General features: G+C 39.0%; 41 protein-coding genes. 17 read left to right on the top strand and 24 right to left on the bottom strand.

Annotated features, from left to right (window positions below):
- Positions 1-260: 260 nt before the first annotated feature.
- The gene (locus tag Q360_RS0115425; RefSeq protein ID WP_027077884.1) at positions 261-1,328 is read right to left on the bottom strand and encodes a DUF3810 domain-containing protein; all 1,068 of its coding nucleotides are present in this window, start codon (positions 1,326-1,328) and stop codon (positions 261-263) included.
- 61 nt (positions 1,329-1,389) lie between these two features.
- Between Q360_RS0115425 and Q360_RS0115420 the strand changes: the two genes are divergently transcribed.
- Entirely contained in the window at positions 1,390-2,841 is a 1,452-nt protein-coding gene (locus Q360_RS0115420; RefSeq protein WP_027077883.1) for an aminoacyl-histidine dipeptidase, read from the top strand.
- Positions 2,842-3,026: 185 nt separating this feature from the next.
- Here Q360_RS0115420 and Q360_RS0115415 read toward each other — a convergent pair whose 3' ends face one another.
- From Q360_RS0115415 to Q360_RS0115405, 3 genes are read right to left on the bottom strand one after another with little or no spacing between them, the layout of a single operon-like run.
- Positions 3,027-4,163 carry a peptidylprolyl isomerase gene (locus Q360_RS0115415; RefSeq protein WP_027077882.1) on the bottom strand — a complete coding sequence of 379 codons (1,137 nt, stop codon included), beginning with the start codon at positions 4,161-4,163 and terminating at the stop codon, positions 3,027-3,029.
- A 10-nt stretch (positions 4,164-4,173) separates the two neighbouring features.
- Positions 4,174-4,728 (bottom strand): gliding motility-associated peptidyl-prolyl isomerase GldI, encoded by a 555-nt coding sequence (gldI, locus tag Q360_RS0115410; protein ID WP_027077881.1) that lies wholly within the window; start codon positions 4,726-4,728, stop codon positions 4,174-4,176.
- Complete coding sequence (locus Q360_RS0115405; protein WP_027077880.1) at positions 4,725-5,741, bottom strand: DHH family phosphoesterase; 1,017 nt, start codon at positions 5,739-5,741, stop codon at positions 4,725-4,727. The genes gldI and Q360_RS0115405 overlap by 4 nt, the downstream gene beginning before the upstream one ends.
- Positions 5,742-5,816: 75 nt before the next feature.
- Here Q360_RS0115405 and Q360_RS0115400 point away from each other — a divergent pair, with 75 nt between their 5' ends.
- Positions 5,817-6,836, top strand: coding sequence for an alkaline phosphatase D family protein (locus Q360_RS0115400; RefSeq protein WP_027077879.1), 1,020 nt, complete (start codon positions 5,817-5,819; stop codon positions 6,834-6,836).
- Between the two features lie 45 nt (positions 6,837-6,881).
- Positions 6,882-7,301 carry a nucleoside-diphosphate kinase gene (locus Q360_RS0115395; protein WP_027077878.1) on the top strand — a complete coding sequence of 140 codons (420 nt, stop codon included), beginning with the start codon at positions 6,882-6,884 and terminating at the stop codon, positions 7,299-7,301.
- A gap of 196 nt (positions 7,302-7,497) precedes the next feature.
- On the opposite strand, the gene Q360_RS0115390 is transcribed toward Q360_RS0115395, so the two are convergent.
- Genes Q360_RS0115390 through recF form a run of 3 tightly spaced genes read right to left on the bottom strand, consistent with a single transcriptional unit; the run spans position 7,498 to position 9,294 of the window.
- A complete protein-coding gene (locus tag Q360_RS0115390) occupies positions 7,498-7,794 on the bottom strand; it encodes a DUF721 domain-containing protein (RefSeq protein ID WP_027077877.1) in 297 nt (98 codons plus the stop codon).
- 1 nt (position 7,795) lies between these two features.
- Entirely contained in the window at positions 7,796-8,212 is a 417-nt protein-coding gene (locus tag Q360_RS0115385; RefSeq protein WP_027077876.1) for a hypothetical protein, read from the bottom strand.
- A gap of 2 nt (positions 8,213-8,214) precedes the next feature.
- Positions 8,215-9,294, bottom strand: coding sequence for a DNA replication/repair protein RecF (gene recF, locus Q360_RS0115380; protein ID WP_027077875.1), 1,080 nt, complete (start codon positions 9,292-9,294; stop codon positions 8,215-8,217).
- A gap of 123 nt (positions 9,295-9,417) precedes the next feature.
- Between recF and Q360_RS0115375 the strand changes: the two genes are divergently transcribed.
- The 7 genes from Q360_RS0115375 to Q360_RS0115345 all read left to right on the top strand — a co-directional run bounded on the left by Q360_RS0115375 (position 9,418) and on the right by Q360_RS0115345 (position 15,626).
- The gene (locus tag Q360_RS0115375; protein ID WP_027077874.1) at positions 9,418-10,185 is read left to right on the top strand and encodes a tetratricopeptide repeat protein; all 768 of its coding nucleotides are present in this window, start codon (positions 9,418-9,420) and stop codon (positions 10,183-10,185) included.
- Positions 10,185-10,667 (top strand): 6,7-dimethyl-8-ribityllumazine synthase, encoded by a 483-nt coding sequence (gene ribH / locus Q360_RS0115370; protein ID WP_027077873.1) that lies wholly within the window; start codon positions 10,185-10,187, stop codon positions 10,665-10,667. Before Q360_RS0115375 ends, ribH begins: the two co-directional genes overlap by 1 nt.
- 173 nt (positions 10,668-10,840) lie before the next feature.
- Positions 10,841-11,110, top strand: coding sequence for a riboflavin synthase subunit beta (locus Q360_RS0115365; RefSeq protein WP_316931540.1), 270 nt, complete (start codon positions 10,841-10,843; stop codon positions 11,108-11,110).
- Positions 11,111-11,112: 2 nt separating this feature from the next.
- Complete coding sequence (mutL, locus tag Q360_RS0115360) at positions 11,113-12,960, top strand: DNA mismatch repair endonuclease MutL (RefSeq protein WP_027077871.1); 1,848 nt, start codon at positions 11,113-11,115, stop codon at positions 12,958-12,960.
- Positions 12,961-13,704, top strand: coding sequence for a rhomboid family intramembrane serine protease (locus Q360_RS0115355; protein ID WP_027077870.1), 744 nt, complete (start codon positions 12,961-12,963; stop codon positions 13,702-13,704).
- Positions 13,705-13,707: 3 nt separating this feature from the next.
- Positions 13,708-14,589 carry a rhomboid family intramembrane serine protease gene (locus Q360_RS0115350; protein ID WP_027077869.1) on the top strand — a complete coding sequence of 294 codons (882 nt, stop codon included), beginning with the start codon at positions 13,708-13,710 and terminating at the stop codon, positions 14,587-14,589.
- Between the two features lie 197 nt (positions 14,590-14,786).
- Positions 14,787-15,626, top strand: a complete 840-nt coding sequence (locus Q360_RS0115345) for an endonuclease/exonuclease/phosphatase family protein (protein ID WP_169734662.1) — start codon at positions 14,787-14,789, stop codon at positions 15,624-15,626.
- On the opposite strand, the gene Q360_RS0115340 is transcribed toward Q360_RS0115345, so the two are convergent.
- From Q360_RS0115340 to udk, 9 genes are all read right to left on the bottom strand, one after another.
- Positions 15,600-15,923, bottom strand: a complete 324-nt coding sequence (locus Q360_RS0115340; protein ID WP_027077867.1) for a DUF6122 family protein — start codon at positions 15,921-15,923, stop codon at positions 15,600-15,602. The two genes, Q360_RS0115345 and Q360_RS0115340, sit on opposite strands and share 27 nt — an antisense overlap.
- Positions 15,916-16,542: a WbqC family protein gene (locus tag Q360_RS23540; RefSeq protein ID WP_036196150.1), complete on the bottom strand. Its 627-nt coding sequence runs from the start codon at positions 16,540-16,542 to the stop codon at positions 15,916-15,918. Before Q360_RS23540 ends, Q360_RS0115340 begins: the two co-directional genes overlap by 8 nt.
- Positions 16,543-16,544: 2 nt before the next feature.
- Positions 16,545-18,248, bottom strand: coding sequence for a signal peptidase I (gene lepB, locus Q360_RS0115330; protein ID WP_027077866.1), 1,704 nt, complete (start codon positions 18,246-18,248; stop codon positions 16,545-16,547).
- Between the two features lie 96 nt (positions 18,249-18,344).
- Positions 18,345-19,046 carry a 4-hydroxy-tetrahydrodipicolinate reductase gene (gene dapB, locus Q360_RS0115325; protein WP_027077865.1) on the bottom strand — a complete coding sequence of 234 codons (702 nt, stop codon included), beginning with the start codon at positions 19,044-19,046 and terminating at the stop codon, positions 18,345-18,347.
- A 2-nt stretch (positions 19,047-19,048) separates the two neighbouring features.
- Complete coding sequence (locus Q360_RS0115320; RefSeq protein ID WP_156950134.1) at positions 19,049-19,702, bottom strand: DUF5683 domain-containing protein; 654 nt, start codon at positions 19,700-19,702, stop codon at positions 19,049-19,051.
- Positions 19,695-20,597 (bottom strand): ParB/RepB/Spo0J family partition protein, encoded by a 903-nt coding sequence (locus Q360_RS0115315; RefSeq protein ID WP_027077863.1) that lies wholly within the window; start codon positions 20,595-20,597, stop codon positions 19,695-19,697. The genes Q360_RS0115320 and Q360_RS0115315 overlap by 8 nt, the downstream gene beginning before the upstream one ends.
- A gap of 1 nt (position 20,598) precedes the next feature.
- Positions 20,599-21,372, bottom strand: coding sequence for a ParA family protein (locus tag Q360_RS0115310; RefSeq protein ID WP_027077862.1), 774 nt, complete (start codon positions 21,370-21,372; stop codon positions 20,599-20,601).
- A 191-nt stretch (positions 21,373-21,563) separates the two neighbouring features.
- Positions 21,564-21,893 carry an FtsB family cell division protein gene (locus tag Q360_RS0115300; protein ID WP_027077861.1) on the bottom strand — a complete coding sequence of 110 codons (330 nt, stop codon included), beginning with the start codon at positions 21,891-21,893 and terminating at the stop codon, positions 21,564-21,566.
- The gene (udk, locus tag Q360_RS0115295; protein ID WP_027077860.1) at positions 21,893-22,507 is read right to left on the bottom strand and encodes a uridine kinase; all 615 of its coding nucleotides are present in this window, start codon (positions 22,505-22,507) and stop codon (positions 21,893-21,895) included. The genes Q360_RS0115300 and udk overlap by 1 nt, the downstream gene beginning before the upstream one ends.
- A 111-nt stretch (positions 22,508-22,618) precedes the next feature.
- Between udk and Q360_RS0115290 the strand changes: the two genes are divergently transcribed.
- Positions 22,619-23,836, top strand: coding sequence for a multidrug effflux MFS transporter (locus tag Q360_RS0115290; protein ID WP_027077859.1), 1,218 nt, complete (start codon positions 22,619-22,621; stop codon positions 23,834-23,836).
- A gap of 4 nt (positions 23,837-23,840) precedes the next feature.
- Here Q360_RS0115290 and Q360_RS0115285 read toward each other — a convergent pair whose 3' ends face one another.
- From Q360_RS0115285 to nagB, 5 genes are all read right to left on the bottom strand, one after another.
- Entirely contained in the window at positions 23,841-24,917 is a 1,077-nt protein-coding gene (locus Q360_RS0115285; protein ID WP_027077858.1) for an anhydro-N-acetylmuramic acid kinase, read from the bottom strand.
- 18 nt (positions 24,918-24,935) lie between these two features.
- The gene (locus Q360_RS0115280) at positions 24,936-26,495 is read right to left on the bottom strand and encodes a glycoside hydrolase family 3 protein (protein ID WP_027077857.1); all 1,560 of its coding nucleotides are present in this window, start codon (positions 26,493-26,495) and stop codon (positions 24,936-24,938) included.
- The gene (locus tag Q360_RS0115275; RefSeq protein ID WP_027077856.1) at positions 26,479-27,759 is read right to left on the bottom strand and encodes an MFS transporter; all 1,281 of its coding nucleotides are present in this window, start codon (positions 27,757-27,759) and stop codon (positions 26,479-26,481) included. Before Q360_RS0115275 ends, Q360_RS0115280 begins: the two co-directional genes overlap by 17 nt.
- Entirely contained in the window at positions 27,743-29,218 is a 1,476-nt protein-coding gene (locus Q360_RS0115270; RefSeq protein ID WP_245603277.1) for a glycoside hydrolase family 10 protein, read from the bottom strand. Before Q360_RS0115270 ends, Q360_RS0115275 begins: the two co-directional genes overlap by 17 nt.
- A gap of 117 nt (positions 29,219-29,335) precedes the next feature.
- Positions 29,336-31,264, bottom strand: coding sequence for a glucosamine-6-phosphate deaminase (nagB, locus tag Q360_RS0115265; protein WP_027077854.1), 1,929 nt, complete (start codon positions 31,262-31,264; stop codon positions 29,336-29,338).
- A gap of 191 nt (positions 31,265-31,455) precedes the next feature.
- On the opposite strand from nagB, the gene Q360_RS0115260 reads away from it, so the two are divergent.
- Together Q360_RS0115260 and murQ are read left to right on the top strand one after the other, a co-directional pair.
- Positions 31,456-32,205: a DeoR/GlpR family DNA-binding transcription regulator gene (locus Q360_RS0115260; protein WP_027077853.1), complete on the top strand. Its 750-nt coding sequence runs from the start codon at positions 31,456-31,458 to the stop codon at positions 32,203-32,205.
- A gap of 7 nt (positions 32,206-32,212) precedes the next feature.
- On the top strand, positions 32,213-33,025 hold the full coding sequence (murQ, locus tag Q360_RS0115255) for an N-acetylmuramic acid 6-phosphate etherase (RefSeq protein ID WP_027077852.1): 813 nt from the start codon (positions 32,213-32,215) through the stop codon (positions 33,023-33,025).
- 97 nt (positions 33,026-33,122) lie between these two features.
- Here murQ and Q360_RS0115250 read toward each other — a convergent pair whose 3' ends face one another.
- The gene (locus Q360_RS0115250; RefSeq protein ID WP_027077851.1) at positions 33,123-33,524 is read right to left on the bottom strand and encodes a c-type cytochrome; all 402 of its coding nucleotides are present in this window, start codon (positions 33,522-33,524) and stop codon (positions 33,123-33,125) included.
- A gap of 3 nt (positions 33,525-33,527) precedes the next feature.
- Complete coding sequence (locus Q360_RS0115245; RefSeq protein ID WP_027077850.1) at positions 33,528-34,652, bottom strand: PQQ-dependent sugar dehydrogenase; 1,125 nt, start codon at positions 34,650-34,652, stop codon at positions 33,528-33,530.
- 139 nt (positions 34,653-34,791) lie between these two features.
- Here Q360_RS0115245 and Q360_RS0115240 point away from each other — a divergent pair, with 139 nt between their 5' ends.
- The 4 genes from Q360_RS0115240 to Q360_RS0115225 all read left to right on the top strand — a co-directional run bounded on the left by Q360_RS0115240 (position 34,792) and on the right by Q360_RS0115225 (position 47,474).
- On the top strand, positions 34,792-43,410 hold the full coding sequence (locus tag Q360_RS0115240) for a T9SS type B sorting domain-containing protein (protein WP_027077849.1): 8,619 nt from the start codon (positions 34,792-34,794) through the stop codon (positions 43,408-43,410).
- Positions 43,411-43,606: 196 nt separating this feature from the next.
- A complete protein-coding gene (locus Q360_RS0115235; RefSeq protein ID WP_245603276.1) occupies positions 43,607-44,242 on the top strand; it encodes a carboxylesterase family protein in 636 nt (211 codons plus the stop codon).
- Positions 44,243-44,376: 134 nt separating this feature from the next.
- Positions 44,377-45,444: a Gfo/Idh/MocA family protein gene (locus Q360_RS0115230; protein ID WP_245603275.1), complete on the top strand. Its 1,068-nt coding sequence runs from the start codon at positions 44,377-44,379 to the stop codon at positions 45,442-45,444.
- Positions 45,445-46,070: 626 nt separating this feature from the next.
- On the top strand, positions 46,071-47,474 hold the full coding sequence (locus tag Q360_RS0115225) for a T9SS type B sorting domain-containing protein (RefSeq protein WP_211251597.1): 1,404 nt from the start codon (positions 46,071-46,073) through the stop codon (positions 47,472-47,474).
- Between the two features lie 94 nt (positions 47,475-47,568).
- Here Q360_RS0115225 and Q360_RS0115220 read toward each other — a convergent pair whose 3' ends face one another.
- Positions 47,569-50,889, bottom strand: coding sequence for a VCBS repeat-containing protein (locus tag Q360_RS0115220; protein WP_027077845.1), 3,321 nt, complete (start codon positions 50,887-50,889; stop codon positions 47,569-47,571).
- Positions 50,890-50,998: the final 109 nt, after the last annotated feature.

Genomic DNA, 50,998 nt, shown 5'->3' with positions numbered 1-50,998 from the left:
AATGAGTGAAAAGTAATGAGTGAAAAGCAATGAGTGAAAAGTACGTAGTAAAAACTACCTAGTATTGAAGGAGAAGTAATCAGTAAAAAGTTGGTAGGTGTACTACCTAAAATGCCTTTGCGAGGAGCGAGGAGAAAGATGAAGTGATGCCTTAATGGGTTCGTGACCTAGCCATTTGTTGCTTTGATGCTCGATGAAGGATGACTTGCTCGTGTTTGAATTTGATATTTGAGTTTGAACTTGAACTTGACACATGCACTTTAAAGAGGATTCTCCTTATGATACGCAATCAATAATGAGACCACTGCATTGTAGCTCTGTATGCCTTGCGATTGATTGTTTGCTTTTAAAAAGGAATTGAATATCGACTTAAAAACGGGTTCTAACGGATTTTCATATTGATTCCAAAACACCGACATCTCTTGAAAATTTAATTTTACCCCACCATTAAGTTTGGTGAGCAGTTCATCAAAAACGACGGTATCGCCCCTGCGAACATCATTAAGGCAGTAGCCCAGCGCATACGAATAAGCTGCATATTTAAAATAGGTGTCTTCATTGTTGGCTGTGACCAAGTAGCCGATAAAATTGGTTTCGTTTTCTGCTGAATAGCCCAATTGATGTCCTATTTCATGCCCTGCGACTACCGGAAATCGAAAGTTTGGGAGTAGTCCGTTTACCTGTGCTTCATTGGTAAAGGGATTAAGATATCCAGCGTAGCCCATATACGTCAACGCCTTACTAAATACTGATGTTTTTATACTAGGGTGCTCATATGCCAAGAAGGGGTGCTTCTTTGTAAGCTTTTCGTAGCTCATCAAAGTCATGTCAAATTGTTCTTTATGCGTATAGGGAATAGCTACTTTTAGGGCGGAATCTTTGGTGATTTTAAGTTGCGTTTCGTTGGTCTTCGTAATCAATTGCCTTGTGAAATCTACCAGTTCTTGATAGTCTTTGGTTTCTTTCAACTGAAACTTAGCTGCAATGGGCTCTCGGTAATAGTTAAAGCCCCACATCAAATGAAAGGTAAAATAGGCAATGGAAAGTACCATCGTCACATCCCTTAAAAACCGGAACTTGTTTTTTAGTATGCTGCGCCCGTTTTTATATAGGTAACCAAGGGCCAGCAGTATCAAGGAAGTGTATAGTACATCTCCAATAGAAAAGGGAATCCACCCGAACAGCCACCTGAAAAATTGAGAAACAACGGGGTATACCCCATGGCTATAATAGGTTTCAATCCAATTGGTATGGGAACCAAGCCATTTAACTAGTATAATTTGAGGAAGCAGGGAAAGGGCAATTCCTGTTTTTAAGTTCATCTTCATTGCCTCAAAAATAGCGAAATCCTTTTTCTGTTAGTATTTTTGAAGTTGATATTATAATGCTATGAACAAAGAATTATCTCAATTACAGCCTATTTCTGTATGGACCAATTTTGCGAAGCTCAATGCGGTGCCTAGACCTTCTAAAGATGAGGAACGAGTGATTGCCTTTGTCATGAATTTTGGAAAAGCCTTGGGTCTAGAAACGGTTGAGGACGAAGTAGGGAATGTGATTATCAGAAAACCCGCCAGTAAAGGGATGGAGCACAAAAAAATGGTGACTTTACAATCGCATTTGGATATGGTACACCAAAAAAATGCGGATACTATTTTTGATTTTAACACACAGGGCATTCAAATGTACGTGGATGGCGATTGGGTAAAAGCAAAAGGAACGACTTTGGGTGCCGATAATGGTATGGGCGTAGCGGCAATTCTAAGCTTGTTGGAAAGCACGACCATTGCGCACCCCCCCTTAGAAGCTTTGTTTACGATTGATGAAGAAACTGGGATGACCGGTGCTTTTGGGTTAAAGGGAGGAATTCTTAAAGGGGAGTTATTACTGAATTTGGATACTGAGGAGGATGATGAGATTGATATCGGATGTGCAGGCGGTATAGATGTGACAGCTACCCGAAGTTATACTGAAAAAATATCGGTTCATGGGGATGTTGGTTATCAAATTAAAGTAAATGGACTTAAAGGCGGCCATAGTGGTATCGATATTGACAAAGGTCTAGGGAATGCCAATAAGATTATGAACCGACTACTGTATGCTGGTATAGCTTTTCATATGCGTATTGGAAGTTTGGAGGGAGGCAGTTTACGAAACGCCATACCAAGGGAAAGTGTTTGTTTACTGAATATTGATAAAAGGCAGGTAAATTCCTTCTTGGAAGCTGTAACTGCTGTCGTAGAGGAAATTAAACAAGAATTGACGCTTGTAGAACCCGATTTGAATATTCAGATTACGGGCGTAGAAGCATCAAAAAAAGTAATGGGCCTAGGTGCACAAGGAAAACTCATTAAGGGTGTTTATGCTGCTGTTAACGGGGTATATGTGATGAGTGTCGCTATACCTAATTTGGTAGAAACCTCTAATAATATCGCTAAGATAGAAGTAAAGAATGGAGAAATTACCATTGGTTGTTTGACACGTTCTTCTGTGGAAACCGGAAAAATGGACTTGGCTCATTCGTTAAAATCGGTCTTTGATTTGGCCGGATTTGAAGTGGTCTTTAGCGGATCTTATCCGGGATGGCATCCAAATCCAAATTCTAAAATTTTAAAAGTTGCCAAGGGCTTATACCAAGATTTGTTTAAAGAGCAGGCTAGGGTAGTGGCATGCCATGCGGGCTTGGAATGTGGTATTCTTGGACAAAACTACCCGGAGATGGATATGATAAGTTTTGGACCTACTATTATAGGCCCACATTCACCAGATGAACGGGTCTCTATTTCATCTGTGCAGAAATTTTGGAAATTTTTGACGGCGCTTTTGAAGCAAACGCCATAGGGTGTTTGTCATCATGCGTTGTATCGGTTATCGTATTTGCTTTGCTATTACGTTCTTTTTCCTTTGTTGAACTACAGGAAAGGGCAAGTAAAAAAAATCAGCCTATATGCCAAGAAAACCACTGTTTTCAGGAGCATATAGGCTGATTTTTTAATTTTATATTCCTCTATATGTAAACTTTTGGACTATCTAGTTCCAGTGAGTTCTACATCAAAAATGACATCGGAATTTGGTGGGATTGGACCCGCGCCTTGCGCTCCCCAACCCATATGAGAAGGTATGAACAAACGCATCTTATCACCCACTTTCATACGTAACATGCCTTCTTCGAATCCTGCAACTAGTCCAGAATTAGTCGAATAAGTCATTGCTGCTGGCATATACCCACCACCTTGCGCTCTTTTTTCATCGTAGGTGTTATATTTCTTGGCTATTTCTTCGTAGTTGCTTTCAAACAGTGTACCATTGGGCAAATAACCGGAGTACATCACATCTACTTTTTGGCCAATTTTCGGTTTCTCACCATCGCCTTCTTTCAACACTAACAGCTTTAGCCCGGATGGAAGTTGTGTAGCTTTCTCAGATTGTGTTTCCAGTTCTTTTGCAAATTCAGCCATCATACCAGCCATAGCAGCTTGTTTTTCTGCTTTTTCCTTTTCTATGGCTGCCAAACGTTCTTCTTCGTTGTTGAAGTAATCCGTCATTGTTTGAACGGCGTCAAATTTTTTGGCTTCTTTTCCATTCCTGATAATTTCTACCGTATTCATACTTACGCTGTCTACTGGCTTATTGCCTGCTGCCACAGGAACATTGGCAATAGAGTCTACTACAGCCATACCTTCTACCACTTCTCCAAAAATAGTATGTATACCATCTAACCAAGGGGTAGGTTTGTGGGTGATAAAAAACTGACTTCCATTAGAGCTTGGGCCACTGTTCGCAGAGGAAAGAATTCCTTTTCTATCGTGTACCAAGGAGTCGTTAATTTCATCCATAAAGCGATAGCCCGGGTTTCCTGTTCCCGTGCCGGTAGGACACCCACCTTGTATCATGAAATCTTTCATAATACGGTGGAAAATGAGTCCGTCATAGTATTTTTTACCTTTAAAATTTTCGCTAACGAAGGGACTATTACCTTCTGCTAAGGATACAAAATTAGCAACGGTAACTGGGGTTTTGTCATGCTCCAAACGCACGACGATATCCCCTTTGCTGGTTTTGATTTCTGCAAACAGGCCCTCTCCCAAATCTGCACGACTACTTGTTTTGCAACTAGCCAAGGCAAGTGCGAATACGGCTAAAACATATAATTTCTTGAACATAATGGTAAATTTAAATATCTGATTTAAGTTGTTGTTTTTCAATCTTTAAAATTCGAATCGTTGCTTTTAAAGGAATGTTGATTCCGATTTTTTTACTATCTCCGTGTATTCCAAAAGCCAAAGAGGAAGGGAATAAAAAGGTAGCTTTTTCGCCTTCCTTTAGTAATTTTACTGCGTTCCTGAGTCCGATAAAAAGCTCTTGTTTGTCTACCTTATAGGATACAACTCCAATTTCTTCCTTCGAGTACAAGGTATCGTTCTCCAAAGTAAGCAGATTGTAGGTCATAACAACAAGGTCATCTGTTTTTGGCGTGTAGTTTACACTATCGTTTACGACGAGGTAATGATACCATGAACCAGATGCCGTATGGCTGTAGTATTTTAGCGAATCGGTTTTGATGATTTCTTGTATTTTTTGCTCCTCTGCTTTTAATAAGTTTTGGCTACGTTCTATAGAGGCCTTGAAAAAACTCCCGCTTCTGGTCTGTACTGGTTTCCTGGGTTCTGGACCATTGCAGCTTATTAGTATGAGTAGTACTATAAAACCTGAAAAACTTGTTTTCATTTGGTAAGGGCTTTTTTAAATTGTGGTAATAAAGATTCAAAATAGCTTATCGTTTCAGCAATGGAAAAATCACTTTTTCCTCCTGCCGCATTGGTATGTCCGCCTCCGTTAAAAAATTGTCTAGCAAAATTATTAACGTCAAAATCACCTGCAGACCTAAAGGATATTTTAAGGATGCCTTCTTCTTTGTTTTCAATAAATATAACCGCAAAGCGAATATTGTCTAAGGTGAGGCCGTAGTTTACAAAACCTTCGGTATCCCCTTTGGTAAACTTATATTGATCTAACTCTTTTTGGCTAAGCGTAATATAGGTTGTATTATATGCTTCTAAAATCACCATGTTTTTTAAAGCACATCCTAAGAGATGCAGCCTACTTGGCGAATTGGTATCGTAGATACGGCTATGTATGGCTGTATTGTCTGCGCCTTTGTCTATGAGGTCCGCAATTATTCTATGTGTGGTGCTTGTGGTCGCTTTAAACTTAAAGGAACCTGTATCTGTCATGATTCCGGTATAGATGCAGTTCGCCATTTCTGAGGTGATGTCATCGGTTGCATCTAAATAATCCAAAAGGTGGTACACCATTTCACAGGTAGAACTCATATGTACATCGGAATACATAATTTCTGCATAGTCCGATGGTTCTTGATGATGGTCTACCATAACAAAAGCAGCAGCTGCTTTTTCCAAGTACTCCGTCATTTGGCCAACACGCCCAAGATGATTAAAATCTAACGTAAATATGATTTCCGCATTGTGAAGAATGTTCTTTGCTTGTGTGTTTTCTTTTTCGAAGTTTAAAACGCTTTCTGCCCCTGGCATCCATTTTAAAAATTTAGGAAAATCATTGGGTGCTACGACCACCGTTTCATGCCCCTTGCTCTTGAGGTAATGCCAGAGCGCTAGGGTAGAACCGATGGCATCGCCATCGGGATTTTTATGTGGGATAACCGCTATTTTCTTTGGTGCGGAAAGTAGTTTTTTGAGGGCATTTATGTGCTCTAAATTCATGGCGGCAAAGATACAATTTAATACCATAAAGGTAAAAATGAAAGTGTATTTTTGTATTTCTAACCCTAATTTGTAATGAGAAAAACACTTTTACTTCTTTGCTTTATGGTAACCATCTCTTGTGGCTCAATTAAAAAGACGACAAAAGCTAATGATGCCTTTACCATTGCCTTCGGCTCCTGTAATAAAACCTCCTTACCTAATGTATTATGGGACGATATACAGCAAACGAAACCTGATGTGTGGATTTGGGGTGGCGATAATATTTATGCAGATACGGATGACATGCAAAAGCTAAGGAGTATGTACGCCGCACAAAAAGAAATACCAGGCTATAAGAAGTTAATGACTACTGTAGCTGTCATTGGAACTTGGGACGATCATGACTACGGTCTAAACGATGGCGGAACAGAATTCTTAGCTAAAAAAGAAAGTCAGCAAGCCTTTTTGGACTTTATGGACGTTGGAGCCGATAGTCCAAGAAGAAAGCGAGAAGGTGTTTATGCTTCGCATGCGTATCAAACAGCCGAGGGAAGCGTAAAAGTACTCGTTTTGGATACGCGGTATTTTAGAACGGCGCTAACGCCAGATACGGAAACCAAGAAACGAACCAAGCCAAATGAATATGGAGAAGGTACAATGCTTGGAGCGGCGCAATGGTCTTGGTTGGAGCAAGAGCTGACAAGTTCAAAGGCCGACTTTAACATTATTGTAAGTAGTATTCAATTCCTTTCCAATGCACATGGATTTGAATGTTGGGGTAATTTCCCGCACGAAGTGGACCGCTTTAAGCGCACCATTGCCAATTCGAATGCAAACGGCGTTCTTGTGCTGTCCGGTGATCGTCACATATCAGAGATTTCTAAAATTGAACTTTCAGATGTGTCTTATCCTTTAATCGATTTTACCAGCAGTGGTCTAACGCATGCGTACAGAAGTTTTACTGGAGAAACAAACCCCTTTAGGGTAGGATCGGTGGTAAGTACCGAAAGTTTTGGCACCGTACGATTGAATTTTAAAACAAAAACTGCAGTATTGCAGATGTTAGGTGATAATGGCGTGGTACTCGGAGAAGTACGACAACGCTATGAATAGTTGTGGGTTGAATAGAAAACCGTATTTTTGCGCAAAATTTTAGATATGAGTACACATAGAACATTTACAATGATTAAGCCAGATGCCGTCGTAAACGGTCATACAGGGGCTATATTGGAAAAAATAGCAGCATCTGGATTTAAGATTGTAGCTATGAAATATACACAGCTAAGCCTTAGGGATGCGCAGGAGTTTTACGCCATCCACAAAGAGCGTCCATTTTTTGGTGAATTGGTAGCATTCATGACAAGAGGACCTATCGTTTCTGCTATCTTAGAAAAGGAAAATGCTGTCGAGGATTTTAGGGCCTTAATCGGTGCTACCAATCCTGCGGAGGCTGCTGAAGGAACAATTAGAAAAATGTTCGCTACGAATATCGCCGAGAATGCGGTTCATGGTTCAGATAGCGATGAGAACGCTGCTATAGAAGGTGCTTTTCACTTTTCAGGTAGGGAAATTTACTAGTTATTATAACTAGTTTAATACATAAAAAGACCGCTTCAAATGTATTTGAAGCGGTCTTTTTGGTTCTTAACGTGAAGCTACTTGGGGGTTCAGGGTCATGCTAACCCTATTAGAGATTTTGGCGGAAGAATATCAATTTTTTTAGCTACTTAATTCTTGGAAATATACTTTAAACCAATAATAAAGATATACTTGCTTATCGGAGTATTATTTTTCTGACTAGATTTTTACCTAGTTCTTCGTTCATCATACTTATGATTTTTGATATACCTAAGCTAAGTTCTTCTCGCAGTACAGATGACGAAAGGGAAACATAGAGTATGTCGTTTTTAAGTTCAATAGCCGTGGTGTAATTGTTGACACCATTACCCATAAGTCGCACCCAAGCGGCGCGGGCATCTACTTTATCCATGCCACCCTGCAGCTTATTCTTTTGGATAAAGGCAGATAATGCCTCTTTCATATTAAGATTGTTATTTTCTCTTTTGGCCATATTACGGAGTAATACTAATGGGTTCAAAACGTTTGTAGTGGTATAGGATACCGTCTTCATTCTGCATAGAAAAATTATCTTTACTAAGCGCAGTTATTGTTTCCTGCCATTCGCTAAGGTTATTTTTGTAGACTATATAGAATGCTCCTTCATGTATATTTATTTGAAAGGGTTCTGCATCATCGGAGGTTTCGTAATTACCATCAAATCTAGGCTTCATTTTTTTTCTAAACCCTTTTAATCCTTCCAATTGTATAAAATCTATATCAGTACTCATTCTGTATTCCTTTTGGCCTCCATTCGGAAATTCCACCCGTTCTATTTCCCAGTATCCATTAAGAAGATTGAGTTTTTCTTTACTAACTGAAGTGCAGGAGAGTAGCAGGGTAAATCCTAAAAAAAGGAGTAAAGGTTTCATAGTTATAGTTTAAAGATTTTATAGGATTGATGTATTTTTTTAACCACATTTTCGGTCCTATCCGCATGGGTGTCACTAACAAATATTTGGCCGAAATTTTCATCGTTTACTAAGGTAATAATATGTGCGACCCTATGCTCATCTAATTTATCAAAAATATCGTCTAAAAGCAAAATAGGAGTGGTTTGTGATACCTCTTGCATAAACTGAAACTGTGCAAATTTTAAAGCGATTAAAAAGGACTTCTGTTGCCCTTGGCTTCCGAATTTCTTAATGGGGTAGTCAGTAATGGTAAAGCTAAGGTCGTCTTTATGTATGCCAACACTTGTGTATTGTAAAGCCCTGTCCCTATCTATACCATTTTCCAATAGGCTGGCCATGTCGCTATGGTGCAGTTTGCTGTCGTAACTTAGGTGTACTTCTTCCGTATTTCCTGTAATTGCTTTGTATTGCGTTTTGAAAATTGGGATGAACTTTTCTAAAAATTCGGTTCGTTTTACAAATATTTCCGACCCATAAGTATGCAGTTGCTCATTATACACCGCTAAAGTAGCTTTATCAAAAGTATGGTTGGCTGCAAAATATTTTAACAGGGCGTTTCGTTGGGATAGTACTTTGTTGTAATTAATTAAGGACTGGAGATAGGTTTTGTTCGATTGGGAAATGACACCGTCCATAAATTTTCGCCGTACATCACTGCCTTCTGAAATAAGGTCGCGATCTGCGGGTGAAATAATGACGAGTGGTAATAGGCCTATATGTTCTGCAAGGCGCTCGTAAGCCTTTCCGTTTCTTTTGATAATCTTTTTATTGTTTCGTTTTAGGCTACAAACAATTTTTTCTTCCCGATTTTCTTTTTCAAAAAGGCCTTCTACCACAAAGAAATCGGTTCCGTGCTTTATGTTCTGAGAAGCAATCGGATTGAAATAGCTTTTTCCAAAAGAAAGGTGGTAAATAGCGTCTAGTATATTGGTCTTTCCCTTACCGTTATCACCCACAAAGCAGTTGATTTTTGAATCGAATTCTAAATCCTTAGACTCAAAATTTTTGTAGTTAAGAAGCGATACCTTTTTGAGAAACATTAAAATTTATCGAATTTTTGATTTGGATAGACCAATTTCACTTGAATAATCCAAAAATAACGAATAAATACGCCATTGGATTTCAATAAAAACTTTATTTTTGGGCGACCAATAAATATAGAGATGGCAACATATAAAAAAAGAGGATTTAAACCACAAACTAAGGCTGAGATTCAGGAGTTTGATGCGCAAGAGAGCACAACGGCAGAAGTGTTCAGTAGCTTGGACGAAGGAGCTTCCAAATCGGAGGAATGGGTTTCCAAAAATCAAAACTATATTTTAGGCTTTATAGGGGTTATTGCTGTAGGTGTATTGGGGTATTTGGCCTATGTACAATTTGTGCAAAAACCTAAAGAGAGCGATGCAGCAAACGAAATGTATTATCCACAACAGTATTTTGATCAGGCTTTAACTAGCACAACGGCTAAGGACTCGTTGTTTACATTGGCGCTGGAAGGTGCCGAGGGCAAGTATGGCTTTTTAGATATTATGGAGGAATATAGCGGTACCAAAGCAGCTAATTTAGCAAGCTACTCTTCTGGGATGGCATATTTAAACATGAGCAAGTACCAAGAAGCAATTGATTATTTGGAAGGTTTTAGTTCTGATGATGAAATTCTTGGCGCACTGGCAAAAGGAGGTTTAGGAGATGCTTTTATGCAATTGGAGCAAGCTTCGGATGCTTTAGGATATTATGAGGCAGCAGCTGCACACAGTACAAATACGTATACAACACCAAAATTTTTATATAAAGCGGGTGTAACCGCCCTTGAAATGGGAGATAAGTCCAAAGCTTTAGGTTTTTTCCAACGCATCAAGGACGAATTTCCTAGTTCTGAAGCGGCTACCGCTATAGATGCGTTCATTGGAATGGCAAAAGGAGGGGCGTAATGGCAACAGCTAATAAAAATTTATCGGCTTACGATAAGACAACAATCCCAAGCGCGAATAAATTTCGGTTTGGGATTGTTGTTTCTGAATGGAACCACGAAATAACCGAAGGTTTATACAGTGGAGCTGTTAAGGCTCTTTTAGATTGTGGCGTCCATGATTCAAGCATAGTACGGTGGAATGTGCCCGGTAGTTTTGAGTTAACGCACGGATGTAAGAAATTGATCCAACAAGGCGGTTTTGATGCTGTTATTGCCATTGGTAGTGTAATACAGGGCGAAACCAAACATTTTGATTTTGTCTGTAGTGCAACATCGCAAGGTATTATGGACCTGAATGTACAAACAGATGTTCCCGTTATCTTCTGCGTACTTACAGACAACACCTTACAACAGGCAGTAGATCGTAGTGGTGGTAAGCATGGTAACAAAGGAGCCGAAGCCGCTATTGCGGCTATTAAGATGGCTGCTTTGGGGACTTAGTGGTTAACGAATCTCGTTTTATTTTTTTCATATTTTTTTGATTGCATCAGAAAATTTACCATAAGATATGCAACCGATGGGGGTGTTAACAAATTTTGGCACTTCTTTTAACGGGCCTTTTTTGGTTTTTGAGTAACTTTGTACCTATGGGAATGCTGAGTAAAATAACGCGGTTGCGTAGAAATAGACAGTACGACTACAATCCTAGGTACTATGACGATAAAGGCAAGGGAAACCCGTACAAGTTAGAGCCTAAATTTGATAAATATAGAAGTACCTTAAGTAACCAACGAGGTTTAAAGAATAAAATCAGTAATGCGTTAGAAGATACTCGCAGAGAGGGCGATCGCACTCTAAAAATAAGAATGGTCGTTATTTTGGCTATTTTAGTTTTTATTTTTCTATTTATAATTGATTTTGACCTCACCATATTCTTTTTCTGATAATGGCGGATATTATTAGACTATTACCGGATCACGTGGCCAATCAGATTGCTGCTGGCGAAGTGGTGCAACGTCCTGCGTCTGTAGTTAAAGAATTATTAGAAAATGCTATTGATGCGGGTTCCACTGAAATTAAGCTTATTGTAAAGGATGGCGGTAAGACCCTTATACAAGTAGTTGATAATGGTAAAGGAATGAGTGTTACAGACGCGCGTTTGAGTTTTGAGCGCCATGCCACCTCCAAAATTGAAAAAGCAGAAGATCTCTTTAATCTCAATACCAAAGGTTTTCGTGGGGAGGCTTTGGCCTCCATTGCGGCCATTGCTCATGTAGAGATGATGACCAAGACGGAAGCCGATGAAGTAGGAACCCATATTAAAATAGAAGGTAGTAAGATTAGTAGTCAAGAAGTAGCGGTGGTGCCCAAAGGTACGTCCATGTTAGTCAAAAATTTGTTCTTTAATATTCCAGCACGGCGAAATTTTTTAAAATCGGACCAGGTAGAATACCGACATATCACTGACGAGTTTCATAGAGTGGCGTTGGCGCATCCACAGATAGCATTTCATTTTTATAATAACGGAGGTGAGGTTTTTATACTGCCTTCTAACGATTTTAGAAAGCGTATCGTTAATATCTTTGGTAGAAAGGCAAACGAGAAACTGGTGCCCGTGCGGGAAGATACACAAGTGGTGCGTATCTCTGGCTTTGTTCAAAAACCCGAGTTCGCCAAGAAGAGTAGGGGCGAGCAGTTTTTCTTTGCGAATAACAGGTTTATTAAAAGCCCCTATTTACATCATGCTGTGCTTGGCGCTTTCGAAGGTTTAATTAGGCCGGGAACACATCCTGGTTATTTTTTAAGCTTGGAAGTGGACCCGAGTACCATAGATATCAATATACATCCTACGAAGACCGAAGTGAAGTTTGATGATGAACACACCTTGTACGCTTATATAAAATCTGCCGTTAAGCATAGTTTGGGTCAGTTTAATGTAGTGCCAGCTTTGGATTTTGAACAGGATCAAAATTTAGATACGCCTTATGCACATCAGAATAAGCAGGTGCCAACGCCAAAGGTATCTGTAAATGCAGGTTTCAATCCGTTTAAGGACGAAACCCACACCGTTTCAAATGGTGGAAGTTACACAAAGACCAGCGCAAAGGGTTGGGAAAACCTGTACGAAGGGTTAAATGTTAATAAGCAAGAATTTAGACCAAGTACCATCGCTTTTGAATCTGAAGAAATAAATAGTACTATTTTTGACTCTGAAAAAGATCAGGGTAATCGCGTAACAACTACGTTTCAGCTCCGCAAAAAATATATTATCACCACAATCAAATCTGGTATGGTGGTCATAAACCAAAGTAGGGCCCACCAACGTGTACTTTATGAAAATTTCCTTAAAAATATAACGATAAAGGAGGCCGTAAGCCAGCAATTATTGTTTCCACTTTCCTTATCTTTTTCTAAAATTGAATTGGACATATTAAAAGAGATTAAAGACAATCTCTGTGCGGTAGGATTTGTGTTCGGAGAAATTGGTGCGGAAACTGTTGAAGTAAGAGGTGTTCCGGTGGTGGTGGTAGAAAGCGAGGTTCAGATGGTTATGGAGCAGTTGATTTCTGATTTTCAAATGGAAATTTCTGCCGATAGTTTTTCGCAGAGTGATATGTTGGCTAAAACCTTATCCAAGACCCTTTCGGTTAAAACAGGGGAGTTTTTAGACGATAGGTCTCAAATGGCCTTGGTAAACGATTTGTTCGCTTGTAAGGAAGCTACACTGAGTCCGTTTAATAAGCGTACCTACGTAATAATTACGGAAAATGATATTGATAGAAAATTTATATAAATGGGTAGACTAACAGATGCGATAAAGCATTTATTGATTATTAATGTTTTATTTTTTATTGCAACCCAAATGTATGGGGATCAGATGTACCAGTGGTTTTCGCTATGGTTTCCAAAGAACGAGAATTTTGGACTTTGGCAAATACTTTCTCATATGTTCATGCATGGCGGCTTTATGCATATTGCATTTAATATGTACGCATTGTGGGCTTTTGGTACGCCATTAGAGCGAATGTGGGGTAGGAATAAATTCTTTTTCTTTTATTTCTCTGCAGGAATTGGTGCTGCCCTTATTCATACTGGGGTAAATTACTATCATTTTAATGCTGGGATTTCCGCTCTGGTAGATGCTGGAATTTCGGAAAGTAGTGTAATGGAAATTATATCTAGCGGACAATACAGTCCAGACTGGTATAACATTGCAGGTAAATCTACAATAGAGAATTTTCTTAGTGCCTACAACACACCTGCAGTAGGTGCTTCAGGTGCTATTTATGGGGTGTTAGTAGCCTTTGGAATGTCTTATCCAAACAGCGAATTGTTCCTAATGTTTATTCCCGTTCCTGTGAAGGCTAAGTATTTTATTCCTGTGTTGATAGGGCTAGATTTATTTTCCGGTGTGACAGGTTATGGCCTTTTTGGACAGGGAATTGCCCATTTTGCCCATATTGGCGGAGCACTTTTTGGATTTTTGATGATGTGGTACTGGAAGAAGAATCAGTTTAATGAAAATAGGTGGAATTAGAAGATGACGCAAGGAAATTTAAAATATCAGTTTAGTAGGTTATCGATTGCAGAAAAGCTAATTGCTATAAACGTGTTAGTATTTATTGTGGAGCGTCTAACTACCTTTTTATTACGATTGCCTAGTAATAGCATCGTACAATGGTTTGAACTGCCAAAGGATTTTTTCGATTTTTTAGTACAGCCATGGTCCATAGTTACTTATTCTTTTTTTCATGGAGGATTTGGTCATCTTTTTTGGAATATGCTGCTTATATATTTTGTGGGGCGTATATTTCTTAATCTGTTCGATGCTAGGCGTTTTCTAAATGTATACTTCCTTGGTGTTATTATGGGTGGTCTGTTCTTTTTTGTAGGCTACAATATTTTCCCCGCTTTTTTCAATGTAAATGCGTATTTGATTGGAGCTTCTGCAGGTGCCAGTGCTATTTTAATTTTTATATGTGCGTACATGCCCAACCAAGAAGTACGGTTGATTTTCTTCAACGTAAAACTGTGGTATATAGGTGCGTTTGTGGTGTTGATGGATTTAATACAATTACCAGCAAGTGGCAATGCAGGTGGGCATTTAGCCCACCTGGGAGGCGCATTATTAGGCTATTGGTACGCGAGACAATTGGTTAATGGTTCTGATATAGGAGCCGGGTTTTCAAGATTTTTAGATGCTATAGTAAATCTTTTTAAGGGAAGTGAAAAGAAGGCGCCTTTAAAAACCGTCTATAAGAGCAAAAAGAGGGGGGCTACCACAACGTCCAAAGCACAATATGATAAGCAAAGCAGCCAAAAGAAGATAGATGCCATTTTGGATAAAATAAGCAAATCTGGTTATGAGAGCTTATCAAAGGCAGAAAAGGACTTCTTGTTCCAAGCTGGTAAGGGGGACTAGAGCCTATGAGAAAATTGTCCTTTTTAAACCGGATAGTGTTCTATCTGAATTTTATTTTTTCTGTCTCACTGCTAATTGCCTGTATCGTACCCTACACGGATTCTGCTAGTTTGGCTTTTTTTAGTTTGGCTGTACCTCTTTTAGTTTTGGTTAACTTTCTATTTGTTGTGTACTGGGTTTTGCAAAGAAAGTTTTTAGTGGTAATACCTATTGCAGTCCTTGTATACAGTTATGTGACGCTAGGCTCTTTCGTAAAACTAAGAAGTACTTCTACAAAAGCTGATGAAAATATTTCTCTGCGGCTTATGAGTTTCAATAGTCAAGGTTATAGAGGTAAAGCGAATGACTGGGAACGTTCTGTTGGTGATAGTATTGCAGGGTTCATTAATGAGGAACGTCCAGATATCATTTGTTTTCAAGAATTTGATTACAAAAAAATCCGAAGTGATGATTTTGAGGCATATCCCTTTAGTTTCGTAGATTTTGAGTTTGGAAAGGCTTCGGAAACGGTCATACAGGCTATTTATTCGAAATATAAAATCGTAGACCAAGGGTTGTTGCACTTTCCATATTCTGATAATAGTGCAGTGTATGCCGATATTATTTATAAGACAGATACTCTTAGAATTTACAACCTACATCTACAATCTTTGCGCATACGTCCAGGAAGTATAAAGCTTGAGCGTTCGGACAAGCTACTTGCTAGGTTGCGAAAGTCCTTTCAAAAACAGCAGCAACAATCGGAAATCGTTCGTAATCATATGGCCAATAGTCCTTATAAGAATATCGTAGTTGGCGATTTTAATAACAACCAATTCTCTAGTGTGTACTTCAACCTAAAAAGAGATTTGAAAGACACATTTATAGAAGCGGGTAGTGGTTATGGTGGGACTATCAATTTTTGGAAATTCCCTTTTCGTATCGATTTTATATTGGTAGATCCTTCCTTTGAAGTAGTTGGGCATCGGAATTATGATATTGGCCTTTCCGATCATGATCCTATTATGGCATCAATCAAAATTCCCTTCAATAAATAAACAATCTACGATGTCCGCTAACATATGGATGAGGAAAGCGATACCCCAAATACGTGTTTTCTTATAGCCTGTCATCACTATATAAACACCTATGGCCCAATACGAATGTAAGGGATGAAAGTTGACGCTACATCGCATGGTATCAAAAATAGGAGTAGCTAGTACATGATCAATATCTAGGATAATCCCTGCTAATAAAATAAGTACCGCTTTTAAACGGTGTTCCTTAAAAAAGAAATAGGCAATTCCTAAGGGTACTATAAAGTGAATGCCATAGTGCAGTAAGAACCTAAGCATTACCTGCCATGAGTTTAGTTTCTTTTAAATAAATCGTAGCATTTGGCCCTAGGTTGAATAAAAGATCAAGTATGCTAAGATTTGGGGTAAAACCATGGCGGTCTCCAAAGACTTGTACGTAATCTGTTTGCTCTAATTGAAACTTATTTTTCACACGCACCAAATCACGGTAATCATTCTCGTGGTCTATTTTAAAAACTTCGGTGTTGGCACGAGGCATTTCTAGCTGTAGGCAATCACAAATGATTTCGATGGTTTTTAGGTTAAAGTCCATCAAGTATTCGAACTCCGTATCATACAGCGGTTTAATATCATCTTCGTAAAATTCGAAGTAGGGGGAGGTTCTATAGGCTGTTTCTAAAGTGCGCCAGTGTTGCCGTTGCCAAGGATAAGTGTTGTCTATTTTTACATCACTGTTTAGTTTTTTTCCTTTACTGTTACCTGCATGGGATATGGGAATGCTGAGTATATGCTCTCCTCTGTCATTGCAGATGTAGGTTCTATTTCTAAAAGTCTGTTTTTGATAGTTGCCCTGCGTTTCCCATATAATTCCATCACTTTGTGCGAACACGGTAAAAAATGCAATAGTAGGAAAATAGGCAGGGTACAGAATACTCATAACTAGGCTTGATTAGATTTTTTACGTTTCCAAAGCCAACTTCCTACAAAATAAGCTGCCAAGAGTATTAGAAAGTATTTGAAGTAGGACTGTGGTTCTCCATCGCCATTTACGGTTGTAAAGACACGATTCCAGCGGGGTCTCCAATTGGTGATGTTTTCTGTAAAATTATCAAAACTCATCCAAATAAAAATAGGAGTACCTACAATATGATTCTCTGGAACGTAGCCCCAAGCGCGACTGTCTTCCGAATGATCTCTGTTGTCGCCCATCATCCAATAATAATCCTGTTTGAAGGTATAGGAGTTGGCTACATCGTCATTTATACTAATTTGATTACCGGAAACACTAATGGTATTTAGTTCATAATCCCGTATAATTTTCTTGTATAGGGGTAGGGTTCTCAAGTTTAAGTCAACGGTGGTTCCTTTTTTAGGGATATAGATAGCACCGAGTTGGCTGTAGTTCCAATTATAATCTGGGCTTTGTGGAAATAGATTAGTGCCGCGTCTGCCTTTTGGGGTGATTTTTTGAACTACCGAATCAATACTGGTATCTCCCCGAAGTACAGCTACCATATCATCTGTTAATGGGACAAGCCGCTCTCTATCCGTTACTTCACGCAAGGACAGTCCGAATTTTTTAATGGTAGTTGTAGGAATACCAGAACTTTTAGTATACAACTCCAACTGATTATTTTCTCCTTGGTCATATCCGAGTAAATATTGGTTTACTGCCTGCGCTTGTTGTTGGTTTAGTGCATTGGATAGGTATTTTCTGGTAAAATCGGTCACACCAATTTTCTCCAATAACCTAGAAGAAACTCCTTTGCTACTGTAAATGGTATAGTCGTACTGTGGTTTTGCGCTACCAGGCAACTCCAACTGTTTGCCATTAATAAAAACGTAGCCATTCCGGACTTCTAAAGAATCTCCGGGAACACCAACACAACGTTTTACGTAGTTTGATTTTTTGTCTATCGGTTTTTTAACACCGGCTTCCCTCTTGAAGAATCTCCTGACTGTATCTGCAGGCCAGCTAAAAACGACAATATCATTGCGGTCTACCTTTGTAAATCCAGGAAGTCTAAAGTATGGAAGTTGTGGTTTCTTAAGGTACGAAGGAACACCCACAACGGGCAAGGTATCATGTACCATGGGTGCAGCAACCGTTGTCATTGGCGTTCTTGCGCCGTAATGAAATTTACTAACAAAAAGGAAATCACCCACTCTAAGGGTGCGTTCTAAGGATCCTGTTGGGATTACATAGGGTTGAATAAAATAAGTATGCACCAAAGTGGCTGCAACTACAGCAAAAACAATAGAGCTTACCCATTCTCCCATAGCGGTCTTGGGTTGAAGGCTTCTATCTTCTATATATTTTACATCTAGGGCATAATTAACGTAGTAGATATAAAAGCCCAAGGTGAAAATCACCAACCAAGATTCCAAGGTTGTGTTTCTACGGTAACTGCGAATAGTCTCTACCCAAAGTACAGGGAACATGAGTAAATTGATAATCGGAATAAACAGCAAAATCACCCACCATTTGGGCCTATTGATGATTTGCATTAAAACAACTGCGTTGTAAATTGGGATAGCAGCTTCCCATGCTTTTCTACCTGCTTTTACATATAATTTCCATGTTCCTAAAAAATGGACGACCTGTACCAGGAGTATAAAAAGAATCCATTGTGTACCGTTCATAATGTTATTATTTATTAAGTTGATGACGTTTGCGTATTATATCATTAATACTACCTATGTGTCATTAGTACTGTTCGATAAAAATTGTTACTTTTTTTAACCAAGGTTTAACACATCTCGCATGGTAAAGACTCCTGTTTTACCAATAATCCATTCCGCGGCTATGATTGCACCTTCCGCAAACCCTTCTCTGTTGTGGGCTGTATGCTGTATCGTAATATCGTCTACTTGACTGTTGTATGTAGTGGTGTGCGTACCAGGTGTAGTTCTAATGCGTTTTGATGTAATAGGTAGGTATCCTGCTTCTGTTTTAGCTAATACCCATCCTTTGTATGCTGAGTTTTCTATAATCCCGTCAGCTAGTGTTATTGCCGTGCCGCTCGGAGCATCTAATTTCTGGGTGTGATGTATTTCTTCGATAGCAACGTTGTACTGCTCTAAATGCTGCATCATTTTGGCCAGTTGTGTATTGAGTTCAAAAAATATATTCACACCCAAACTAAAGTTGGAGGCATATATAAAAGCCCCATTTTTTTGTTCGCACAGTGTTACTGCGTCGTCATGCTTATCTAACCATCCTGTAGTTCCGGAAATAACCGGCGTGTTGTTTTCAATACATTTAGAAATATTTCCAAAGGCGGCTTCAGGCACGCTAAAATCAATGGCTACATCTATATTCTTAAAATCTATTTCTTGTGTGTTTATATCAATTTTAGCAACGATTTGATGGTTTCTGTCCAGCGCAATGCGCTCAATCATCTGCCCCATTTTTCCGTAGCCAAACAGCGCAATCTTCATATTTAAAATTTAATGGTTAACGCCATCCCGTAGTTGGCGCTATTGGAAACGGGGTTTAAATCAAGATAGGGTTGAAAGTCAAAACTTAGGTCATCATCTATATTAAATTGCTTCAAGTGGGCTGTCACATTGGCGTCTACGATGTTTAGGGCATAAATAATTATAGTTGCAACGAGCCATAAGTCTCTTTCCTCTTGAAAACGTTCTTGTTGATTTTCTAAATCACCAGCATCAAAATCAGGAGCTTGCCCAAGCTCATTGTCCCCGTTTAAATCGAAAAACTCGTCGTCCGTAAAACCCGCCTGCCTTCGTTTGAAAGCCGTTCTGAATCTTCGATAGGTATCATTTTTTAAGGCGTACATATACACACTTCCTCCTAGTGCACCCCAAACGATAGGGGCCTTCCAATATTTTTTGTTATAAATCTGTCCTAGGCCAGGAAGTACAGTAGAGTAGAAAGCAGCTTTACTTGGTGCTAAAGGGTTTATGGCTTTCTTGGTAGAAATTAAAGAATCAAGGATTACCAAATTTTCACTCGCTAAAGCATCGGTTACAGTGCTGTCTGCCTCTTGGGTGCTAGTTTCACTAGTTTCTTGTGCCTGACATAGGATTAAAGAAAATAGACAAACAAACAAAAGGCCTTGGAGTTTATGCACCGGTTATGAGCTTTTTTATTCGCTTAAACTCTTCTTCGGAATGAAACGGAATCGTAATTTTTCCTTTGGATTTTCCGGTAGTACTTATAGCTACCTTTACGGATAAACGTTCTCCTAATTCTTGAGTACCATTATTGATGAATTCTGGTGTTTCTTTTACTTTCTTTTTTAAAGGTTTACCTTCAATAGCCTCCTTAAAAGCTTTTACTGCATTTTCGGTTTCCCTAACAGACAGCCGTTGTCCTACAATTTTCTCGTACAATGTAATTTGATCTTCCCTATCTTCAATATTGACTAAAGCCCTGCCATGTCCCATACTTAGGAAACCATCTCGCATGCCAGTTTGTATGATGGGGTCTAGTTTTAATAACCGCATATAATTAGCAATCGTAGATCTCTTTTTACCTACCCGTTCGCTTAGCTTTTCTTGTGTGAGGTTTATTTCGTCTATCAACCTTTGATAGGAAAGGGCTATTTCAATAGGGTCTAGGTCCTGCCGCTGTATGTTTTCTACCAAGGCCATTTCCAAGGATTCTTGGTCGTTGGCAATACGAATGTAGGCAGGTATGGTTTGGAGGCTCAATAACTTAGAAGCTCTAAAACGTCTTTCCCCAGATACAAGTTGATAGTTGTTAAAACCTAATTTCCGTACCGTGATAGGTTGTATTACGCCTAATTCTCGAATGGAAGTAGCTAATTCTTGCAAAGATTCATCATTGAAATTAGACCTTGGTTGAAAAGGGTTCACTTCAATAAATTCTAAATCAAGTTCAATAATATGACCAACAACTTTATCGGCATTTTTATCCGATGCTGATTTAATATCGTTTTCGGGGTCTTTCAGCAATGCCGATAGACCTCTTCCGAGTGCTTGTTTTTTAACTGCTTTTGCCATTTTAAACTATCTGCTTATTTTTCTTGACTACCTCGCTAGCTAAGTTTAGGTAGTTAGTGGCTCCCTTGCTGGAGGCATCATACTTTATAATGCTCTCACCATAGCTTGGGGCTTCGCTAAGCCTTACGTTACGTTGGATAATGGTATCGAAAACCATATCTCCAAAGTGCTTTTTCACTTCTTCTACCACTTGATTGGACAATCGTAACCTAGAATCATACATGGTCAATAGCATACCCTCAATATCCAAATCAGCATTATGAATCCGCTGTATGCTTTTAATGGTATTCAATAATTTACCCAATCCTTCCAGTGCAAAATATTCACATTGGATAGGGATGATTACCGAGTCTGCCGCTGTAAGTGCATTTAAAGTAATTAAACCCAAGGAAGGAGCACAATCTATTAAAATAAAATCGTAATCTTTTTTTAGGTCTGTAATTGCCTTCTTCATCATGTACTCCCGCTCATCTTTGTCTACCAGTTCTATTTCTATGGCTACAAGATCTATATGTGCCGGAATAAGGTCAACGTTTGGTGACGAGGTAGAGATGATGGCTTCCTTTGCTGTTTTGGTATGCTCCAACAGCTGGTAGCTTCCAATTTCAATATCGTCCACATTAATTCCTAGGCCAGATGTGGCATTTGCTTGGGGATCTGCATCTATCAAGAGAACCTTTTGTTCTAGCACACCAAGCGCGGCTGCCAAATTCACTGACGTTGTCGTTTTACCTACGCCACCCTTTTGATTTGCAATAGCAATTATCTTGCCCATAAACGTCATATGTTAGGTCGTAAAAATACAATTATTTATAGTGTTAATGAAAGGATTTTGTTAACACTCGATGAATATCTAATTGGTTTTTACCAAAATAAAGTTAAACTTTTAAAGGCCAATGTGTTACTCTAGTTGCTTTGTGTTCTTTGATATTGTACCGGTTTGGTTACCCAGTGGTATAAAGCTCTTTACGGGATTTCGATTTTTAAACTATCCTCATATTCTATAAGATAGATTTCCTCGTTCTTTTTTTTGAGATAATATTCTTCTCTTGCGAACTTTTCTAACTCTTCTTTGTTGGAAAGTTTTTCTATTATCTTTTTATCTTTTGAAATCTCTTTGTTTAAAAAATCTTGAGTTTTCTCCAACTTTTTTATTTCCTTTTTAAGCTCTTGGTGAATAAGCATCGAGTTGGTGTCAAAAAAAATCATCCATATTAAAAATGCAGTCAGCACCATAACGTACATATTCGTCATGATTTTAAACCATTTTTGTTTTCGGAGTGTTTTGAGTCCCATTAGGTTTCTGCTAATCGTTCGTTGATGATACTTCGTACTATATCAACGGCAACTGTGTTGTATTTGTTGTTGGGGATAATAATGTCCGCATATTCTTTAGTAGGCTCTATGAACTGGTCGTGCATAGGTTTTATTACGGTTTGGTATTTTTCTAAGGTTTCGTCCAAGTTCCAACCACGTTCGTTTACGTCGCGTTTTAATCTTCTGATGAGTCGCTCGTCCGTATCGGCATGTACAAATATTTTAATATCGAACATTTTTCTTATTTCCGGATTCGTCATAATCAATATTCCTTCTACAATCATCACTTTGGTAGGATGTGTAGGCACTGTTTTCCCCGTTCGGTTGCATTCTAAAAAGGAATAGACCGGTTGTTCTATGGATTCTCCGGATTTTAAAGCTGTTAAATGGCTTTCCAATAATATGAAATCGATGGAGTTGGGGTGGTCAAAATTTATTTTTCTACGTTCCTCCAAGGTCAGGTGCGAAAGATCGTTGTAATAGGAATCCTGTGAAATTACGCCCACCTTTTCATTTGGCAGTTCGTTTATAATCTGGTTCACCACCGTGGTTTTTCCACAGCCTGTGCCACCAGCGATTCCAATAATAAGCATATTTCTAAAATTTGTTTCAAAAATACATATTTGAATATCAAATTTCGATGAAATTTAAAAATCAACTTTCAATAGTCTACTAGGGTCGTAATTAGAAGTACTTTTGCATTTATGCAAAACGAGCAGGTAAAACCTAATTTTGAATTTATAGCCCTTATGGCATCTCTGATGTCTATTGTAGCGTTGTCTATAGATGCATTATTGCCAGCCATAGCGGAAATAGGTATTAGTATTAATAGTTTGAATCCTACGGATAATCAACTATTAATCGTCATGATTTTTTTAGGCTTGGGTTTTGGACAACTTTTCTTTGGTCCACTATCTGATAGTTATGGTAGAAAGCCTGTGGTGTATATTGGGTTTGTTCTTTTCGCTTTTGCGAGTATTCTATGTGTTTTGGCTCCTTCTCTTGAATGGATGGTGGTAGGTAGGATTTTACAAGGGATAGGACTTTCTGCACCCAGAACAGTCAGTATTTCTATTATACGAGACACCTATTCAGGTGATTACATGGCCAAAATCATGTCTTTTGTTACTGCCTTTTTTATTTTAATTCCTGTTGTTGCTCCAGCTATTGGCAAGGTTATTTTAGAAACTATGGGATGGGAGGCCATATTCTACATGCAACTCTTTTTTGCTCTGGTGGTAGGGATTTGGTTTTGGAAGCGACAGGTAGAAACATTGAAGCCGGAGTATAAAGTTCCTTTTTCTCTGTCGATTTTCATAAAGGGAACCAAAGAGATATTTAAGTATACCGAAACGGTGGCGTGTACCATGGTTTCAGGATTTATTACCGGCTCTTTTTTGGTGTATCTGAGTTCTGCACAACATGTTTTTGAAGACCAATATAATTTAAAGGATTCGTTTCCCTATATTTTTGCAGGCTTGGCGCTTTCCATCGGGCTATCCACTTTCCTCAACGGTACACTTGTAGTGCGTTTTGGAATGCGGAAATTAGCCTTATATGCACTTATTCTTTTTACTTTGGTAGCCCTTACGTATGCTGTATTATTTTTTGGAAAGCCCAACCCAGGTTTGCCAATTTTATTATGCTTCTTAGCATCCTTATTTTTTTCCTTGGGTTTTGTATGGGGGAATATGCGTTCTATAGCCATGCAGCCAATAGGTCATATTGCAGGAATTGGCGCGGCCATAACCGGATTTATTTCCACAATTTTATCCATACCTATTTCCCTGTATGTGGGAAGTTTTGTTCAAGAAACGGTATGGCCTTTATTCGTAGGTTTGGGTGCATGCGGATTTTTATCCACGACCTTGTTTCTTATATTTCGAACAAAACCCTCACAGATTAATAAAACAACAAGCTAATAACTTAACCTGGCAAATAAAGGACACCACTAGATGAATTTCTTGTAGCCCCTGTAACGGAACTAAATACATTCACTTTTTTTTCAGCTCTAAGTGCGCCCATAAAGGCAAATACCATAGCTTCTTTAAAGTTGATTAGTTTTTTTTCTGGAACCACTATTCGGATTTCCGAACCTATTTTATCGGTTAGTGTATCTACTAAAAAAGTATTTAAGGCGCCACCTCCCGTGACTAGTACTTTTTGACCAGATGTTATTGTATTCTGCTGTATTTGTTGTGTAATTTTTTCGCAAATATGATGGATTGATGTGTGCAATAAGTCTTCTGTAGTTGCCTCGGTACTATCTACAATTGGAACTACTTGTTCCAAAAACCATTCATACCCAATAGATTTTGGATGGGGTAGGAGATAGTAGTTTAAACCGTTTAATTTTCGCAGCATTTCCGGATTGATATTTCCAGAACGTGCCAATACGCCGCCTTTATCGTATGCTAAGTTGATTTTACGCGTAATATAATTAAGAATCATATTAGCCAAACCGATGTCATAGGCAATTCGTTTTCCTTTGACATCAAAAGATATATTGCTTATTCCTCCCAAGTTCAAACAGAAATCATACTCTTTGAATAGTAGTTGGTCTCCTATAGGTACAAGTGGGGCACCTTGCCCTCCAAGGGCGATATCGTTTGTTCTAAAATCACATATAACATGCTGTTTAGCCGCGTTTGCTAAATGTTGTCCAGAACCAATCTGTACCGTAAAACCAAGTTCTGGTCTATGGTGCGTCGTATGACCATGGCTTGCTACATAGTCTACGGCAACCTGGTTTTTTTCTATAAAAGATAGTACTTGTTCCCCCAGCCAAGTGCCATAGCTGTTGTGTAGTTGAAACAGGTCTTCAACACTTAAGTGTATTGCATCTTTAAGTTCGGTTTGCTGTTTTGTTGCATAGGGAATACTCTTTGTGTTTACGATATCAAAAGTCCAAACGCCTTTTCCTTCTGTGAAATGGCAATAGGCCAAATCCAGACCGTCTAAAGAGGTGCCGGACATCAGTCCTAAAATTTTATGAGTTTTCATAGGTTTGGATTTTTTGATTTATAGCGTTACAGGTAATTTTCCTACCGCTTCTACTTTTCCTAAAAAGTGTTCCGTGGCTACATCTTGAAATTCCTTAAAGTCTTGATAAACGATAACTGTGGCTAAGGTTCCTTTTGCATGAATAGTTCTTAGTGCTAATGGATTTCCAAAATGATAAAGCACTACTTTTTTAGTAGCAATCATCTGGTTGATGAAATCGAGCTCTTGATTAAGAAATCCAAAATTGTTCGTTGGCTTTACTGTTGGTGGGGTGAGCAGTAAAAGAATATGTTCTTCATCCGTTACTTCTTGCTTGGTTGTCTCCAAAGCACTAAGGATTTCTTGAGCTTCATTAGCTTCTGAAAAACGTTTAATCGTTAGGGTACAGAAATCGGTATTTCTGAATTCTGAAATATCTGTTTCTAAGCCATGTAAAAGGGTCAGGCTTTTTTCTGCTAATTTTCGGTTTAATACCGAGCAGCTAGCAACATCCAATTTTGAATTTGAATTTGTATTTTGAAACGCTTTCTCCTTTAGTTTCCAAACACGGTTAAAACTAGTATTTATTTGTTCTTTTGTAGCATTATTTAGAATTTTTTCAATCCCTTCAGCCGTATGCTCAGCGAAACAAAGTACATCGTTCCCAGCATCAAAGGCAAGCCATTCTAACACTCCTCTGTCAGGATAATGTTTAGAAACTGCACGCATATTTAACGCATCCGAAATTACCACACCCGTGTAACCCATTTCATTTCTAAGCACCTCCGTAATAATATTTTTATTTATGCTTGACGGTCGGTCATCTGTTGTGGTCAGACTTGGAACCGAAAGGTGTCCTGCCATAACGGAATCAACGCCTTCGTTTATAAGTTGTTGAAACGGATACAGTTCGTTTTCTAGTAGTTCACTTTTTGTTTTTGCTATTACCGGAAGCCCTAAGTGGGAATCCGTAGCTGTATCTCCATGACCTGGAAAATGCTTGATACTCGTAAGAATACCTTCACTTTCAGTTCCTTTAACAAAAGCAATGGCTTTTTGAGTTACCAAGTCACGATTTTCTCCAAAGGAACGGTAACCGATTACGGGGTTGTCTGGATTGTTATTTATGTCTACCACGGGAGCCAAATTCCAATGGATTCCTGCTGCTTTGCAGTCTTTTGCAATGTGTGCACCAACCTCAAAAATAAGCGCTTTGTTGTCTTGTATGGCGCCCAAGGTAATCCCATACGGATACTGAGGTGTATTTTCTATTCGCATTGCCAGGCCCCATTCGGCATCAATGGCTATGAGCAATGGATATTTAGAAATGGACTGATACCGTTGAATCAAATTCTGTAGCGTTTCAAAACTATTTTCGTTGTAAACCACCTTATTCTTGCCTTCATAATTGGTTGCCGCACTTGCACGGGAGTGGAAAAAACACAGGCTGCCAATGCGATGCGTTTCTATCAATTTTTCCAATTGGAGTATTTCGGCTTCGGTATCGTTTATAAAAGCGGCGGGCATAAAAAGTTGCCCTACTTTTTCTATCGTTGAAAGGCGCTCTTTCATTACATCGTAATTATATATTTTGCTCATTTTTCTCTTTTGCTTTGCCAAAATCGGCGGGATATTTAATGTATCTTAGGATAACAAATGCTGGGAAAGCCGCTACTACTACCCAAATGAAGAAACCGTCATAGCCAAGCCATTCCTGAACGTAACCACTTATCAAACCTGGTAGCATCATCCCTAAAGCCATAAAACCGGTAGCAAGTGCATAGTGAGACGTTTTAGAATTTCCTTCGGCAACGTAAATCAAGTATACCATAAAACCTGAAATACCAAAGCCGTAGCCAAATTGTTCCACAATAACGGTTCCTACTACTGCCCAGATTTCTGTTGTTCCGGTAAGGGCTAATAACGCATAAAGTGCATTGGGAGCATTTAGCGAAATTAGCATGGGTAGCATCCATTTTTTTAATCCTTGGCGCGAGATTAATATTCCGCCTAGAATACCACCTACTGTTAAAAAGACAACGCCAATGGTCCCGTAAATAGTACCCACTTCCGATGTGCTATATCCTAATCCGCCAACAGAGGTAGGGTCTAGCAGGAAAGGAGAAGCCATTTTTACTAATTGAGATTCACCCAATCTAAAAAATAGAATAAATGCGATAGCGATACGCATACCAGGTTTTTTAAAGAAGGAAATAAAAACCTCTAAAAAACCCTTTGGTTTTTCTAATGAGATGGCTCTTGAGCTTTCAAATTTTGGAGTCACAAAAAAGTTAGATAAGGTCATAAGCAACATCAAAGAACCTGCACACAGCATGGTGTAGGACCAAGCTTTGGTATTATCTCCATATTTGTTTTCCAAAAACCCGGCTAACACGACCAGTAAACCTTGTCCCGTTACACTGGCTAGTTTATAAAAGACAGACCGCATTCCAACAAAAAATGACTGCTTGTCTTCCGTAAGTCCTATCATATAGTAGCCATCTGTAGCAATATCATTTGTAGCAGAGGCAAAGGCAACCATCCAAAAACAGGCTAAACTTGTAACAAAAAAAATATTTGTTGGTAATGTAAGTCCTATAGCTAAAAGCGCTACGGAGGCGAGTAATTGCATTCCTAAAAACCAATTACGTTTCGTGCTTTTTAAATCAACAAACGGACTCCACAACGGTTTTATGACCCACGGTAAATACAATAAACTAGTATATAGCCCTAAGTCAGAATTACTAAAACCTAACCTTTTGTACATAATTACCGATACAGTAACCACTAATGCATAAGGCAACCCTTGGGCAAAGTAAAGTGTGGGTACCCAAGCCCAAGCCCATTTATTTTTTTGTATCATTTTTGGTTAATTTTTTTGGTTGGATTACTATCGGGGAACTTTCCTTACCGTATTTGTCTAAAAATGTAATGGCAAGGTAACGATTGGAAGTGATATCACTAGGGAGCTTAATTTGTTCTGAATTTCCTTTGATATGTAATTTTCGTATCAGCTTTTTCATCGGGTACTCCGATTTAACCCTTTTGCTTGATGCATACAACAAAGCATAGGACTTATCATCAATACCTTTAAACGTTAGTTGTATGGAATTACGTGTTCGATTTTTGGAAACTAATTGTATGTCTTTTGAAATAGAACCGGTATTAGTTATAGGTGCTGGAGGTAAAGAAGGAAATTTATAGTATTTTTTTTTTAAATAGCTTACAACATCAGGATTATCGTTCATCAATGATCTTGCACTAAAAAGTATATTCCCTTGTATTTTTGAAGTCTTTCGTGCCAATGTCATTTGCTCTGGAAGTTCTTTTTTACGCTCCCATGCCACATCACTGTTGTTTCTTATCTTATAGGCCCCATTGCCTATGTAAAGGTTGGTGTCGTTATTATTTTTTGCCCACCAGTCCACTATTTTTCTGTGTGACGCAGCGGGAAAATCCATACTCCAATACACCTGTGGTGCCAAATAGTCAATCCATCCTTCTTGCATCCAAAGTATGGGGTCTGCGTACAAGTCTTCGTAGGTTGTTTGTCCCGCCTGTGTATCTGAGCCGCGAGGGTCTGTAGAATTATTTTTCCATACCCCAAATGGACTAATACCAAATTGAACCCATGGTTTTACTGTTTTAATGGTTTGGCTTACCTCTTTTACTAAGGAATCTATGTTGCTTCTTCGCCAGTCGTCTAACGATTGATTAGGCTTTCCGTAAGTGTCAAACGCCAAAGAATCCTGAAAAACCAAATCTTTAATTTTGTAGGGATAAAAGTAATCATCAAAATGAACTGCGTCTATATTGTATTCGATAACTATTTCTTCTATGACATTTAAAAAACGTTCCCTTACCTCTGGAAGTCCGGGATTATAGTAGTATTTTTTTCCGTATTTCACCATCCAATCCGGATTTGTACAGTAGTCATGTGTATTACTGAGGATATCGGTTTTCATATCAAAAGTTGCTCGATATGGATTTAGCCAAGCATGAAATTCCATTCCTCTTTTATGGGCTTCATTAATCATCCAATCCAGATTGTCCTCTTTCCAAGCGGAAGGTTTGCCTTCTTCCCCAGTTAAAAAGCGCGACCATGGAGCAAATTCAGATTTATAAAAAGCATCTCCTGATGCACGTACCTGAACAATGACGGCATTATACTTTAGATTGGCATAAAAATCTAGAATATCCAGAAAATCCTTTTTTTGTTTTTCGGCAGTGTCTATTCCCTTTTTAGGCCAATCAATGTTTACGACAGTGGCGACCCAAACGCCTCTAAATTCTCTTTTGGGTTGGGGTATTTTAGTGTGCAATATTCCACAAGAATTACATAATAAAACAGCCAATAAAAGGAGTAGAAAGTGTCGCATATATAACAAAAAAAAGGTCTATTTTGAACTAAAATAGACCTTTTAGGGATAGATTGAAATTTAATTAAACTTGTATCTTACAAAAGCTTCCATTGCCGCATAAGCCGACATTCCCAGCGCCTTGTATTTGTTAGCTGTATCCTTGTTGCGTTCCTCGGCCCGCATCCAAAATTCCCTTGCATCGTCTCCTTGAAACATAACGCCATCTTTTTGGGATTGATGGGCAAAAATTGCATTTCTCTTTTTAATTACCTGTGCAGGGCTCATAGGCACACACATTTCAATTTCATGGATATCCCATTCGTGCCATGCACCACGGTACAGCCATACCCAACAATCGGTTAAGAATGGTTCAGATTTCAACTCTTCTAAAGCTGCAAAAACAGCATCTAAACATACTTTATGGGTGCCGTGAGGATCTGCAAGATCACCTGCTGCATAAATTTGATGTGGTTTCAATTCCTTGATGATTTCGGTCATGATAGCAACATCGGCATCTGATAAATTCTTCTTTTTAATGGTGCCAGTTTCGTAAAACGGAAGGTCTAAGAAATGAACATTGGTGTCCTCCAAGCCTACATAACGCGTAGCCGCGTAAGATTCCCCTTTTCTTATATTCCCTTTTAATTTCCGAACGGGTAAGGAATCAACTTCACTTTCCCTTTTTTGAGCAATAGAATCAATAATTTCTTTTGCTTTGTCGGAAGGGTTTATCTGCATGGCTATTTCTGCATATTTTCTGGCATCCGTATCAGAAACGGCAATATTACCAGAAGTTTGATACACAACATGTACTTCGTGCCCTTGTTCGACCAGCCTGTCAAATGTTCCTCCCATAGAAATAACATCGTCGTCTGGGTGTGGACTAAAGATAATAACTCTTTTCTTATCAGGTGTTGCGCGTTCTGGCCTGTAGGTGTCATCGGCTTTTGGTTTGCCTCCTGGCCAACCCGTAATACTATGTTGTAGTTTGTTGAACATAGAAATGTTAAGATCGTAAGAATCCCCTTCCAGTAGGAGTTCTGCCATGCCATTATCATTATAATCTTTGTCTGTTAAACTCAAAATTGTCTTTCCGGTATTATCACAAAGCCAGATAATTGCCTTAGCCTTTAATTCCTCCGTCCATTTGCAGGCACCAACAAGCCAAGGTGTTTTATTGCGTGTAAGTTCACTACCAGCGCCAGTATCCAAAACAAAAGTACAATTATCATGATTTTGTAGATAGGTAGCAGGCACATGGGATGTGATTTCACCCTCTATGGTTTGTTTAAGGATATCTGCTTTATTTTGTCCCCAACCTAATAAGACTATACGCTTAGATTTTCGCACTGTGGCTATGCCCATAGTGATTGCTTTTCGAGGAACATTATCGATGCCTAAAAAAGATGGTGCAGCATCTACTCTGGTAATGTGATCCAAGGTAATAACACGAGTGCCAGAATTGTAGTGCGATCCGGGTTCATTAAAACCGACATGCCCAGTACGGCCAATTCCTAATAACTGAAAATCCAGCCCTCCAAATTCCTTTATTTTTTTATCATAGGCCAAACAGTAGGCTGCTGTATCTTCAGAAGCCGCTGTGCCATCTGGAATATGTATGCTCTCTGCGGGGATATCTACATGATTGAACAAATGTTCGTGCATAAAATAATGGTAACTCTGAATGTTACTTTTTTCCATGGGTAAATACTCGTCCAGATTAAAAGTAATCACGTTTTTAAAGCTAAGACCTTCTTCCTTGTGCTGCCGCACCAATTCCTCATAAACACGAATAGGAGAGGAGCCCGTTGCTAAACCAAGTACACAGGTTTTGTTTTGGGATTGTTTATTTCGTATTAATTCCACAATTTCCTCTGCAACCTTTATGGAAGCATGGTTGGAATCTGCAAAGATGGCATTATGGATTTTTTCATAACGCGTTTCTTCGAACTGACCCACAGGTTTGTAGTCAATTGAAATAGGGGATTTGGCGGAAGCAATTTTCATAAAAGGTATGTTTCGTTTGGATTCTTAAATCAGGCAAATATAAGCAAGAATTTTAGCTTATGCTGTTTTTTGCTATTTATCTTGCTGTTTTTTGCATTTTACATAAATAAAAAACTACTTTTATATCTGATTATAGAATAAAACAGCATTTTTTTATTTTTACTATCTTTGATTGAAATTTAGAATATATCATGTTAAAAGAAGAAAGACAACAGACTATTTTAAGTGAGGTAGAGCTTCATAACAGGATTCTGTTGACCGATATTGCCGAAACCCTAGATGTCTCTATAGATACTATTCGACGGGACGTGAAAGAACTGGATTTGAATAAAAAACTAAGAAAGGTTCATGGGGGTGCCATTTCTTTAGGATTTACGACCAATAGTGCTAGAAACCAAAATATCTATGCAGTAGATCAGAAAAGAGTCATCGCCCAAAAAGCAGCAGCTATGCTTAAGGATGGCGCAGTCGTTTTTATCGATGGAGGTACGACTTGTTTAGAATTGGCGCAGCTTATTCCGGAAAATTTAGACCTTACTTGTTTTACCATTAGTTTAGCCGTAGCTATGGAATTGTCCAACAAGCCAAATGTTACTGTAATTATGATTGGGGGACAAATTGCAAAAGAGTCTCAAATTGCAATAGGCGCGAATACCATTCATAATCTAGCGGAAATTAGGGTAGATTTTAGTTTTATAGGTACAGGTTATGTAGATGCCATGTTCGGGCTCACAGAGTTTGATTGGGATATTGTACAGATTAAAAAAGCGGTAATTAAAGCTTCCAAAAAAACAGTTCTATTATCTATTTCAGAAAAACTAAACTCTCAACACCGCTATAAAACTTGCGATATCAATACTATAAACACCATGATTACCGAGTTAGACCCAAATAATGACTTGTTAAGCGCATTCAAAAACAATGATATAAAAATTTTATAAGTATAAAATGAAGTATACAAAAATTACAGAGACCCCATCACATTATAATGACTTGGATCAAATGGACACCAAGACCATTTTACAATCCATGAACGATGAAGATAAGAAGATTGCCTTTGCCGTTGAAAAAGTGATACCGCAAGTCTCCAAACTGGTTGATGCTTTGAGTGAGCGTTTTGAAAAGGGTGGACGATTGTTTTATATAGGTGCCGGAACAAGCGGACGATTGGGTGTTCTGGATGCCTCCGAAATTCCGCCTACGTTTGGTTTGCCTCACGAACGTGTTGTTGGAATTATTGCTGGGGGAGATACTGCCATTCGAAAAGCGGTAGAAAATGCCGAAGATGATACACAACAGGCTTGGTTGGACTTAAAAGCACATAACATTAATACAAATGATGTACTTGTTGGTATAGCTGCATCAGGAACTACGCCTTATGTTATAGGTGGATTAAAAATGGCCAGGGCAGAAAATATACTGACCGCATGTATAACCAATAATCCTGGTTCCCCAGTTACCGAAGCGGTAGACATCGCCATTGCGGTAAATGTTGGTCCGGAGTTTTTGACGGGAAGTACGAGAATGAAAAGTGGGACGTCTCAAAAATTGGTTTTGAACATGATATCAACGGCCTTAATGATTAAAATTGGAAAGGTAAAAGGGAATAAAATGGTAAATATGCAACTAACCAATGATAAGTTAGTTGATCGTGGTACCCGCTATATCGTAGAAGGATTAGGGGTTGATTACGAGGAAGCTGAAAAGTTGTTGAAAACCCACGGGTCTGTAAAAAATGCATTGGAGGCTGGCCCTAAGTAAATGATAATACCTTTCTTGTCTTATAAATAGATCCTATTATCAGATTTGATAATAGGATTTATTTGTAGGCTTAACTTAATAACCTGTTTGACTAAAACTACTTCTGAATGCTAGCTACTTCTTTTTCTGTTACGATGCTATCGGAGGTGTTTCCCCAAGAGTTGGAGATATAGTTCATCACATCAGCCACTTCCTCGTCTTCTAGACCTAGGTCAGCCATAGCGCTGTTATAGGTTATTCCGTTTACAGTAATCTCACCCTGTAAGCCATATTTTATAGCTTTTATGCTCTCTCTTTTTTCGTTCATAAGATAATCCGAACGCGCTAATGGCGGAAAAGTATACGCAACACCTTCCCCTTTTTGTAAATGGCAGGTTACACAAAAATCTGTGTAGATTTCTCTACCGCGTTTCATGCTCTCCTTTAATTCAGAGTCTTGAAACAGAAACACGCTGCTAAAAACAACAGCAATAAGGTATATAGGTATAAGTATTTTCATAAACTAGTCGTTTTTAGGCACTAGTTTATAAATGCCCTTGCCTTCTATGGCTACGTAAATAAGTCCGTCTGGTCCTTCTCTTACATCTCTCACTCGTCCTTCACCTTCCATAAGTTTTTCTCTAGAAATAACCTTAGTACCATCCATAACCAAACGTTCCAAATATTGAAACGCCAGCGATCCCACCAATAAACTGCCTTTCCAATCTGTATATTTGTTAGAGGTTACAAAAGCCATACCACTTGGAGCTATTGAAGGAACCCAATAGTGCAGAGGTTGCTCCATCCCTTCCATTTCTTTCTTTTCGGTAATACGTGTCCCGCTGTAGTTAATGCCATAGGTAATCAATGGCCAGCCGAAATTGGCACCTTTCTTAATAATATTTATTTCATCACCCCCTCTTGGGCCGTGCTCGTGGTCCCAGATTTCTCCTGTTCCTGGGTGTGTAATCAATCCTTGAGGATTTCTATGTCCGTAGCTGTATATAGCGGTTTTTGCTCCATCTTTTCCAACGAAAGGGTTGTCTTTTGGTACACTGCCGTCATCCATCAATCGATAGATTTTACCGCAATCACGAGTGACATCTTGCGGGTTATCGTCTCTAGCGCCCCGGTCACCAACGGAAAAATAGAGGTACCCTTCCCTATCAAACGTAATCCTTGAGCCAAAATGCTGGCCTTTGGTGGTATTTGGACCCGCTTTATACAGCAATTGGTTTTCAACCAAAGCATTGTCTTTCAATTTTGCTCGCATGATAGCTGTATTACCACCTTTTGCATCTCCTTCCTCTGAGGTATATGAGAGATAAAGCCATCCGTTCTCCCCATAATTAGGATGTAATTTCACATCCAAAAGTCCGCCTTGCCCGCGTTGATAAACTTCAGGTGTATTACCGATTATCAACTTTTTTCCATTAGAAAAATGAATTAATTCGCCAGATTTTTCTGTAATTAAAACACTGCTGTCTGGAAGGAACGCAAAGCCCCATGGAATCTGTAGCTCATCGATGAACAGCTCAGCCATAAAAGGAACATTTTCTGGTGTAATAACTTTATTTTCAAAGTCTTGAGCGCAAGATAAATTAAGTGTTATAACGAATAAATACAAGGAAAGCATACTATTTTTCATAAGCCAACGTTAGAATTATGTTATAAGGTATCATAATTATTTTTTAAATATAAACAGAAATTATAAGTACAAATAATTACACCAAAGAATCTTAAAGATCCCAAATCGATAACGTTCTTACCAAAACTCGACTTAACCTATGCGCTCAAAAAAACCGTGGTATACGCTGTATGCCTTGTTGCTGATACTAGTATCGGCAATCGGTTCTTCCGCTATTGCAAATTATAAAGTCCATGTGATTTTTGAAGAAGTTGCCAGTGTACTTAAAAAAGTAGGGGGAGGTAATGACGTTGATTCTAAAACTGCCGAATACAACAGTTTAACTTTAGTCCACACTCAAAATAAATTTAATAAAATCTCCATTGGTAGCATTACGCCATCAGCTCCTATGTTCTCTACTATCATACAAGGTGCAGATGAAGAAGTGGGTTGTAGTGTTCAAGGATTTACAGTAGCTCGGTTTAATCTTTGCGGCGATTATGATGATCGTACCATTAGTCTTTCAGGAGGACCATACGGTGCTGTTTCTTGGCAAATTTTGGGCGGTTCATGTACACCAGATATTAATGAAGATTGCCCCAATACCGGTTCTTGTTATACTGAAGTAGCGACAGGAGCTACATTTAATTTGGATGCCAGTACTATTCCAGCAGCAACAGGAGCAGAATTTATAGTTGTTGCCGACGGTCAAACCTTTTATTTTAAGGTAAAGAAAAGCAACATTACCCAAACGTTTGTAAAACAAGATAATATTTGTGGCGTATTAGGTAGAATACAGATTACCAATTTGTCTAGTGCCTATGAATTTAGTATGGATGGTGGTACTTCTTGGCAAGGCCCTATATTTCAAAACCTAGGATCTGGAACATATCATGTTAGGGCAAGGCTTCAGAATACGGCTAACACTTGTGAATATCCTTATGAACCAATTATCATTAATAAACTAGATATTGGCATTCAGGCAACATTTGTAGATGCCCAATGTAGTGGGGATACGGGAAGTATTACGGTAACGGCAACTAATGTGCCCGGCCCATACAAATACACCTTGCTAAATTCAGGCGGTGTTGCGCAGGAGTTTACCGCTTTTATTCCAGATAATCCATATACCTTTTCCGCAGTAGGTTTTGGAACGTATACCGTTCAGGTAGAGACACAACAATGTACAGGAGATCCCTTAAATGGGATTAACCCCCCTAGGCAATCTTTGGACACCTCTGGTAATCCTATACGAATAGGAGCTGGCTTAAATGCCATGGATGCATCAACCGAGGTGAACAGCAGTTTTGGTTGTGCTACAATTAGTGACGTGGATATTACTTTAAATACCAACGGAGGCTCAGCGCCCTATACTTTTACTGTAAATGGAGGGGCTGTACAACCTTCTTTTGGAGATGCAGTCAGCAATTCTGGAACTACTGTATTCAATGTTACATCCGCAGGAACCTACGATTTTATAATTACCGATAGTAATGGCTGTAGTATTACAGCCTCTTCTAATGTAGAAGAATTATTGCCGCCGGATATTACAGCTAGTGGTTTTGACGGTACCTGTAGTAATGGAGGTGCCCAAATCGATTTTACGGTTAACGATGCTAGGGGGTATAACCTTTCCTTTAGGGTAAATTCGGGAGATGCATGGGTGAGCACACCACAGATTTCCGTGCCAGCGGGTAACTACCCAGATATTGAAGTTCGGTACCAACAAGGTGGTTTTGAATGTGTATTGTCTTTGCCTACTGTGGCAGTAACTAATGTTGGTGTTATTTCTGGTAGTGCAGCTAAAATATCCGATGTTACCTGTGATGGTAGTGGCGGAACTATTGGCGGACAAATAGACTTTGTAGGACCCTTTACAGGGGGGTCTGGAAGTGGTTATGTGTTTAGTATCGATGGGGTAAATTTCACAAGTACCACATCGTATACTGGTTTAGCCACTGGAACGTACACCCCTATAATTCGTGATGGAGGAGGCTGCCGTTTAGAATTGACGCCTATTGATATCTTAGACGTTGATCCTCCTACAGATTTAAATTTTGTGCAGGACAATGTGAATTGTGCCGTTGGAACTTCAGACGTTATATTAACAGCTACTTCGAATGTTAATATTGCAAGATATGAGGTTATTAGCCCTACGCCTGGCTTCGATAATGATGGTGACAATACAAATAATATTATCACAGGATTAAGTACCGGTACCTCCTATATATTTCGAATTACCGATGACAATGGCTGTACCTATACAGAAGGATTTAGTCCCGTCATAGTTAGTTCTGTTCGTGTAAGGGTAATGTCTGGAGGAGATTTAAGGGTATGTAATGGTGCTTCGGATGGCACAGGAACTTTTATTGTCGATGGGTTTGCAAATAGCTACACCTATGAAATTAACGGCGGTGGTGTAATAGGACCGCAAAACGATACCGAGGTAGATTTACCTTTATCCGGAGCTGGAACATATGCTATCATGATAACGGATGATGACACGGGATGTACGGCTACGGCTTCTTTTGATATTGAAGAGGCAGTTTTACTTGATTTAAGCAGCAGCACGGTAACTCCGATGAGTTGTGCCAACGGCAACGTAGGTAGAGTAAGAGCTAATAATACAGGTGGTTGGGGAGGTAACAGGTATGTGCTTACCCCTCCTTCTGGGCCTTCCGTTGGTCCTAAATCAGGAAGAACCTTTAATAATCTTACCCTTGCCGGTACCTATACATTATTGGTGGAAGATGCCGAAGGTTGTACGGATACGTTCACTTTTGATTTAACACCAATAGATGCTCCCATACTTAGTTTGGATAATGCAGCCTCGAATTTTTGTTATGTTCCAAGTACGGGTGCTACCGCAGTAGTTACTTCAAATGAAGGTACGGCAGCATTAGGAACACATCAATATAGAATAAACGGAGGTACCTTACAACCAAACGGTACTTTTACAGATCTTACCCCTGGCAACTATACTATTGAAGTGGTAGATGCTAATAACTGTAGTGATTCCATTACAATAACTATAGCGCAGCAGCTAAGGATATATACCAGTATAGTAACTGAAATACCTTGTGGAGGTACCCCAGGACAAATTCAAGTACAGGTAACGGGGGGGTATGCTTCGGGAACAGGTATGTATGAGGTTAGTGCTGACAATGGAGCTACGTTTGGAGCACCGGTACCATATACCTCAAGTACGTTTTTATACGATACGACAGTAGATGGCACCTATATCTTTAGAATTACTGATAATAACGTTGCTAACGCAGGATGTGAGGCATCTTCAGCTCCTCTCATTCTAAACCCATCTGTTAATAACGCAGCGGCCTCTGTAATAATAAGACCGGTAAGTTGCGGTGAAACAAGTAATGGTGTAGTTACTATTATGCCCAATGCTACTAGTGGCATTCCACCATATGAAGTCAATTTCAACGGATTGGGTTGGAGTAACCGAACGGTGTATTCCAATTTATCTGTTGGTAACTATCCATATATCGTTAGGGATTCTAGAGGTTGTGAGACTGTACCTGATGATGCCATAATAGTACTGGATAATACTACGCCACCAGATGCTAGCGTTTCAGAGCAACCTGCTTTATGCGATGGTAGTGGAACCTTAAGTGGTGGAATCATAATTAATGGAGTTACGGATGGTCTTGCTAATTTTGATTTTAGAATTGAGGATACCACAGGAACGGAAATTGTAAGGCAGGAGAATGTAGATCCCTCATTATTCCCACTTTCTATTTTGGATGTCGATTTGGTTCCTGGGGATTACACGGTTATTACACTTGATGCTAATGGTTGTACTGATATTGATATTGTTACCATTACCTCCAATGAAGTGGTGATAACCCCAATACCACCGCCGCTTCCACCAACCTGTGATGATAGTGCGTTTACTTATGCGGTTAGCGTTAGTGGAGGTTCAGGCGCCTATGAAATAAGGTTGATTCAACAACCATCGTTCTACCCGCTAAACAATACGCCAGGTTTTAATGATCATACTTTTAGTAATACTACTGATGGTATTCAATTTGGTATCGCTTATACGGTTCAGGTAAGGGATACCGGTACAGGATGTATTTATGAGCAAGAAATCCCTCCTATTGACGCTCCTTCTACTTTGGATATTACGGCTAATTCAACTCCAGGAGCCTGCGACCTTAATAGGAACGGGGAGATAACGTATGAGGTTACAGGGTATGTAATTGGTAATGAGCTTCGGATAGAATTACTAGATAATGATACGAATACGACAACTGTTTTAATTCCGTCGGTGATCACGGTAGCTATACCCTTTATTGGTTCCCATCCAGAATTACCAGGAGATTATCAGATAATTGTAGTTAATTTAACAGATACATGTAGAGCTGCTGTAGGTATTGTAATTGACCAAAATTTACCAGCAATTGATATCATTTCAGATGTTCCAGCCATCTGTAATGCCTTCGGTCAAATTACGGTACAGGGACGTGGAGGTGGTGGAGGCCCATATGAATATGCATTTATAGTTAATGGAGCGCCAGAACCTGTATATCCTACGGGTTATGATATTGAAACGACTTTCGTGGCAGCGGCAGGCGATTACGACGTTTATGTTAGGGATGCTAGCGGTTGTACTTCATTTGATATTGCCACTGTTATACGATTAGATCCAGACTTGCCTGCTCCAACGTTTACGGTTATAAATCAGTGCGATCCTACGTCTACATCCTTTGACATTACGGTTCGGATGCCTGACACCGTAAACACACCAAGATTTACCCTGGCTGGAAATGAACAACCTGCTAACTTAGTAGGAAGTTTTTGGGAGTATACCTATATGGTAAGCAGTCCGGGTGATTATATTGTAGATGTCGTTGATGCAAATGGCTGTGCCAGTCAGGGAACCGCTACTGTGTTTAACTTCCTTTCTGCTTTTGGTGGGTTTACCTCAGAATCTACCTGTAATGATGCAGATGGCGAAATCACCATAACTACTTTTGGTGGTAGCGGCGATTTTAGTTTTGTCCTCACAGGTATGGATTATAATTCTGGAGTTGTAGGCCCAATTACGCAAATAAATAACTCCGTTTTTAATAGTTTGGAACCTGGAAATTATGAAGTATTAATTACGGATAGGATTGTAAATGACGGTAGCGGATTTTGTGAATTTACTGTTACTGATATTAATTTAAATCAGGCTGCTCAACTGGTTATAGTAGCAGAAACAGCTACTGATATTAACTGTCGTGATGCCAATGATGGGACTGTGGAAGTGGTGATAGGCCCAGCTAATACTTTGGTGCCATTTACTTCTGAGGATAGTCCAATAACCTATATTTTAAACAACCTTACGACTTCCGCTGAACAGGACAGAAACAATACAGGATCTTTTTCAAACCTGCTAGCAGGTGATTATCAGGTGCAAGTATTGACCGCACGAGGATGTGAAGGTACCTCTGCCATACACACTATCAATAATCCACTTGATTTTAGTATAACGGCATCAGCTCCCGATTTTGCTTGTGAACCAAGGGCCAATAGATTTAGTTCTACCGTTATTACTGTTTCGGTAGTTGACGTTGGCACGCTAGGCTCAGGATATCAGTATAGTATAACAGGGTTTTCTAATTATCAAACGGCACCAACGTTTGAGATTATAGATAATGGAGCAGCTCAGAATATTACCGTATACGCAATAGATGGCAATGGTTGTCAAACAACTTTTAATGTACCAACCATTAATCCGCCCACAGTTGTAGTCCCAACTATCATTGCTGTAGATGCTTTAAACTGTAGGGATGATGAACGTGCACGAATACAGGTAGTAGGTACTGCCGATTTTACGGTCTCTGTGGTTTCTGTTACTGCTGTTTTGCCAGTAACCAATACTCCTGGAGATAATTTTGCCGATATCTTTTTGCCAGCTGCGGGGGACTACCTTTTTGAAATCACTGATAATAGTGGTGGATGCACATATCCGTTGCCTACCCACACCGTAAACGAACCTATCCCGCCTTTGGTATTAATCAGTGAGGCAAATCCAGTCAGCTGTTTTGGCGCTAACGATGGGGAACTTTTTATTGAAATAACTGACTATATAGGAACTTTTGACTATACGGTTTATATGGCAAATGACACTGCCCGAACAACACCCATTGCCAATGGTAGTTTTGACACCAATAATTTTCCTGATATCAATGGCCATGCTGCAAGAATTTTAGGATTGCGAGGCGGTAACCTAATTGTTGAGGTGGTTTCCACGGCTATGCCTTTTTGTTCCAATGACAGTAATGTCACCAATATTAGAACACCTAACGGGGCTTTACAGGTGTCTGCAGTACAAGTAGGTAATGTAGGTTGTGGTAATACGAACGGGGAAATAGAAGCTATAGGCCAAGGTGGATGGGATGCTTTTCCTTACGAATATAGATTAATGCAAAGTGCCGATGCAGGCGCTACCTATAGTACGGAGGTTGCTCCCTTTTCTACAATAAATGAGTTTACGGGACTAGCTTTTGGATTCTATCAAGTAGAAATTACGGATGCAGAAGGTTGCATCGTTTCATTTGATATAGAATTAGAGGAAGTACCCCAAATTGATGCGGGTATAAGACAGCCACAAGGCTTGGATTGCCCTAATGGGAACAATGCAGTTTTAGAAACCTTTGATTCATCAACAGGAGATGCTATTACGGCAACTCCTGGCGCTACTGGTGGGTTGGCGGGTGCTGGATACAACTACAGGTTATTATACCTAAATGGAAATGATAATACAAATATTCATTCGACTAGTGGACTCCAGAATTCTCCTACGTTTATTGGAGCTAGTGGCGGGTTCATTAGTGCTGGTTGGTATGCCATAGAGGTCTCGTCCAGTTTTGACTGTTTGTTCGTAACGGCACCTTATTTTGTAAATCCACCGCCACCAATAGAGCCTTTATTGTTACAAACACGTGTACCTGGATGTGGAGGATACGGAGAAATGCGTTTGAGTATTGAAAACCCTGATCCTTTGTTCAATTACCAGTATTTACCTATCGAAAATGGTGTAGCCATAGGAACGTATGTAGATATGTTAGGAACATCAGTTTTAATACCTGGGGTGCAAGGAATCACGTACCAGTTTGATGTTAGAAAAATTAATATATTAAGTATTTGTCTTCCAGTACGTTCCAATGGTATTACTATGACCGATGCAACGGGAATTACCATTTTACCCAATCTTCCAGATGATATTTCCTGTGCATCTGAGTTGGACGGTAGAATAGAGTCTTTTGTGAATGGCGGAGTGGGAGACGACCTTTTCTATCTTTATATGGGAGACCCGGTAGACGCATTTAGCCCCGCAGTTTCAGCTACTTTAGTTAGGGGACCACAAGCGGATGGTACTTTTGAAGGACTACCACAAGGCGCTGCTTATTACATTGCAGTAACCAGTGGTGCTGCGTGTATGGATGTTGTAGGTCCCTTTGAAATAGAAAGGCCAGACCCTATTATTTTTGATGCGAACCCTACGCCGGTAACATGCAACGGTGGAGAAGACGGCACCATAACCGTTGCAGTACTTTCTGGTGGTGTTGGTCTAACTCAATTTGCTATAGCGCCAAACTTCAATGAATTCTTTATTGATTCGGGAACTCCAGGCGTTTATACTTTTGAAGGTTTGGCTACTGGCACGTATGAAATTCTAATACTAGACGAAAACGGATGTTTTGAAAAAGACTTTATTACCGTAACGGAACCAGATGAATTACAGGTAATAAATATACAGACTACCCCTGAATTGTGTGTAGGAGCGAACGATGGTAGGGCAATATTCGAATTTATAGGTGGTACCCCGTTTAATGACCTTTTGGTAAGTACTAACCCATACTTTGAGTATAAAGTTGAAATGATTGATCCAATTGATGAAACAGGGACAGGAACTTTTGCACCGTATGTTGGAGAACTATTAGAGAACTTACAAGGAGGAGCCTCCTATGTCATCTCTGTCCAAGATGCAAACTTTTGTGCTACTACAGAATTATTTACGGTTGGTATAGGTGTAAATTTAACCGCGGAGCCCATAGTCCAATACGGTTGTGAAGGCATCTTCCCAAATAGTACAGTGACCGTTCAATTACAGGATAATAGTCTGATGAATGATGTCATGTTTGCCTTGGACCCTGTAGACCCAACCGATGCTATTACAGCTTTGGCAGGAGTGGATAATGTTTGGGGTAATTTACCTGCTGGTGACCATATTGTGTATGTATACCATCAAAATGGATGTGCTATTTTCGTTGAGTTTTCTGTGGACGCTTATGATCCGTTAACATTGACGGCCATAAAAACAGGTCCTAATGAAATGGAAGTAGCTGCCGAAGGTGGTTTTGGAGGCTATGAGTACTTCTTTAATGGGGATTCTTATGGAGATATGAATACGTTTACCACCAACGAAAGTATGACGGTTAATGCTAGAGTCGTAGATGCAAATGGTTGTATTGTTGAGGTGGCAGTACCTTTCGAATTTACTGGTATGTTGGATATTCCAAACTTCTTTACTCCTGATGGTGATAATCTAAACGATATCTGGTCGGTTAAAAACAAGGAATTTTTTCCAAATATTGAAGTTAGGATATACGATCGCTATGGAAGGGTAGTGGCCAACCTTAAAGAGATTTCTGGTTGGGACGGAACGTATGACGGAAGTGAAGTGCCTACAGGAGATTATTGGTATGTAATAAACGCGAACAATAAGGAAAAACAGCGCTACGTAGGGCATTTTACACTCTACAGGTAAAGAATACTTAATTGTCACCACGTTTACTAATGCCTGCTATTTTTTGTAGCTTTCCATTATGGTAAAACAATTTTATTTTTTGTATTGTAGATGCATTGGAAAACACTTCTCAAACATAAAATTTTATCTTCTACTGTTACTAGTTTTCGCACATGGATGCTCAGCACAGCAAAAACCTTTACTTATCGATGATGAAATGGAGACTCTGGTTAAGGAAACACTGAACTACTATTTGTATTTCCCTGAAGAATATACCATGGATAGTCAAGAAAAATACCCTTTACTGCTCTTTTTACATGGCGGAGGAGAATCAGGAGATAGTTTGGTTACGGTTAAACGTAACGGTCCTCCTAAATTGATAGTCCAAGGGAAGAAATTTCCATTTTTAATATTAGCACCGCAGAATCCTTATGAGAATAAATGGTGGAACACACGAGCGGTAAAACAGCTCTTGGACAGTATAGTAACAAACAATAATGTAGACACCCAAAGGATTTATCTGACTGGATTAAGCAGGGGAGGAGGGGCTGCTTGGGAAATGGCAGTGCAATATCCTGATAGTTTTGCAGCCATGGCAGTGGTGTGTGGGATGGCTCCATTACCCTATGCTTCGTGGATAAATAAAGAAATGCCAATATGGGTATTTCATGGAGAGGATGATAAATCTATCCCAGTTTCAGAATCGGATGCCATGGTGGCAAGACTTAAAGAGATGGGGTACGATGTGAAATTTACAAGGTATCCCGGGGTTGGTCATGACTCATGGATACAGGCCTATGAAACTGAGGAATTATATGATTGGTTCGTTACTCAAAGAAAGGGTTTAGAGTAGTTGATTCATCGATTGGGAGTTTTTTTTCCTGTTATTTTCTGGAATGGAAAACCATCAGGGTTTAATAGCATACTTTAACTTCTTTAATAGCCAATAAAATGAAAAGGATATACATTATTACAATAGTAATACTAATGATAACGAGCACAATTTTTGCACAAAAAAAACCAGTAAGATTGGGTGTGGTTGGTCTTAGTCATGGTCACGTAGGTTGGATTTTGGGTCGTGAGGATTTAGGTGATGTTACCATGGTGGGCATAGTAGAAACAGATTTGGAATTGGCTAAACGCCTGTCTAGTCAATATAATTTCTCCATCGATTTAGTTTATGGTACTATGGAAGAGATGATTGCTGCTAAAGACCCTGAGGCCGTTGCTGCATTTGGTACTATATATGATCATTTAGCCGTGGTTGAAATATGTGCGCCAAAAGGCATTCATGTAATGGTAGAAAAACCATTAGCAGTCAGTTTTGATCACGCGATAAAAATGGAGGCCTTGGCGAATAAACATAAGATTCATTTGCTTACTAATTATGAGACATCTTGGTATCCTACTAATGTTAGGGCGAAAAAGCTACTCAATGATGAAACTATTGGAGAGCTGAGAAAAGTTATTGTCCGTGATGGCCATCGAGGCCCAAAAAAGATAGGTGTAAATAAAGAGTTTCTAAAGTGGTTGACGGACCCTGTTTTAAATGGGGGCGGAGCTATTATGGATTTTGGATGTTATGGCGCCAATCTTTTGACATGGATTCATAAAGGAAAAAAGCCGAATTCCATTACAGCTGTGACCCAGCAACTGCAACCGGAAAATAATCCTCAGGTAGATGATGATGCAACTATAATTCTTACCTATGATGAATCCATGGCCATACTTCAGCCGTCTTGGAACTGGCCCATAGGAAGAAAAGATATGGAGCTATACGGAACCTTGGGGGCAATTTACGCGGATTCTCGAAACCAACTGAGGTTGCGTATCGCCGAAGGATATGATGGTTTTACTGAGGAAATCTTTGATTTGGAGGAACGAACACCTCCTTTCGATGATTCATTTGCATTATTTGCTGCCGTTATTTTGGGAGAATTACAACTGGAGCCTTTTGATCCCTATAGCCTTGAAAACAACATGATTACCATGGAAATTTTGGATTGGGCAGTAAAAAGTTCAAAAAACGGAGAGACAATAAATTTCAAAAAATAACTAATTAACTAGGTCGGTTAGCGAGTCTAGAAATAGATGTTTGTAGTGGGCAGAACTACATCCGCTGACTTAGTTTTAAGGTCATGTGATACCTGACAAACATATTATTTCCTATCTTTTTACTTTTTATTTCACTTTTGGTTACCAAGGAATAGGTGCATTCGGTTCAAAAAATGATTTGGTCTTTTACTTTATAGGTCACTAAAGAATTGAACTACCAGGAAACAATAAAAACAGAATCAAACTATATTGTTTATACAAATCCAAGACCTTATTATTTACTACTGTAAAAAGACAAAGCTACTTTGTCTTTTGGACGTTACTGCATATTAACCTACTCAGAATCTTAAACCATTAATAGGTTATAATTGAGTTAATTTAAATATTTTTTCTTTAGAATTTATTATATTATTCACGCTTAGTACTTTTATTATTTAATCACAAAACTTTTGGTTTTCAATCTAAATCTAAATACCATTAGATTTCAGAGCTTTTTGAAAATAGAGGAAGTGAATGAGGCTAAATAAACTTGAAGTATTGATGTTGTTTGAATCGCAAAATAATTTTCACGGTAAAGGATGATTTTACTAAAGTCAATAGCTCGAACACCCTACCTAAAGAGAATTTTGTTTATAACAACGTTACTCCTCGGTTTTTTTTGTGGTGCTCAGTTTACCTGTCCAAATATAACGCTCCCTGTTAATGGGGAAAGTGATGTGGCTGTGGATTCCCAGGTCTCTTGGGATGCAGTTGCGGGTATCGATGGCTATTCAGTATCCTTAGGCACCACTGCAGGTGGGTCAGATATCTATAATAGTCGTTCTGCAGCTCTAGTGAATAGTTTAGTTCCCGTTGTAGGATTACCAGATAATACAGAGGTTTTTGTCACTATAAGTTTGTTTTTAAACGATGGTAGCTTTATAACATGTCCTTCTGAAAGCTTTAGAACCGTTGATGTGACTACAGCTCCCAACTGCACTACATTAAATAACCCATTGCCCAACAGTGAAGAGGTAGGAATAGGTGAGAGTATGATTTGGGATTATGCACCAAGAGCAACAGGGTATCGCCTGGCAATAGGTACTTCTGAAACTAATTTTGATTTATTACCTGAAATCGATGTTGGTAATGTTTTAAGATATGGTCTCCCCGAAAACTTACCGATTAACACGGAGATTTATATTAGAATAGTCCCGTATAATGAAAATGGGGAGGCCATAACGTGTACCGTACAACGATTCACTACAGGTGATACAAGTATTGACTGTGAATCCTTTAGTCCTGAAATAAGTATACCGTCAACCATTGGCTTGTGTGTAGAAGTACCTGACTTAACAATTGAGAGCGAAGATAATGCAGATGGTTATAGGTGGTTTAGGATTAACGAAGACGCTACCGAGGTATTATTGTCTGAAACTAATATTTTTACCACCCGAGAAATAGGTTCTTACAGATATGAGGCCTATACCATTGTTTCACTTTTTGGTGAAACTACAGAGTGTTTAAATGTAGCTGCGTTCCAAGTGGTTCGTTCAGAAGAAGCCGTGGTCGATAGGGTTGAAGTTGATATAACAGGTTCGGGTTTGGATTTAACCGTAATTGTTACTGGGAGCGGGAATTACGAGTATGCCTTGGATAACGAAACTGGCATCTACCAAGATAATAATATTTTCAGGAATGTATCAGAAGGTGATCATCAAGTTTTCGTTAGAGACAAGAATGGTTGTGGAACAATAAGCTACACGTTTATTCAGACCCTAAGACAAGATGATTTTCCTAAATTCTTCACGCCCAATAACGATGGTATCAACGATTATTGGCAGCTTTTACCACTAAATGATAACGTTCCAAGCCTGCAAGCGCTGTATATTTTTGATCGGTACGGTAACCTACTATCGCAAGTTAATCCAGATTCAACCGGCTGGGACGGTACTTACAAAGGAAGACCTATGCCATCTTCTACGTATTGGTACAAAGCCGTTTCAATTTACGATAAAGCGATTCAAGGTTATTTTGCTCTTAAAAGATAGCTCCTTATTGGTATATGTACGTTTACTATTTCTTTCATAGCGTACCTTTTAGTTTAAGAGTAGCCTTTATTGCTAGCTTTCATAGAATAAAATATCAGTCTTTGAAAACTAATAGCTTTTCTTTATTTTGGGTTATAAAATAGTAGAAACCTCCGGCAGCACATTTTACTACGGAAATCGATTTTGCATCTTTAGGTGCTAAAAGACCACTCTGGCTATTAGATATGGTTTCAAACGAACCTTTACCGTTTCCTTTTAAAAATAGACCATTCATTGCGTCATATCTTCCAATAAATGTCTCGTTACCGAAATCGTTGCCTACTCCAACTATATCTAGATTTCCATCAGTATCAATATCTTTTATTATAATGTCATTAAGAGGAGCTAATTGAGCTTCAATCGGTAGTGGGTATATTTTAAACGAGCCATTCCCCAAGTTTTCCACATAACTACTATTATCGTAGTTGCCTTTTAGGATTAAAGCATTCTCTAATTCTGAGGCAGATAGCAAGGTACTTTCGGTAGCTTCAGCATACTCTTTGTAATAGTTGAATTTTGAACGAAATATGGTGCTTTGTTTATTCATATCGCCCCAGAAGTTGACTGGATATGACTTAAAAGTGCCGTTTTTATCTTTGAAATAGGCAAAGGTAACGGGGTCTATACTGCCGTTTTGGTCAAAATCTTTAGCGACTACGGTAACTGGTCTTTCTGCCGAAGGTTGAAATAAATTGTTTCTACCCAAATTGCCTACTACAAAATCAACATCACCATCATTGTCCATATCTTCAGCTTCAATACTTTCCCACCAGCCTATAAAATTTTGGACTCCTGTATTCTGGACTTTTTCGAAAGAATTATTTTTATTCTTAAAAATAGTTATGGGCATGAGCTCACCAACTACAATCAAATCTTGTTGACCATCTGCGTCATAATCGCCCCAAACGGCATCGGTTATCATACCTGCAGTACGCAAGTCGGGGGCTAAGCTATCTGTAACATCTTTCAGTATACCGTTTTCATTCATCAAGAGAAAGCTTTTCTCCGACACTGGGTACGCTCCCATAGGCGTTCTACCGCCAACGAATAAATCTACGTAGCCATCTTTATTAAAATCCATTGCTTTTACCACAGAACCACTTGTGTTAATTTCTGGTATTCTTATAGTCTCCTCGGTAAATTTTCCACTGCCATCATTAGTATAGAAACGGTCTCTGTAGTTTTCACTCCCTTTTTTAAATTGATTACTGCCAGAGACAAGATACATATCTAAATCACCATCATTGTCGATATCGAAAAGTTCGATACTCTCTTCTTCGAACTGCATTTCTTTTGGTATGGTGAACAATGCTTTTTGAGAAAAGCCACCGGCATGGTCTTGAAATAGAATAAGGGGAGAATATTTATTTGTACTTCCTATAATAACATCTTCGAAAGAATCTCCATTCAAGTCTCCAACGGCAAGACAAGGTCCGTTTTGTGTTAATTTATGAGGTAAGGTACGCTGTATGTCGAAATCTATAAAATCTAAGTCCTTGAGATTAATATCAAAGCCTAATTGTTCGGTAACATTAGTAAAATACCTTCGGTTCGAAGAGTTGGAGCCGGGGTGAACTAAATTTATGGTATCTCCTTTGATGCGATTATCATAAATAATGGAAACCGTTTGATTGGCTTTAATATTCCGTAATATTTGATTTGCTCCGTCTGGCCATTGTATTTCGATATGAGTAATGGTATCAATGGCACCAACCCCAAAGTGAGGAATAGGCTCAACGGAGGACATATAGCCCCGGGTCAAATAATGTTCGTAGTATTGGGTTTTATCATTTCCATATTTAAGTTTTATTTTGGTTCCAATACCCAAAGGATTTTCGAAAGGTCCTTGGAGTGCTAATCTTAAAAAATTATTCTTTTCACCCTCGTTTGTGCCATAGGTGTTCTCATAAACGAAAGCCTCATCGTTAATATTATTGACAATATAGTCTAGGTCTCCATCTTGGTCTAGGTCAGCAAAAGCTGCACCGTTGGAAAATGACGGAATGTTCAGACCCCAATTTTTTGTTTGTTCCTCAAATGTCCAGTCTCCTTTATTGCGATATCCGTAGTTAGCGACTTTAACCTCTGGTATGGAATCTAAAATTTTACCTGGACTTAAGAATGCATTTACATTAATAGCGAAATCGCCAAAATCCTTATCTGTGATATCGCGCGGAAAACCGTTGGTAATTAACAGGTCTCGAAAGCCATCGTTGTCCGCGTCCATAAAAAGTGGCGCCCAACTCCAATCTGTTTTTGATATACCCGCCATTAGCCCTATTTCATTGAAGTTTGCGGCAGAACCATTCCCTTTATGTAGCATATTTCGCATATACTGATATTGGTAATTATATCTTTCATTAAGGGTGTATTCTACATAATTATTATTACCGATATTGGTCTTCATGCGGTGATTGGTCTCCCCGAGCATATCCAAGGTTAGGATATCCAAAAAGCCATCGTTGTCATAATCGGATATGTCAGAGCCCATAGAAAATTTGCTCTGATGCTTGAGATAAGATTCAATTTTATTGGTAAAGGTGCCGTCTTGGTTATTGATGTACAGTAGGTCGTTGGTTAAATAATCGTTACTAACATGAATATCCGGCCAACCATCATAGTTTAAATCTGCTACGGCGATACCGAGTCCGAAACCTTCATAAACAATACCAGCTGCAATCGTAACATCTTCGAACGTGCCATCCCCTTTATTTCTATATAACCGATCGTTACTAATTGCGGAACCATCATTAATCAATGGACGATAATTCGTGGGTAAGTCGTGTACCTGCTCGTTATTTAGGACATAGAGGTCTAAAAGACCATCTTTGTCATAATCAAAAAAGGTAGCGTTCATGCTATTCCTATTGTCATCAATATGATAGGATTTAGCCATTTCCTTAAAAGTGGGTGTGCCATCTTGATTTAAACCTTGATTTACAAACAGCATATTTCTTCTTTGCTTAGCACCATTGCCCATAGCCACGCAAATATAGACATCCAACCAGCCATCTAAATTAATATCGACAATCGCTGCCCCTGTACTCCATTTTTCTTTTGCGCCTATACCAGAAGCTTCTGAAACATCTTGAAAGTTAAAATCTTTTTTGTTCAAGTATAATCTATTGGAGACTTGATTGCCCGTAAAAAGGATGTCGTTTCGGCTATCATTATCAAAATCGGCGACGGCCACACCGCCTCCATTAAAGATATATTCTTCGGTTAGAATATTAAAGCTATCTGTTTCTATAATCTGGTTATTGAAAGTTATATTTGTCGTTTTTCCAGACTTTAAAAGAAATAAACTGGTCTCTTTCTTTTTACAAGAATAAATGCATAGCAATAGCATACATAAAATCAATAGGTTTTTCTTCATATTGTAGTAGGGTACTTTTAAATATTGGGTAACAAAAAAGCAGTGATTATACGAATATAATCACTGCTTTTGGTATTAAAAATCTTCGGAGAAGATTTTTATTTATAAT

Source organism: Maribacter antarcticus DSM 21422, from assembly GCF_000621125.1.
In the GTDB taxonomy this organism is placed as follows: Bacteria; Bacteroidota; Bacteroidia; order Flavobacteriales; family Flavobacteriaceae; genus Maribacter; species Maribacter antarcticus.
This window is presented reverse-complemented; position numbering and strand designations above follow the sequence as displayed.

Coding starts and splice junctions, on each gene's coding strand:
- recF (WP_027077875.1), bottom strand. CDS start 9,294: ATGTTTCTCAAAAAGGTATCGCTTCTTAACTACAAAAATTTTGAGTCT.
- murQ (WP_027077852.1), top strand. CDS start 32,213: ATGAAGTATACAAAAATTACAGAGACCCCATCACATTATAATGACTTG.
- Q360_RS0115310 (WP_027077862.1), bottom strand. CDS start 21,372: ATGGGCAAGATAATTGCTATTGCAAATCAAAAGGGTGGCGTAGGTAAA.
- Q360_RS0115425 (WP_027077884.1), bottom strand. CDS start 1,328: ATGAAGATGAACTTAAAAACAGGAATTGCCCTTTCCCTGCTTCCTCAA.
- gldI (WP_027077881.1), bottom strand. CDS start 4,728: ATGAAAACAAGTTTTTCAGGTTTTATAGTACTACTCATACTAATAAGC.
- Q360_RS0115240 (WP_027077849.1), top strand. CDS start 34,792: ATGCGCTCAAAAAAACCGTGGTATACGCTGTATGCCTTGTTGCTGATA.
- Q360_RS0115420 (WP_027077883.1), top strand. CDS start 1,390: ATGAACAAAGAATTATCTCAATTACAGCCTATTTCTGTATGGACCAAT.
- Q360_RS0115400 (WP_027077879.1), top strand. CDS start 5,817: ATGAGAAAAACACTTTTACTTCTTTGCTTTATGGTAACCATCTCTTGT.
- Q360_RS0115245 (WP_027077850.1), bottom strand. CDS start 34,652: ATGAAAAATAGTATGCTTTCCTTGTATTTATTCGTTATAACACTTAAT.
- Q360_RS0115290 (WP_027077859.1), top strand. CDS start 22,619: ATGCAAAACGAGCAGGTAAAACCTAATTTTGAATTTATAGCCCTTATG.
- Q360_RS0115315 (WP_027077863.1), bottom strand. CDS start 20,597: ATGGCAAAAGCAGTTAAAAAACAAGCACTCGGAAGAGGTCTATCGGCA.
- Q360_RS0115235 (WP_245603276.1), top strand. CDS start 43,607: ATGGAGACTCTGGTTAAGGAAACACTGAACTACTATTTGTATTTCCCT.
- Q360_RS0115405 (WP_027077880.1), bottom strand. CDS start 5,741: ATGAATTTAGAGCACATAAATGCCCTCAAAAAACTACTTTCCGCACCA.
- nagB (WP_027077854.1), bottom strand. CDS start 31,264: ATGAAAATTGCTTCCGCCAAATCCCCTATTTCAATTGACTACAAACCT.
- Q360_RS0115395 (WP_027077878.1), top strand. CDS start 6,882: ATGAGTACACATAGAACATTTACAATGATTAAGCCAGATGCCGTCGTA.
- ribH (WP_027077873.1), top strand. CDS start 10,185: ATGGCAACAGCTAATAAAAATTTATCGGCTTACGATAAGACAACAATC.
- Q360_RS0115230 (WP_245603275.1), top strand. CDS start 44,377: ATGATAACGAGCACAATTTTTGCACAAAAAAAACCAGTAAGATTGGGT.
- lepB (WP_027077866.1), bottom strand. CDS start 18,248: ATGAACGGTACACAATGGATTCTTTTTATACTCCTGGTACAGGTCGTC.
- Q360_RS0115415 (WP_027077882.1), bottom strand. CDS start 4,163: ATGTTCAAGAAATTATATGTTTTAGCCGTATTCGCACTTGCCTTGGCT.
- Q360_RS23540 (WP_036196150.1), bottom strand. CDS start 16,542: ATGAGTATTCTGTACCCTGCCTATTTTCCTACTATTGCATTTTTTACC.
- Q360_RS0115375 (WP_027077874.1), top strand. CDS start 9,418: ATGGCAACATATAAAAAAAGAGGATTTAAACCACAAACTAAGGCTGAG.
- dapB (WP_027077865.1), bottom strand. CDS start 19,046: ATGAAGATTGCGCTGTTTGGCTACGGAAAAATGGGGCAGATGATTGAG.
- udk (WP_027077860.1), bottom strand. CDS start 22,507: ATGCTTATTATTGGAATCGCTGGTGGCACAGGCTGTGGAAAAACCACG.
- Q360_RS0115350 (WP_027077869.1), top strand. CDS start 13,708: ATGACGCAAGGAAATTTAAAATATCAGTTTAGTAGGTTATCGATTGCA.
- Q360_RS0115340 (WP_027077867.1), bottom strand. CDS start 15,923: ATGCTTAGGTTCTTACTGCACTATGGCATTCACTTTATAGTACCCTTA.
- Q360_RS0115280 (WP_027077857.1), bottom strand. CDS start 26,495: ATGAGCAAAATATATAATTACGATGTAATGAAAGAGCGCCTTTCAACG.
- Q360_RS0115390 (WP_027077877.1), bottom strand. CDS start 7,794: ATGGCCAAAAGAGAAAATAACAATCTTAATATGAAAGAGGCATTATCT.
- Q360_RS0115220 (WP_027077845.1), bottom strand. CDS start 50,889: ATGAAGAAAAACCTATTGATTTTATGTATGCTATTGCTATGCATTTAT.
- Q360_RS0115300 (WP_027077861.1), bottom strand. CDS start 21,893: ATGGGACTCAAAACACTCCGAAAACAAAAATGGTTTAAAATCATGACG.
- Q360_RS0115285 (WP_027077858.1), bottom strand. CDS start 24,917: ATGAAAACTCATAAAATTTTAGGACTGATGTCCGGCACCTCTTTAGAC.
- Q360_RS0115250 (WP_027077851.1), bottom strand. CDS start 33,524: ATGAAAATACTTATACCTATATACCTTATTGCTGTTGTTTTTAGCAGC.
- Q360_RS0115260 (WP_027077853.1), top strand. CDS start 31,456: ATGTTAAAAGAAGAAAGACAACAGACTATTTTAAGTGAGGTAGAGCTT.
- mutL (WP_027077871.1), top strand. CDS start 11,113: ATGGCGGATATTATTAGACTATTACCGGATCACGTGGCCAATCAGATT.
- Q360_RS0115275 (WP_027077856.1), bottom strand. CDS start 27,759: ATGATACAAAAAAATAAATGGGCTTGGGCTTGGGTACCCACACTTTAC.
- Q360_RS0115355 (WP_027077870.1), top strand. CDS start 12,961: ATGGGTAGACTAACAGATGCGATAAAGCATTTATTGATTATTAATGTT.
- Q360_RS0115385 (WP_027077876.1), bottom strand. CDS start 8,212: ATGAAACCTTTACTCCTTTTTTTAGGATTTACCCTGCTACTCTCCTGC.